This window comes from Aeromonas sp. CU5 (genome assembly GCF_002586745.1).
Taxonomy (GTDB): domain Bacteria; phylum Pseudomonadota; class Gammaproteobacteria; order Enterobacterales; family Aeromonadaceae; genus Aeromonas; species Aeromonas sobria.
Genome location: NZ_CP023817.1, coordinates 3861695 through 3907500, shown reverse-complemented (window position 1 = coordinate 3907500; position 45806 = coordinate 3861695). Strand labels below are relative to the sequence as shown.

Below are 45806 nucleotides of genomic sequence, written 5' to 3'. Positions count from 1 at the left end.
AGCTGGTTACCATGGAGGTGAATATAGTGTTGCACCTTTTTTGCTTTCATTTACAAAAGGTCTTTTAAGATGAATTTATCCAAGTTTCCCGTATATATGCAGGCCGCAATCCTTGCTCTGATATTGGCAGTGGTTGGTTACCTGGTCGCCCAGGCCCTGCACTTCTCTTTAAAAGCAGAAGTGATTTTTGCTGCAGGTCTGGCCATCGGCGGTTTTGTGGTCCCGCTGTTCCTGAAGCGAACCCAAGCTGATGCCGCTGAATCGATCACCAGTCAGGAGACTTGCACCTTATATGTAGGCAACCTGCCCTATCGCGCCAACGAGATTGCGGTGCGCGAATTGTTTGCCGAACAGGGCCAAGTGATATCCGTGCGGTTGATGAAGGACAAGGCCACCGGCAAGCGCAGAGGTTTCGGTTTCGTGGAGATGCCCGCCGCCGATGCCGCCAGAGCGATTGCCGCTTTGAATGATAAAGAGTACCAGCAGCGCACCCTCAAGGTACGTGAAGCGAATGACAAACGTGATAAAGAGGAAAGGGAAGGTAGCGAAGCTGACGTCTAACCACTCGTCAGTACCTCACCTCTTCCAGTGATGACAGCCCCCATGCTTGCAAGGGGGCTGTCAGTTTTTGGGCATCCCCATCCAGCCGGGTACAATAAGCCCTGGCGATCACCTCTTCTATATGTACAGGCTGCGCGGCGGCATGCGTTCCATTGCTCAGCAACCAGGCCACCCGTTTGGCAACAGCACTGCCCGAGTCGATCAGCTGACATTGCGGCATCAGTTGCCCAATCTCTTCATTGAGTAGCGGGAAATGGGTGCAACCAAGCACCAGCGTATCCGGCTTCTCTTCCCCCTCCAGCCAGTCGGCCAATACCTCGCGCAGCAACACCATATTGACCGGCAGGCCCGCCAGCTTGTGTTCGGCTTCTATTACCAGCTCGGTGGTGCCCTTGAGCAGCACCCGCTTGCCGGGAGCAAACTGGGCGATCAGTTCTTGGGTATAGTCGCGACTCACCGTGCCCGGCGTGGCCAACAGACCGATACAGCCATTGCGGGTCTGGGCCGCGGCCGGTTTGATGGCTGGCACCACCCCCACCACCGGAATATCCAGTGCCGCGCGCAGTGCTGGCAGGCAGATAGTGCTAGCGGTATTGCAGGCAATGACCACCAGATCAATATGATGACGGGACACCATGGTAGTGACCAATCGGGAACAAGCGGCAATCAGGGCCGGTTCGCTTAGCTCACCATAGGGGAAGTTGGCGTTATCGAAACAGTAGAAATAGTGGTGTGCCGGCAGCGCGCGGCGGATCTCGCGATAGATGGTCAAGCCACCCATACCGGAATCAAACACGAGAATATTGGCCACTTGACCTCCCCTTTGGTGCAAGGCGGCGATCATACTCCCGCCTGTGCCCAATAGAAAAGGCCCCGCATATGGCAGGGCCTGGGTTTTTCAAAGATGAACCAAATAAAGCATCAGAAGCGATAGTCGGCTGTCACTTTGAACTCGGTACCCGGTGATGCATAGCCTTTAGCGACTTCGTAATTGCGATCAAACAAATTATCGATGCGACCGCCCAATGTCAGCTGATTAGTAGCGGCGTAGGTAGCACCCAAGTTCACAAGGGTATACGGGCTCAACTCAACATTGCCTACATCGAGTCTTTCACCAACATATAGCACCTCTGTACTCCAGGTCATTTGACCTGTCGTGAAACTGGTCAGCCAGGCACCTTTGTGTTTCGCTCGACGCAAGAGTTGCTGATCATTGGCATTTTTATCCTTGGCGCGGGTGTAGTCATAGCTGAAATTATGATGCACGACTCCCGTCTCCAGCCCAAGAGCCAGCTCGATACCTTCAATGTCGGCATCAGTATTGCCCTTGGTACAAGTGATATAACCCTTTTGGCACTGAATCAGGTTTTCGATTTGGTTGCGGTAGAGGTTTGCCGACCAGTCCCAACCGGTATAACGACCGGAGAAATCCAGCTCCAAGTTCTTGCTCTCTTCCGGTTTCAGATTCGGATTCTCATAATTGGGATAGTAGAGGTCGAGGAAGGTCGGAGCCTTGAAGCCGGTGCCATAGCTCAGTCGTACATTGTGGTTCTCATCGATATCCAGTCCGCTGGCGGCAGACCAGGTGTTGTGGCGGCCATATTGGGTGTTGTCATCGGTACGACCGGAAAGCTCCCACAACAGAGCCTGCCAACGATAGCTCCCCACGGCAAACAACCCTGTATTGTCACGATCAGGAGCGTTAAAGGTTGTGTCATTGCTACGGGAGTCTGATTTCATCTCCTCACGCTGCCAGTCAGCACCACCTGTCAGATTGACCCCTTTGATGCCGCTCCAGCTGTTGATCCAAGAAAAGCGAGTCAAACCCGTATGAATGGGCTGGCCACTATCTTCCCCCTTACTCTCCTGCCAGTTTTTCAGCGTGTTCTCACCGTAGCTGGCCTCCAGTCGGCTGGTCAAAGCGTTACTCTGGAACTTAAGGCCACCATCATATTGAAAGGCCTGCACCCGACTTTTATCTGAGGACGGGACACCAGGCTCGTTCCAGTCTTCACCACCATCCACGTCAGTGAGATTGTTATAACCCTGCGCGTTAATGTCGGCACTCCAAGCATCGTTGAAGCTGTGATTCAAACCAATCTGGCCATTCAAACCAGCAAACCCATCCCGATCAAGCTGTATAGGGGTATAGCCATCTTGTGCCCTGATATCATAACCATCGGTACGCGCATAGCCGATCATCATATTCATATCGGTTTTTTGGCCCAATGACTGAACCGTTCTTAGCTCGCCCTGACCATAGCCATTACTGCCAGCACCGCCCTTCAGATGTGTCTCGCTGCCATTCTTGGCGGATGTTTTGGTGATGAGGTTGATGACTCCGCCAATAGCATCGGAACCATACACCGCCGCTCGTGGGCCACGGATATACTCGATGCGCTCAATATTGCCGAGCGGGATTTGGCTAAGATCGGGCGTGCCCGCCACCATGGCGGCGATGGGGCGGCCATTAATCAGTAGCAACGAGTGGTTGGAGTTGGTACCGCGGATGAAAAGGCTGCTTTGATGACCTCTCCCGCCCAGCGTTGTAACCTGGACACCCGGCAGGGTTTTTAGCAGATCCGGCAAATTGTCTATCTGGCGGGCTTCAATCTCGGCGCGATCAATCACTACCACGGGAGCCAGCACCGAGCTGACCGGTTGTTCCACGCGATTGGCGGTGATCACCAGAGTTGGATTGATGGGGATGGTGGTTTGGGCAAACGCCGCCGTCGGCAACAGGGCAGCCGCCACCAGTAATGTCTTGGACATGAGAGATCCTTAAGTTCGCGTAAGTATCTACTTCGTGGCCGGTTTCTCTCGGCACGAAATACGAACTTTGGCAGGTCTTCGGGCTCGGGGGCTAATAACCTACGGCGACGGCTTCCCACCTGACGGCAGTGCCCTGATGTCGCTTCGCTCCCCCTTACCGCTGCGCGCCAGCTCCGGATTTTCACCGGATTCCCTATTAAGCATGATGCGCCAAAGCGGGGGGATTATAGGCAGAGCAAGGCTAGATGTATAGCCATCCAGATTTCTATGTATGGCCACCCAGCGCTGCCAGCCGCTGCTGTGCCCCCGCCATCACCGCCTGCACTCCGGGATGGGAGAGATGGCGCCCCGCCGAGACTAGATAGTAGGAAAGCGTCACCTCGGGCAGGGTAGCAATGCGTTCTACCCCGTAGAGACGCACAATCTCGTCGGCCATGGCCAGTGGCGCGGGAAAGATCCCCATCCCCGCCTTGCCGAATGACTTCATCAGAGTCGAGTCGTCAAACTGCCCCACCAGATGGGGATGAATGCCCTGCTGGCGATACCACGCCAGCAACCGGTCGTGGGTGGCCGATTTGTCGCCGGGGATAAGCAGCGGCAACCCCTCCAGCGAGGCGGGAAAACCAGCCCGCGCCCGCACTGCCAGCTCGGGTGTGGCAAACAGCGCCAGCGGGCTGCGTCCCAGTTCGTGGTTATAACCGCGCAGATTGCTGTCGGCTGGGAGCGGACGATCGATCAGCACCATGTCGAGCTTGTGACGGGCCAGTTCGCTGAACAGCAACTCGGCCCGTTCTTCGTGGCATATCAACCGCAGCGGTATCGCCAGCGCCATCGCCGGGGCCAGCAGCTCGAACGCCAACGCTCGGGGCACCGAGTCAGCGATCCCCACCTGCATGGTCAGCTCCTGACTGGCGTGGCGCAGGGAGTGTTCCAGCTCGGCGCCGAGCGAAAAAATCGCCCCCGCCTGCTCCTGCGCTTGCCGTCCAGCAGCCGTCAGTTCGAGGCGGCGCCCCACCCGGTTGAACAGCGCCACCCCGAGGGAGCTCTCCAGCTCGGCGACCTGACCGCTGATAGTCTGCGGCGTGAGATGCAGCTGTTGCGCCGCCTGCGTCACGCTGCCACTGCGCGCCACATGCCAGAAGTAGTAGAGCTGTTTGTAGTTGAGCATGTCGTTCCCTATCAGTTTTTACCGAACAACCATCAGTCAGAATCTGATTTTATCGAAACATCGCGGGCTCTAGCATGCAACCATTATCTCCACTCCAACCCGCGAGCCCTCATGCTGGACGTTGTTGTTTTGTTCTTTCTGTTTGGTCTGTTGGCCGGTCTGGTGCGATCAGAACTGAAACTACCGCCCGCGCTCTACGATACCCTCTCCCTTTTCCTGCTGCTGGCCATTGGCCTCAAGGGCGGCGTCGGTCTGGCCCAACAACCCTTGTTACCCCTGCTACCACAGCTGGCGCTGGTTATCCTGCTCGGGGTGGTGCAGACCCTGGCTGGCTTTGCGCTGCTGCGGATCAAGATGAACCGGGTGGATGCCGCCGCCACTGCCGCCCATTACGGCTCGGTCAGCGTCGCCACCTTTGCGGTCGGGGTGAACTGGCTGACCGAGCGCGGCATCAGTTTTGAATCACAGCTCTCCATCTTCCTCGCGGTGATGGAGATCCCGGCCATTCTGGTGGGAATCGTGTTGGCTCGTGGGGTCAGTCGCCAGACTCAATGGCGCATGCTGGCCCACGAGACCTTCCTCGGCAAGGGAGTCACACTGCTCATTGGCGGCATGGCCATCGGTTATCTGGCTGGCCCGGATGGCGTTGCCCCGCTCAAACCGCTGTTTGTCGACCTGTTCAAGGGGGCGCTGGCGCTGTTCCTGCTGGAGATGGGGCTGATCGTCGCCCGCAAGTGTCAGGACCTGCGCAAACATGGCTTCTTCCTGCTCGGCTTCGCGCTGTTGATGCCGCTAGCCTCTGCCTTACTGGGACTGGCGGTTGGCCAAATCATAGGGCTCTCACTCGGCGGCCTGACCCTGTTGGCCACCCTGGCGGCCAGCGCCTCCTATATTGCCGTGCCGACCACCATGCGCATCGCCCTGCCCCAGGCCAACCCCGGTTTGTCCCTCAGCGCCGTGCTGGGGGTCACCTTCCCGTTCAACATCATGCTGGGGATCCCGCTCTACCACAGCTGGGCCCACCACTTTACGGAGTAGCCACATGCAGACCGAGACCCGCACCCTGCTCACCGTCATCACGGAAGCCAATCTGGAGCCCACCCTGCTGCGCACTCTCACCCGCGAGGGACTGCGCGGCTACACCATCACCGATGCCCGGGGCCGGGGTGATCACGGCGAGCGCAACGCCAGCTGGAGTGAGAGCGGCAATATCCGGCTGGAGGCGATCTGCAGCCGGGAGCAGGCGGAGCGGCTGCTGGCCCACCTGCAGAGTCGTTACTACCCCGACTACGCCATGATCGCCTTTCTGCAACCGGTCGAAATCGTGCGGCCCGAGAAATTCTGAGCCGGCTTGCCGGCTCTTTTTGTTCACTTAAAGCAAACGTTTAACAGCAAGGAGCCAATACACATGAACACCCCTCCGCTGATCGGCCTGGTGATGGGCTCCGACTCCGACTGGCCCGTGCTGCAGGCTGCCGCCCGCATCCTCAAGGAGCACGGCGTACCCTACGAAGCGCGCGTAGTCTCGGCCCATCGCACCCCGGATCTGCTGTTCGAGTATGCCGCCAGTGCCCGCGATCGTGGCCTGCGCGCCATCATCGCTGGGGCCGGTGGCGCCGCCCACCTGCCGGGCATGGTTGCCGCCAAGACCACGCTGCCGGTGCTGGGGGTGCCCATCCCTTCCCGCCACCTCAAGGGGATGGACTCCCTGCTCTCCATCGTGCAGATGCCTAAAGGCGTGCCGGTCGCCACCTTCGCCATCGGCGAGGCGGGGGCCGCCAATGCCGCCCTGTTCGCGGTCTCCCTGCTCTCGGTCGCGCGGGATGACGACGCCCCCCGCTACCGGCAGCAGCTCGACGACTTCCGCACCCACGAGCGAGCTCGGGTGCTGGCGCTGCAACTGGAGGAGCCGACATGATAGTGCCCCCCGCCACCCTCGGCATGCTCGGCGGCGGTCAGCTTGGCCGCTACTTCGTGATGGCCGCCCACCGCCTCGGCTACAAGGTGGTGGTACTGGATCCTGACCCGGCCAGCATCGCCGGTGCCGCCGCCGATCACCATATTGTCGCCCCCTATGACGACACCGCCGCCCTGCACGATCTGGCCAGCCGCTGCGAGGCCATCAGCTGCGAGTTCGAGAACGTGCCCGCCACCACCCTGGCCCTGCTGGAGCAGTACCAGCCGGTGCGTCCGGCCGCCAGCGCGGTGCGCATCTGTCAGGATCGCCGTGAGGAGAAAGCCTTGCTGCGCGGGGCCAATATCCCGGTCGCCCCCCATCTGGCGCTATTGCCAGAAGAGCCTATTCCCGCACAGGCCAGCGCGCTGTTCCCCGCCATTCTCAAGACTGCCCGCGAGGGGTACGACGGCAAGGGACAGTGGCAGGTGAGTAATCTGGATGAGCTGGCGAGCGCGCTGACCGCCAGCGGCGTGCCCTGCGTGCTGGAGCAACGGCTGGCGCTGGAGGGGGAGTTTGCCCTGACCCTGGCCCGCAGTCCAAACGGTACCATCAGCGCCCTGCCGCTGGTGCAGAACTGGCACAGCGGCGGCATTCTCGATCAGACCCGCTCCCCGGCCAATGTGCAGGCGCTGGAGAGTAAAGCCAAAGGGATAGCCGAGCGGCTGATCGCCGCCCTCGATTACGTGGGTGTGCTGACGGTGGAGTTCTTTCTGGTGGAGGGGCGACTATTGGTCAACGAGCTGGCGCCCCGTCCCCACAACTCGGGCCACCCCAGCCTCGACAACGCCCCATGCAGCCAGTTCGAGTTGCAGGTGCGGGCCCTGTGCGATCTGCCGCTGCCAGAGCAGATCGCCGTGCGCCCCGCCCTGTTAATCAACCTGCTGGGGGATCTCTGGCAAAACGGCGCACCCGACTGGGCCGCCCTGCTGGCGCTGCCCGGTCTGCATCTGCACCTCTACGGCAAGGGCGACCCCCGCCCCGGCCGCAAGATGGGCCATATCACAGTAACCGGTGATGAGTGGTCAACGGTGGAGGAGACCTGCCGTCAGGCCCGCCAGCTGCTGGGGCTAGCGCCAAGCTGATCGACCATCGGAAATGCAAAGACCCGGGCATGGCCCGGGTCTTCGTTTTTGCTTGCTGTGGCAGGGAGGCTGATCAGGCCCGCTCCACCGCTACCGGCGCCGGCAGGCGGATGGTGAGGGAGAGCACCAGCGCCACCACCAGCAACACCAGGATCAGGTTGAAGGTCGCCATAAAGCCGCCAAACAGGGAGGCCACGATGGAGCCGATGATGCTGCCCAGACCAAAGCCCAGATAGATGACACCGTAGTTCTTGGTCAGGTTGTTGAGACCGAAGAAGTCGCTCACCAGCGAGGGATAAACGGTGATGGTGCCGCCGAAGCTGAATGCCACACAGGCGACCGCCACGAAGAACAGGTTGGCGTTGAGCGGTACGAACAGCAGCAGCACCATGCCCGCCAGGGTGATCAGCTGGGCGATGGTGATGACCCGGATGCGGGACATCTTGTCGGAGAGGATCCCCAGCACCAGACGGCCACCCAGGTTGGCCATGGCGATGATGGCGACGGCATTGGCCGCCACCGCAGTCGACAGACCGACCATGCTTTCGCCGATGTCTTTGGCGACACCGATGACGTAGAGGCCGCTCATACAGGCGGTGAGGAACATCAGCGCCAGCATCCAGTACTGCGGCTTGCGCATCGCCTCGGCCAGAGTGAAGTCACGACTCTCGCTCTGTTGCAAAGAGGCGGCCTGCTTGGGCGCATCCTTCATCAGCATGCCACCCACCAGCACCATGGACATGGCGATCAGCCCCCACAGCTGGAAGGTGGTCTCAAGACCCGCGCTGGAGAGCAGCAGCAGGTTGATGTATTTGAAACCGAGGCTGCCGAGGCCATAGGCCCCGATGGAGCAGGCAGAGATCAGCCCCTTGCGCTCCGGAAACCACTTCACGCAGTTGGAGAGGGTCATCAGGTAGCCGGTACCGTCGGCAAAACCGACCAGAATGCCCGCGCAGAGGTAGAGCATCGCCAGATTGCTGGCATGGGCGGTGAGGAAGAAGCCGATGCCGAGCAGCACGCCAGCACCCAGGGTCACGTTACGCACCCCGAATCGCTCCTGCAGCTTGCCCGCCATGGAGGAGGCGACTGCCAGCGAGAGGCTGAGCAGGCCAAAGGCGAAGGCCACCTGACTCACCGGCTCGTCCAGCTTGTCGGAGAGCTGGGCGTTGAACAGGCTCCAGGTGTAGACAGAACCCAGTGCGAACTGGGTGATGATGGTACCGATCAGTGTCAGGTAGCGGGTGCGATTCATCTCTTTGGTCATGATGCGTCTCGGTCGATGGCCTTCAGGAAATTGAGGCCACTATAGGCAAGACGCAGCTCGCGCCGATCGATTAAGGCATGAAATGCAGATCGGCGGGAATGAATGACAATCAGAGCCGCATCAGCTGACGGAACGCCTTGATGTTGCTGCGGCTGACCGGCACCTCGAACGGCAAATCATGGAGCCGGATGAGATAGGTGCTGTTAAACCAGGGGACTATTTCGCGGATCTTGTTGATGTTGACGCAGTAGGAGCGGTGGCAGCGAAAGAACCCCTCGGCCGGCAAGCGGCTGACAAACTCGCTAATGGTCATGGTCATCACATAGCGATCATCGCGGGTATAGACATAGGTGAGCTTCTCGTCGGCTTCTGCGTAGTAGATCTGCTCGCAGGGGGTGACGATGATGCGCTCCCCCTTCACCAGATTGACGGTGCGATTGTGCGGGCTATTCCCATCACCGCTCGCCTCCCCCGTAGTGGCTGGCTGCGACTTGCCCGCATGCTCGAGCTTTTGCAGCAGATTGATGATGCGCGGTTCGTTGTAAGGCTTGAGGATGTAGTCGAACGCCTCCAGCTCGAACGCCTCCACCGCAAACTCCTTGTAGGCGGTGACGAAGACGATGTGGGGCGGATGGCTCGACTTATGCAGGTTCTTGGCCAGCAGCAGACCGTCGATGGAGGGGATCTGGATATCGAGAAACACCACGTCCACTTCGTGATCCTGCAGGTATTTGAACGCCTCCAGCCCATCCTCGAAGCTCGCCACTATCTCGATGGTGCTGTGCTGATTCACCAGATAGATCAGCTCCTCGCGGGCCAGATACTCGTCTTCCACTATGATGGCTTTCAGCATGACAACACCTCTCGCGGCACACACTTATCCTCAACCATGATGGCACTCAGCATGGCATCGACTCCTGATCCGGCAGATAGAAACTCACTTCGGTACCCGGCTCCAGCCGCTTGAGGTGCAGGCCGTCGCCATAGAGCAACTTGACCCGCTGATGCACGTTCATCAGACCGATGCTGCGGCTCTCCACCCGACCGGCGGCCACCCCGTCGATCACCGCCTGACTGATGCCGTAACCGGTATCCCGCACCGATACCCGAATACCTCCCGCCAACTGTTTTACCTCGATGGTGACCCGACCCGGCGCGCTGCGGGGCTGGATGCCGTGCAGGATGGCGTTTTCCACCAGCGGCTGCAACAGCAGGCTCGGCACCTGAATGTGCACATCGTCCACCTCGAACACCACCTCCAGCTTGTCGCCAAAGCGGGCCTGCTCGATGGCCACGTAGTCGCGCACCTGCTGCAGCTCCTCCTGAATATCGATCAGCTCATCCCCCTTGTTGAGGTTGTAGCGCAGGTAGTCCGCCAGATTGGCGATCAGCTGGCGCGCCTGCTGGGGCCGGATGCGGATCAGTGACGAGATGGCATTGAGGGCATTGAACAGAAAGTGCGGGTTGATCTTGCTCTGCAGCGCGGTGAACTCCGCCTTGCGGGTCATCTCCTTGAGCTGCTCGATGCGCGACACCTCCATCTGGGTGGAGATGAGCTGGGAGAGACCCACCGCCATCTCTCGCAGCGAGCTAGTGATGCTGTGGGTGCGGCGGTAGTAGATCTTGAGGGTGCCGCTCACCGAGCCGTTTTCCCGCAGCGGAATAATGATGACCGAGTGGAAATCGGAGAGGTGATACTGGCGCAGATCGTTGTTGATGATGATCTGGTCGAGCAGCACCGCCTGCTGGGTCATGCCGCTGATGGCGTGGTGCTCGTCCAGCTCGTAATAATCCTTGCCCACCCCGACATAAGCCAGCACATCATGGGTATCTGTGATGGCCACCGCATCGGCGCTGATGTCGCGCCGGATCACATCACACACCTGACTGAGAGAGTGGCGATCGATGTTCTGGAAGAAGGGCAGCGTCTTGTTGGCGATATCCAGCGCCAGCTTGGCCTGCTTGGCGGCAATTAGCTCCTTCTCGTCATCCAGATCCTGCACCAGCTTGATGATAAGGCCGATGCAGAGCGCCCCGGCGATCATCGGATAGGCGATGTGGCTGACGATCTCCACCCCCACCGAGTGGGGCTCGGTCAGCTGCCAGATCAGCAGCATGGTCAGCCCTTCGCACAGCATCCCCGCCAGAATGCCATAGAGCCAGAGCCGCGACTTGCGGCAGCGCAGGTGCAGCCAGGTGGCGAGCAGACCGGCGATAATACTGGCGATGAGGCAAGGGATCGAGGTGTGACCATCCATGTCGATGAGGTAGCGGTGCAGACCGGAGATGACCCCGGCCGGAATGCCGACCCAGGGGCCAAACAGGATGCCACCGGAGATGATGGCAATGATCCGCACGTTGATCAGCGCCCCCTCCACCGGAATGCCGGTGTAGGTACTGAACACCGCAAACAGGCCGAAGATGGAGGCCACCAGCACCAGCTCGGCCGGGGTGTGATCCCGCTTCTGGAACAGCCGCTGGAACGGCCGGGTGCGGGTCAGAAAGAAGAGGGTCATCAGCATCAGCGCCGCCCGTTCGAACACCGCCAACAACATCATCTGATTCTCAAGCATCTGCGCCCCCTTGCGGCAACCCGACCGATCACCATAACCCCATCCAATAAACCGGGGCCGGATAAACCAGCCCCTGTGACATCAACAGTACTGACCGGCCACCCAGCCGGAGGACCAGGCCCACTGGAAGTTGTAGCCACCGAGCCAGCCGGTCACATCCACCACTTCGCCAATGAAGTAGAGGCCGGGCACCTTGCGCGCCTCCATGGTTTTGGAGGAGAGCTCGTTGGTATCGACGCCACCCAGGGTCACTTCGGCGGTGCGGTACCCCTCGGTGCCGTTGGGCAGGATCTGCCAGTCACCCAGCAGGTTAGCTACAGCCTCCAGCTCCCGCTCGTTGTACTGGCGCATCGGCTTGCTGACCAGCTGACCCAGCTCCAGCAGCTTGTCGACCAGGCGCTTGGGCAGCTCGCGCCCCAACACGGTTTTCAGCTCCTGCGCGGGGTGCGCCTGCGCCCACTCCCGCAGGGCGGCCGGAATATCCAGCTCCGGCAGCAGGTTGATGTGGATCTTCTCGCCGGCATGCCAGTAGGAGGAGATCTGCAGGATGACGGGGCCGGAGAGGCCGCGATGGGTGAACAGCATCGCCTCTTTGAAGCGGGTGCCATCCTCGGCGGTCACCGCCACCGGCAGGCTGATGCCCGCCAGATCGGCGAACGCCTCTTTCTCCGCCTGATGGAGGGTAAAGGGCACCAGACCGGCGCGGGTCGGCAGCACGTTGAGGCCGAACTGCTCCGCCAGCTTGAAGCCGTAGGGGGTAGCGCCCAGCTTGGGCATGGAGAGACCGCCGGTCGCCACCACCAGCGAGTGGCAGCCGATCTCACCCTTGCTGGTGGTCAGCACGAAGCCCTCATCCTGTTTGCTGACAGTGAGGATCTCGGTCTGGAACTGCAGGGTCACCCCGGCCCAGTCGCACTCGGTGAGCAGCACATCGACGATCTCCTTGGCACTCTCGAGGCAGAACAGCTGCCCCAGGGTGCGCTCGTGATAGTTGACCCCGTGGCGGTCCACCAGATCGATGAAATCCTGCTGGGTGTAGCGGGCCAGCGCCGACTTGCTGAAATGAGGGTTGGCGCAGAGGTAGGCGTGGGCGCCCGCCTGATGGTTGGTGAAGTTGCAGCGGCCACCGCCACTGATGAGGATCTTGCGGCCCGGCTTCTTGGCGTTGTCGAGCACCAGCACGGAGCGGCCACGGTAGCCCGCCTGCGCCGCACACATCAATCCGGCCGCACCGGCCCCAATCACCACCACATCGACCTGCTTCATCATCACTCACTTATCAAAAGAAAAACGGCACCTGGCCAGAACCGCGATTGCCTCTGGCAGAACACAACGTTGGTTTCGCATCAGAATAAACAACGGCCCTTAAAAGGGCCGTTATTGTACTGGCTGAACACTAAGTGTCCACGACTATCAGGCGTTGCTGTCCATGATGCTGGCAGGGGCGCCCTTGGCCAGTTCGGCCAGCTCTTTGTCGATGAAGTAGAGGCCTTTGCCATCTTCACCCACCAGACCCAGACGGTCGACGATGCTCTTGAACAGCTTCTCCTCTTCGTGCTGCTCGGCCACATACCACTGCAGGAAGTTGAAGGTGGAGTAGTCCTGGGTGGTGAAGGCCACGTGGGCCAGACCATTGATGCACTTGGTGATGTGGTACTCGTGCTCCAGGGTAGAGCGGAACACGTCACCCAGCGACTTGAACTCATAGGGAGGGGCATCGATAGCACCCAGACGCGGCATGGCACCGGTCTCGCTCACGTAGGTGAACAGGCGCTCCATGTGCTGGCGCTCCTCAACCGCGTGCTGGCGCAGGAAGGTGGCAGCACCTTCGAAACCCTTGTCTTCACACCAGGCACTCATTTGCAGATAGAGATTGGAGGAGTAGAACTCCAGGTTAATCTGCTCGTTCAACTTTTCGATCATGGCTTGGGCCAGCATCTTGTTTCTCCTCAGTGATGTGGTATCGATTGTCGCCACACTCCGGCTTCGAATCAACCCATCAACGAGAGGGAGATCCCGTTTCTTTCAGCTCAGGGGGTCAGCTCGCCAAGGGAGGCGACATCCACCGGCGCAGCGTAATCGACCCCCGGCAGCTCGAAGCCGTTGAGCTGCATGAAATCCTGCCGCAATCCGGCAAAGTCCCCCAGAGCGTGGAAATTCTCCGGCGTCACCTTGGGCCAGAGCGCCGAGACGGCGGCCTGAGTGGCCGGGTCCAGCTCGTGGTCATCCATCCGGATCAACCGGTTGCCATCGGCTACCACCCCATTGGGCCCATACATCTTGGCGGCAAACAGTCGCTGCATCTGCTCGATACAACCCTCATGGACGCCGCGCTCCTTCATCACCCCCATCAGCAAGCCCAGATAGACCGGCAGCACCGGAATATAGGCGCTCGCCTTGGTCACCAGCGCCTTGCAGACCGATACCCAGGCGTGACCGCCTACTTCCGCCAGTTGCAGGTTGATGGTCTCGGCGGTGGCGTGCAAATGCTCCTTGGCATAACCGATGGTGCCATCCCGATAGAGGGGATAGGTGGATTCGGGGCCGATATAGGAGTAGGCCACGGTCTGGACGCCAGCGGCCAGACAATCGGCCTGCTGCAACGCCTGCAGCCAGAGCTGCCAATCCTCGCCCCCCATCACGGTGACGGTGTCGCGGATCTCCTCCGGGGTGGCGGGGGCCAGCGACTGCTGCACCAGGGTATCCTGCTCCAGATCCAGCCCCCAACCGCTGAACGACTGACCGGTGGTCTTGAGTACCGAACGCACTTGCGTGCCATCCGGCAGCACCCGAATGCCGCTCGCCAGCGAGTAGATCACCAGATCCACCTGCCCCAGCTGCTGGCGGATGGTGTCGATGGCCTGCTGGCGCATGCCATCGGAGAAGGCATCACCGATCAGGTTGATGGCGATACGGCCCTCTTGCTCCGCCGCCTGCCGAAACCAGATGTTGTTGTACCAACCTGCGCTGCCCTGCCCCTTGTCGGAGGGACCGCGCTCGAAGGAGATGCCGATGGTATCGGCACCGGCCCCAAAGGCCAGCGCAATGCGCGATGCCAGCCCGAATCCAGATGAGGCACCCAGTACCAGCACCCGCTTGGGCCCGTTGAACGGGCCAGCCGCCTTAATCCGTTCGATCTGCTGCTGCACGGCGGCGCGACAGCCGATGGGGTGACAGTTACGGGCAACACAGCCCTTGATCTGTGGGTGAATAATCATGAATGAATCTCCAAGGCATCAAGGCGATATGAGGGGCGACCGTTGCGGGCAAACCCGCACCACACCTGAATCTGCGGGTGAATGATCATGGGGAGGCCGCCAAAGAAACTGGCTACAGCATAACCAAATCGCGGGAGATTAACTTGATGCCGGATCGCATCAGTCAGAAAAGCGGCAGGAAATGAGGCAGAAAAACAAAAGGGAGCACGTGGCTCCCCAAAGCGGTATTCAGATGCTTTTTGTTGTTTTGTGTTCATTGCGAAGCACGGGGCCATCCTATGCTTCTCCCCCCTGATCGGCAAGCCAGGGGGTGTGACCTGCTTCAAACTCTTGTTTAATTTATAGGCAAACAATGGTCAATAACTGAGTGGCTCACCCTGTGGCACACGAAATTAAACTCATTTAAATCCCAAAACTGTGCCTGATACACCATTTTAGTTTCAGCAGAGATGGGTATAGTGGGCTGAAGGATCGGTAAGGAGAACCCCCATGAGTGGAACAACCTATTACAAGCATATTCTGGCTGCGATCGACCTCTCTGAAGATAACCGCAAGGTGATCGACAAGGCGGTGGACAGAGCTCGCTCCAACGGCGCCAAGCTGTCGGTTATCCATGTCGATGTAGACCTCAAGGATCTCTACACCGAGATGATCGATATCGACATCGACAACGTGCAGGATCAGGTGATCGCTGAAGCGAAAGAGAAGCTGGAGGCATTTCTAGCCTCGGTGGACTACCCCATCGAGAAGAAGCTGGTGATCTGTGGCGATCTCAGCGAGCGGGTCAATCAGGCGGTCAAGGAGTATGAAATCGACCTGCTGGTGTGCGGCCATCGCCAGAGCTTCTGGAGCCTGCTCACCTCCAGTGCCCGTCAGCTGATGAATACGGTGCCGTGCGATCTGCTGGTCGTCCCCTTGCAGAAGTAATGAAACCGGCGTAGTTTGATTTGCTATGAATATGACCGCATTCAATCACAACTACTGGTGGTGCTGCTCCTAAACAGGCGGCACCGCGTTTCTATTCAAGATTTCCCAAAGAAAACACCGTGACCGCCGAGAGGCGGTCAACTGTTTTTATCCCTTTGTCGCCTCCCGGCTCACCCAACTGGAGAGAGTGACATGCACAACCCCATTATCCTGACTGGCGATCGTCCCACCGGCAAACTGCACATCGGCCACTATGTCGGCTCCCTGCGCCAGCGCGTCGAAGCCCAGCACCACTACCGTCAATTCGTGATGATCGCCGACTTGCAGGCGCTGACCGACAACGGCCACAACCCGGCCAAGGTGACCGACAACGTGCTGGAGGTGATGGCCGACTATCTGGCGGTCGGCCTCGACCCGGCCAAAACCACCTTCTGCCTGCAAAGCGCCCTGCCCGCCCTCGCCGAACTCACCTGCTACTACCTCAATCTGGTCAGCGTCGCCCGGCTGGAGCGCAATCCCACGGTCAAGGCGGAGATCCAGCAGAAAGGGTTCGAGCGCACGCTACCGGCCGGTTTTCTGGTCTATCCGGTCAGTCAGGCCGCCGACATCACCGCCTTTCGCGCCAGCCATGTACCGGTTGGGGAAGATCAGTTGCCGATGCTGGAGCAGACCAACGAGATCGTGCGCCGCTTCAACTCACTGGTGGGCAAAGAGGTGCTGACCGAATGCCAGCCGATCCTGAGCGACACCGGCCGCCTGCCCGGCATCGACGGCAAGGCCAAGATGTCCAAATCCCTCGGCAACACCATCGAACTCGGCATGTCGGCGGAAGAGGTCAAACAGGCGGTATTCGCCATGTATACCGACCCCAACCACCTCAGGGTAAGCGATCCGGGTCAGGTGGAGGGGAATACGGTGTTCGCCTATCTGGATGCCTTCCACCCCGACAAGGCGCTGGTGGCCGAGATGAAGACCCACTACCAGCGCGGCGGACTGGGCGACATGCGCTGCAAACAGGTGCTCAACGACTGCCTGCAAACCCTGCTGGCACCGATGCGGGAGCGCCGTCAGGCCGCCATCGCCGACAAGGACAAACTGCTGGCACTGCTCTATCAGGGCACCGAGCAGGCCCGCGTCATCACCGATGAGGTATTGGCGGAGGTGAAAAGCGCCATGGGGCTGGACTACTTCGCCAGACTGCGTTGAGCCGGTGAGCCCAGAGCATCAGCTCCGTAGAGGTCGAACACCAGCTGGTGCAGCAGACTCTTGAACCAGCCGATCGCCTCGTCGTGGGCGGTGAGCGGGTGCCCCGCCATCAGGTAGATGATGGGGATGGCGGGATTTAGCTGATGCATCCGTAGCGGATAGTAGCGGCAGAACAGGCGCCCGATCATCTCGGGCACCACCACCAGATAGCGACCACTGGCCATCAGTGGCGGCACCGCCATAAAACTCGGTAATCTGACCCCCAGCTCCCGCGCCACCCCGAAGCGGGCCAGCCAGAGCTCAACCATCGCTTGGCTATGGCCCCAGCTGGAGGTGTGGATGTGGGGGCGGCTGACCAGCTCGGCAGGCCCCAGCACATCGGGCAGCTCGCTACCGAGCGGAGACAGGCAGACCAGCGGATTGTTGAACCAATCCTCCCGCCACAAGCGAGGCGAAAGGTGGTTGGCACCGGCGAAACCGATCACCAGATCCAGTTCCCCCTTCTCCAGCTCCCGCTCGTAGTCGCTGTCGGCCAAGTCACACACCTCCAACCGGCAGTGGGGCGCGAGTCGATGGAGCCAATCCACCAGCACCGGCACCACCCCATGCTCCACCGAGCCCGGGGTGGCGATACGAAAAATCCGCCGCGCGGTGGCGGGATCAAACCCCTTGGCCTGTCGCAGCCCCTGCTCCAGCATCGCCAATGCCTGCCGTACCGGCCCGGCCAACGCTTTGGCCCGCTCGGTCGGCATCATCTCGCGCCGACTCATCACAAACAGCGGATCATCCAGCGCTACTCGCAACCGCCCCAGCGCGTGGCTGACGGTGGATTGAGAGAGATGCAGCCGATCAGCGGCACGAGTGACGTTACGCTCCTGCATCAGCATGTCGAATACGGCGAGCAGATTGAGGTCGAGGCGGGCGAGTGAGCTATCCATCGATATTCACCATAGTAGGATGCCAACAATTCATTTTCGCCATACTAGCAGATTCCCTAGAATGCACAGCTCAATACATCGGAGATTAACATGCGTAGCTATCTGTTATTGCTGGCCATTGGCCTGCTGTGGGGTTCCCAGTTCATTTTCATGCATCAGGCCGTTGCCGAACTGCCCCCCATCATGGTGGCTGCCGGTCGTGCCTTGTGCGGTAGCCTGACCCTGGGGCTGCTCTGCCTGTTCATGCGTCTCAAGAGTGAGCACACCCCGTGGCGCACTTATATGCTGATCGCCCTGCTGGATGCCACTATCCCCTTCATCATGGTCGCCTGGGGCCAACAATACGTAGACAGCGCCATCGCCGCCGTGGTCATGGGTTGCATCCCGTTTGTGACCATTCTGGCTGCCCCCCTGTTTATTTCTGGCGAAAGAATTACCAAAAGCGGCCTGCTCTCGGTGATCATCGGTTTTGCTGGCGTGCTCATCCTGTTCTGGCCGAAGCTCTCCCAAGGTATGAACGCCGGTCTGCTCGGTGCCATTGCCATCCTGTTCGGCGCCAGCTGCTTTGCCATCGGCCTGCTGATGATCAAGCGCTTCGCCAAAGATCACCCCGTGGTCGTTGCCCGCAACATCCTGATCTCCTCTGCCATCCAACTGCTGCTGGCCGCTCCCTTCCTGACCGATCTGAGCCAGCTGACCATGCCAAGCAGCCAGGCTCTGAGCGCGATTACCGTGCTGGGTACCCTCTGTACCGGTCTGGTTTACTTCCTCTATATGGCGCTAATCCAGAAAGCGGGCCCGACCTTTGCTTCTTTCAGCAACTATCTGGTGCCGCTGTTCGGCGTGATGCTGGGTGCCATGTTCCTCGGTGAGCAGATCCATCCCACTACCGGTGTCGCACTGGCGCTGATCCTTGGCTCGGTTGCCATGAACCAGTGGGCGCAGCAGCGCCGCATGCAGCGCGAGAGCTCACTGTGTCAGGCATCCTGACCACACTGTGCGGTGGTCTGGTCGTGATTGCTGGCTGGCAATATCGCCAGCGACTGGCTGGCATGCTGGGGCTGCTGATGGTTCTGCTGCCCTGGCTGTTCGATAGCAAGCTGCAAGCCATGCTGAGCTATGCCATCCATGCCTGAATGCAAGATCTGAGTGTGTGAAGAGAGCGTATCGCTCCTGTTTGGGGACCTTTTTAAAAAACCTCCGATTGTCTCCCGCTACCGGCGCTCTGCGCCGGTTTTTTTATGTTCGAGATCAGGAGAAGACCGTTACCTGTTATCAACGGTTTTGATGGGGGCTGAGCTAACTGTGATTTCTCACCAACAGTGAATCTTTAAAGAACTGGGTATTGATAAATAGAACCCACTTCTCGATAGGAAATTCACATGCGTACTGCTCTACTACTGCTTCATATTCTGGATACTCTGGCCACCAACCCACCGGTACACAACCTGTGCTTTGCCTTGGCGGTATTGGCCATTGCAATATTGATCAACGCTATCGCTGAGTGACTGAAAAGTAACAAATCGCGAACCTTACACACGCAGCCAAGATGACAAACCAGTCTATTCGAATAGACAAACAGATAGATCTACTTGAGAGTCAAACCAGATAGCGATAACTGAGCCGCTCGTTCTTGCGCGGCCCGGTGATCTGCCAGCTCAGCAGAAAACCGTCGTCGATCTCGGTCAGCTCGGCGCTGTAGTGATCCGCCCCGCACAGATGGGGCTCGGCGGTCAGCCAGCGGCCATCCCCTTGCGGCAGCAGCTCGAACAGCGCCACCGGCTGCTCATAACGCAGATGAGCGAGGCGGATCCCCCGCCCACTGCGTTGCCACCAGAAGCGGTTGTGCATGGCGAGCTCCCTTCCGTGGGGCGTGGTGTAGCGGCCCTGCTCGCTAAACAGCCAACCGCCATGGTGATCGGTCACCAGCACGGTTCCCTCACCGCGACCATTCCAGTCGGTCGCCGACCCCTCGCCATTGCTGGCGGTAAAGGCAAATGCTCCGACCTGTGGCAATCGCACCCATAAACGCTGGATTGCCGCTTCCATCTCGGCCATCATAGCCCCCTTAAAATTGACAACTGATGACAAATCAAACACATGAACTACTTGATAGGGGTCACCCTGCTCTGGTCATTCTCCTTCAGCCTGATCGGGGTCTACCTCGCTGGCCAGGTGGATGCCTACTTCTCGGTGCTGACCCGCATCGCCCTCGCCAGTCTGGTGTTTCTCCCCTTCCTGCGCCGCCGCTGGCTGCGCCCCGACCTAGTGGCCAAGCTGATGGCCCTCGGCGCCATCCAGCTCGGCATCATGTATCTCTTCTATTACCACTCCTTCCTGCTGCTGACGGTGCCGGAAGTGCTGGTCTTTACCATCTTCACCCCCATCTACGTCACCCTGCTCCATGATCTGCTGGAAGGGCGCTTCAAGCCCACCTATCTGTGGGGCGCCCTGCTAGCGGTGCTCGGGGCCGCCGTTATCCGCTTCGACGGCCTGACCGAAAGCTATGTGCTGGGATTTCTGGTGGTACAGGGTGCCAACCTCTGTTTCGCCATGGGCCAAGTGGGCTACAAGGTACTGCTGGCACGAGAGGCGGAGCAACCGCCGCAACTGGCGGTGTTTGGCTGTTTCTATCTGGGGGCGCTGGTGGTGGCCCTGCCCGCCTGGTGGCTGCTGGGCAAGCCGCAATATCCGACCTCTGGGCTTCAGTGGGGCATTCTACTGTGGCTGGGGGTGGGTGCCTCCGGCCTCGGCTACTTCCTGTGGAACAAGGGAGCAACGCTGGTCAGCAGCGGGGTGCTGGCCATCATGAACAATGCGCTCATTCCGGCTGGCTTGCTGGTCAATCTGCTGCTCTGGGGTAAGGATACCGATCTGACCCGGCTGGCTATTGGCGGCCTGCTGATGCTGGCCTCCCTTTGGGTCTGCCAGCGTCACAAGGTCAACCAGCACTGACCCGTTGTCAGCCGACCACGGCGTTGCGCTCCCGTCTGGCCTGACCGTGACAGGTGGCCAGCCGAGCCAACAGGTGGTCAAGCTGCTCACCGGGCTGGCTCTGCACCAGCCCGATGCTGACGGTAACCGGCCGCTGGGTCAGCAGGCTGGCGTCGGCAATCTCCAGCCGTAGCCGTTCGGCTATCTCCAGTCCACTCATCCGCTCGGTTTGGGAGAGCATCAGGATAAAACCGCCCTCATCCCAGCGGGCGAAGGGATCTTCTCGCCGCAGCTCGTGACGCACAATGCGCGCCAGCTTGGCGATCATGGCATCGCAGGTTGCCTCGCCAAACAGCAACTGGATTTTGGCCATGTGGTCGATGGAGAACTGCAGCAGGCTGAAGCTGCCACTCTCGGTTGCCAGCCGCTCCTCCAGCAGTTGCTCGAAGCGGCCGCGACTCTCCAGACCGGTCAGGGGATCAGTGCCATGCCGCTCTTCCACCAGCACCACCGCAGGCTCGAGATGACGGACTACCCCCAGCAGATGGCCCCGTTCGTCACGGCGGATGCGCTCTTCCAGCCGGATATAGTGGCCATGATGATGGAGAATGCGGTATTCGAGGCGCAGGCCACTGCTGCTGCCGCTCTGGCAGGCGAGCAGGGAGTCTTCCAGCCGGGAGAGATCGTCGGGATGGACCCGATCCAGCCAGCCAAGCTCGTCAGGCCAATGCTCCCCCAGCCCCAACAACCGCAAGCAAGAGGGATCACGGCGCAGTCCCTGTGGTGCGGACCAGGTCCAGATCCCCGCCTCCAGCAGCGCCATCGCATCAGCGAGCAGGCCCGGATCAAGCCGGGCAGTCACATCGACTTGGGGTGTCTTGAGCATTTCCATGGGGCGCCTCGAAACAGGATCTGAATACCTGCTCAATAAGTAACATTGGCTCTCACGCCGAGCAACAGGGTCAGATCGCTTTTGTGTGATACCCGTTCATCAGGGTCTGCCAGTTATCCGGAACGAAGTGGAAGCTGGTATGCAATTGGGCCTCTTTATTAAAGGAGCGCTGCAACCGTTCCAGATTGGCCTTCTGCCACTCGCCAGGCGAACGGATGGCTCCTTTATCAAAGTCGATGACCCACACCTTGTTCTCTTTATCGAGCAGCAGGTTGTGGCTGTTAAGATCGGCATGATAGACCCCGGCATCGTGCAACTGGCGCACCGTCTGGCCAATCTTGTGCCATACCTCGGCCACCACAGGCCCCTGTTTGAGCAGGGCCACCATATCCTTGGCACCGCGAATCCGCTCGATCAGGATATCGGCCCGATAGAAGGGGCCCTGTTTGACCATGCGGGCACCAAACGGACGCGGCACTGGCAGCCCCAGTTCGCACAACCTGGCCAGCAGGGTGTATTCGGCCATGGCGCGGCTCGACTCAACCCCTTCGAACCAGAAGCGATCCCGCACCACCTTGCCCACCATGCCGCCGCGATAGTAGTGGCGCAGCACCAGATGGCGGGACTCATCCTTGACGAACCAGGTCACCCCCCGACCAATGGCGGTACCCACCACCTGCCGGTTGTTCTGCCACCAGGCAGGATCGAATAACTGGGGAGAAGGGTCGCGAAAGGCCCCTTCGGCATACCAGCAGATCTGGTTGTGTTCGGTCTGTATTCGCATTATGAAGATCCCGCTCGGTGGGTCATTGATCGCTTGCGCGATGAGGCTGCCACTCTGGCATGCGCGCAATTTTACAATCCGCAGGGGAGTTTGCATAATGCCATCCACCCTTTTTGCCAGCCGTGCGCCACAACATGCCGCTATTTCAAACGCCACCCTCCTCCATCTGCATCCTGCGGCTCTCCGCCATCGGAGATTGCTGCCACGCACTGGCGCTGGTGCGCGTCATCCAGCGGGAGTGGCCACAAACCCGCATCACCTGGATCACCGGCAAAATCGAGGCAACCCTGTTTGCCGATCTGCCCGGCGTCGAGGTGATCCCCTTCGACAAGAGCAAGGGGTGGCGCGGCTATCGCGATCTCTGGCAGACCCTCAAGGGGCGCAAATTTGATGCCCTGCTCCACCTGCAGGCCGCCATGCGCGCCAGCATTGCCACCCTCGGCATCCGGGCCAACATCAAACTCGGCTTTGACAAGGAGCGGGCCAACGACGGTCAGTGGCTATTTACCAACCACAAGGTGCCATCCCCCGCCTCCCCCCACGTGCTGGACGGTTTCCTCGCCTTCGCCAAAGAGCTTGGCATCAAGGATCTGACTCCGGACTGGCAACTGCCCATCAGTGCCGAACATCTGGCATGGGCAAAGGAGAAGATTGGCGGCAAACCGACCCTGTTGATCTGCGCCGCCGCCAGCAAAGCGTTCAAGAACTGGACTGCAGCAGGCTATGCCGCGCTGGCGGATCACGCCGCCAGCAAGGGCTTTCAGGTCTATCTCTGTGGCGGGCCAGCCAAACTGGAGCGGGATCTGGCTGCCGAGATCCAGCAGCTGAGCCACAGCAAACCGGCCGATTTGGTCGGGCAGACCAACCTCAAGCAGTTGCTGACACTGATTGGCGAGGCGAGTCTGGTGCTGGCACCCGATACCGGCCCCACCCACATGGCGACCCTGGTCGGCACGCCAGTGATCGGCCTCTATGCCCACCACAATCCGGCTCGCACCGGCCCTTACCTGTGCCGCGACTACGTGGTCAGCGTCTATCAGCAGCTGGTCGAGCAGGAGACCGGCAAGCCGCTGGCCGAACTGAGCTGGCGTACTCGCCTCAAAGACCCGGAAGCCATGAGCAAGATCACCCCCGAGCAAGTGATCGCCGCGTTCGACCGGCTTTGCGCCGATCGTCAGCTACCGCACTCGCAGCACTGACAGGGCAACTCGGGAATTCCGAGCCATCAGGCAGGGATAACCTGATGGCCCCCGCCCATCCCCACAGGCACAATGCTGGCTGATGTGGGTTACGCTCCCGCAGCAAGCTACGAATACTTTGATCGGCTGGAATATGATTCCGGCCGTTTTTTTATTCGCCGTATTCTGGTAAAATTCGCCGCCTTTACATCCCCCTAATTCAAGAATTTTCCGCGTTTTGCGTTTGGCTGTCTCCCTTTCGGGCACAAGACGGCGGCCTCTGCTACAACCAAAACAGCGGTTTCGATTAAAGGTAATAACATGGCGCAACAAGGCACTCTCTATATCATCTCTTCTCCGAGCGGCGCGGGTAAATCCAGCCTGCTCAATGCCTTGCTGACCAAACCTAACGCCGCAGGCAAGATGCAGCTGTCAGTTTCCCATACCACTCGCGCCACTCGCCCGGGCGAAGAGCACGGGGTGCACTACCACTTTGTGCAGGTGGAAGAGTTCAAGGCACTGATCGAGCGCGGTGATTTTCTGGAGTGGGCCGAAGTGTTCGGCAACTACTACGGCACCTCCCGCGCCGCCATCGAAGCTTGTCTGGCCAAAGGGATCGACGTATTCCTCGATATCGACTGGCAGGGTGCCCGCCAGATCCGCGAACTGATGCCGACCAAATCCATCTTTATTTTGCCACCCAGCCGTGAAGAGCTGGAGCGCCGCCTGATTGGGCGCGGTCAGGACAGCAGCGAGGTGATCGCCGGCCGGATGGCGAAAGCCATTGCCGAAATGGTGCACTACGACGAGTATGACTATGTCATTATCAATGAAGACTTCGAGCAAGCGCTGTTCCAGCTCGGGTCCATTATTGAGTGCCAACGGCTGGAAATGCATAACCAGCAACAGGCTCAAAAAAACTTGCTGCAACAGCTACTGGCAGAGTAAGCCAAAAACAAGTAAACTTTTGCGTCATTTTTAAACACTGCTTTTCTAAATACAGAAAGCCCAAACACTGGAGTCCTGCATGGCACGCGTTACTGTAGAAGATGCTGTAAAACAGGTAGGTAACCGTTTTGACCTGGTGCTGGTCGCCGCCCGCCGCGCTCGTCAAATCGCGGTACAAGGCAAAGATCCCCTGGTCGACGAAGAGAACGACAAGCCGACTGTGATCGCCCTGCGTGAGATCGAACTGGGTCTGGTAAACAATCAAGTGATGGATACCCAGGACCGCTACGAACAGCAAGAGCAGGAAGCCGCCGAGCTGGCTGCCGTTGCTGCCATCGCCGAAGGTCGCGGTTAAGTAATTTCTCCGGTTGGCACCCGCCCGGGTGCCGACTGTTCATCCCCATTTACAACCGCTCGAAAACCTCGCAAACTCAGGGCTATACCTCAATTCCACGAATTGCCGTTTCACCGCTGCGGGGACTGTCTTGTATTTATTTGAAAACCTTAAAGAAATAGCCAGTTCCTATCTGCCGCCAGAGCAGGTCGAGAAGCTCAAGCAAGCCTATGTGGTGGCCCGTGACGCGCACCAGGGCCAGATGCGCTCCAGTGGCGAACCCTATATCACCCATCCCGTTGCCGTAGCCCGTATCCTGGGCGACATGCGTCTCGACCATGAAACCCTGATAGCCGCCGTGCTGCATGATGTCATCGAAGACACCTCGGTGACCAAGGTCGACCTGGCCGAGCAATTTGGCAGCGCTGTTGCCGAGCTGGTGGCCGGGGTCTCCAAGCTCGACAAGCTGAAATTTCGCGATCGCAAAGAGGCTCAGGCCGAGAACTTTCGCAAGATGGTGATGGCGATGACCCAGGATATCCGGGTCATCCTGATCAAGCTGGCCGACCGCACCCACAACATGCGCACCCTGGGTTCGTTGCGTCCGGACAAGCGCCGCCGCATCGCCCGGGAAACCCTCGAAATCTTCGCCCCCATCGCCAACCGCCTCGGCATTCACACCATGAAGAACGAGCTGGAAGAGCTGGGCTTCGAGGCACTCTACCCGATGCGATCGCGGGTGTTGCGGGAATCGGTACGGCGGGCTCGCGGCAACCGTCGCGAAATCATCGACGCTATCCAGAGCGAAATCAGTGGTCGTCTGCACGAAGCGGTGATCGAGCATCAGGTCAGCGGTCGCGAGAAAAACCTGTTCTCCATCTACAACAAGATGGAGAAAAAAGAGCTGCAATTTCATGAGGTAATGGATATCTACGCCTTTCGGGTCAAGGTGAAGGACATAGATACCTGTTACCGGGTGCTGGGGCAGATGCACAGCCTCTACAAGCCGCGCCCCGGCCGCTTCAAAGATTACATCGCCATCCCCAAAACCAACGGCTACCAGTCGCTGCATACCTCGCTGGTAGGCCCCCACGGGGTGCCGGTGGAGGTACAGATCCGCACCGAATTTATGGATCAGATGGCCGATAAGGGTGTTGCCGCTCACTGGACCTACAAACAGGATGGCGACAGCTCCGGCACCACGGCACAGATCCGCGCCCAGCGCTGGATGCAGAGCCTGCTGGAACTGCAGCAGAGCGCTGGCAGCTCCTTTGAGTTTATCGAGGGGGTTAAAACCGACCTCTTCCCTGATGAAATCTACGTCTTTACCCCGGAAGGGCGGATCATGGAGCTGCCCACCGGCGCAACTGCAGTGGACTTTGCCTATACGGTACACACCGATATCGGTCACGCCTGCGTTGGTGCGCGGGTCGATAGACACCCCTACTCCCTGAGCAGCCCGCTGCATTCTGGCCAGACAGTAGAGATCATCACGGCGCCGGGCGCCCGCCCCAATGCAGCCTGGCTCAACTTCGTGGTGACCACCAAGGCACGTTCCAAGATCCGCCAGTTCCTCAAAAATCTGCGTACCGAAGAGTCGGTGGTGCTGGGTCGCCGCCTGCTCAACCATGCGCTCGGCGCCAAAAATATCGAAGATATTTCCGAACCGCGCATCAAACAGGTGCTGGCAGATACCAAACACGAGAACCTGCAGGGGTTACTGGCCGATGTGGGTCTGGGCAATGCCATGAGTGTCATGGTGGCCCGTCGCATGCTGGGTGATGAGCTGCCGCCTGACGAACAACCCAAGTCCAGCAGCAAGAAGATGCCGATCAAGGGTGCCGACGGCATGCTGGTCACCTTCGCCAACTGCTGCCGCCCGATCCCGGGAGATGCCATCATTGCCCATATCAGTCCGGGCAAGGGGCTGGTGATCCACCAGGAGTCTTGCCGCAACATCAAGGGCTACAGCAAAGAACCGGACAAGTACCTGCCGGTGCAGTGGGAAATTGACAAGGATCAGGAACAGGAGTTCCGTAGCGGCATCAGTGTCGAGATCGTCAATCATCAGGGTGCGCTGGCGGAGCTGGCTAACGTGATTGCCGCCACCGGCGCCAATATTCACGCCATCAGTACCGAAGAGAAGGATGGCCGGATCTATCTGGTCAGCCTGCTCATCACCACTAAAGGCCGGATCCATTTAGCCAATATCATGCGCAAGATCCGCGTAATGCCCAACGTGCTCAAGGTGAGCCGACAGAAGAACTGAACACAGGCGGCGCAAGCCGCCTGCTGCTTTTATAGCAACAACCATTGCCCGGCATGCTGCCGCCCACCATCGTCATGCAGGCCCAGTGTCAACTCGCTTTAACCGTCTGCATGCACGAGAAGAGTGCACAAACCTCACCGAATAGACATTGATATGACCCCTGAACGCTTTAAACGAATCTCCGACATGCTGGCCCAGCGCCAGCTCGATTTGACCGTCTGCATGGAAGAGGTCCACAAACCTCACAATCTGGCCGCCATCGTGCGTACCGCTGATGCCATCGGCATCCACCGGGTACACGCCGTCTGGCCCAAAACCTGGATCCACAAGCGCAAGGGCACAGCCCGCGGCAGCCAGAACTGGGTGGATGTAAAACTGCACCCGGATATCGGCAGCGCCGTTGCCGAGCTGAAAGCCTCCGGCATGCAGATCCTGGCGACCCACCTCTCTGACAGCTCGGTCGATTTTCGCGCCATCGACTACACCAAACCGACCGCCATTCTGGTGGGTCAGGAGAAGCACGGCATAGGTGAAGAGGCGCTGGCGCTGGCCGATCACCATATCGTCATCCCCATGGTCGGTATGGTGCAGTCCCTCAACGTCTCGGTGGCAGCTGCCGCCATCCTCTACGAGGCCCAGCGCCAGCGCGAGCTGGCCGGTTGCTATCAGCGCGGCTGCCCGCTAAGTCTGGAAGAGCAGAACAGCATACTGTTCGAGGGGGGTTATCCCATCTATGCCCAGCTCTGCAAAGAGAAAGAGATGCCCTACCCCCAACTCGGCCCGGCCGGTGAAATTGTGGCGGACGAAGAGTGGTGGCAACGGATGCAGTTGACCCGCAAAGGTTGGGCGCAGCAGAGCGAGCAGGACGATCCGCAGGAGGAGTGATGGAGAACCCTTTTGGCAGCTGGCTGGAGTCCCGCATCATCCGGGATCACCTGACCAACCCGAACATAGAGGCCGGCGACTACAGCTACTACTCCGGCTACTACCACGGCAAGCCGTTCGAGGATCACTGCGTCCGCTACCTGCTCGGCGATGGCTCGACCCGCGACACCTGGGAGAGCGGCCTGTGGGGCGAGGTGGATCGGCTGATCATCGGCAAGTTCTGCTCTATCGGCTCAGGGGCTACCTTCATGCTGGCAGGCAATCAGGGCCATCGGCTGGATTGGGTCTCCACCTTCCCGTTCAATCCCGACACCTTTGGCGAAGGGGCTCGCAGCGGCTTTCTGCGCAAGGGGGACACCCGGATTGGCAACGATGTCTGGATCGGCTCGGAAGCGATGATCATGCCCGGCATCACCATAGGTGATGGCGCCGTCATCGCCACCCGCGCCGTGGTGACCAAGGATGTGGCCCCTTACACCATCATGGGCGGCAACCCGGCCCAACCGATCCGCCGTCGCTTCAACGATGAACAGATCATCATGCTGCAAGAGATGCGGTGGTGGGACTGGCCCCTGCCCCGCTTGCAAGCTAGCATGGCGCTGCTCTGCTCGGGGGATATCGCCGCCCTTTATCACCAATGGCAACTGGAGTGTGCCTGATGAAACCCCTCTCTCTTTCCCTGTTGGCCCTGACCCTGTTTTCTGCCGGAGCCCTTGCCGTGACCAATACCTATTCGCTCACCAGCGAAGCCGATGTGCCTACCCTCTACCAGCAAACCCTGCCCAACTTCTGGCGCCAGCATGCGGTTGAAGGGGAGTTCAAGGGCAAGGATGGGGTGACCATCCGCTATGCCGCGCTGCGGCAAGCCAAGGTCGATCGCGCCATCCTGATCGTCAATGGCCGGGTCGAAAGCTACCTCAAGTATCAAGAGTTGGCGTGGGATCTCTGGCGTCAGGGCTACAGCCTCTATCTCATCGACCATCGCGGTCAGGGGATGTCAGAGCGAATGCTGGATGACCAACAGAAGGGATATGTCGACAATTTCGACGATTATGTGCTCGATCTCAAGCAGTTTCACGACCAGATAATCATGGCGGACCAGCCCGCCAAGCTGTTCCTGCTGGCCCACTCCATGGGTGGCGCCATCTCGGCCCGCTATCTGGAACGCTGGCCCGATGATATCAAGGCGGCCGTGCTCTCCTCACCCATGCTGGGCATCAACCTCGGCGGTCTGCCCAAGTGGCTGGCCAAGGGCTTGGCGAGCACCATAGGCACGGTCGGCGGCTGGATCGGCGAGCCTCCCTACGGCCCCGGTCAGGGTGCCTATCAGGATCACGGCTTTGCCGATAACGAGCTGACTCACAGCCAGTCCCGCTATCAGGCCTTCCGCCAAATCTATGAGCAGCACCCGCAGATCAAGTTGGGGGGCGCTACCGCCCACTGGATTTATCAGGGGATCACCGGTGCCGATGCCGCCATCGCCGATGCAGGTGCCATCAAGACCCCGCTGCTGGTACTGCAGGCTGGCAACGACAGCGTGGTGGACAATGCCGCGCAGGATCGCTTCTGCACTATTGCCAAATGCGAAGGGGGCAAACCGCTGCGCATCGAGGGGGCCTGGCACGAACTGTTTATCGAATCCGATGACAAGCGCCAACCCGCCCTGACCGCCATGGCCGAATTTTTCGCCCGCTTCTGAGCTGGCTATTTTTTGTAACCCTAAATAAATGGGGTGACAGTGCGGGCTAAGGTAAACTGCCCCTGTTTTCAATTGATGCCGAGGTAATGATGTTCAAGGTAGTTGTATCCGATCTCGATGGCACTCTGCTCAACAAGCAGCACCAGATCTCTTCCCGCACCCGGGATACCCTGCACCGCCTGGTAGCACAAGGTGTAAAGTTTGTAGTTGCCACCGGTCGTCACCACGTTGATGTACGCAGCTTCCGCGATGCGCTGGGGATGGACATCTACCTCATTACCTCCAATGGCGCCGTGGTCCATGACAAACAGGATCAGCTGATTTTCAACCAGCCGCTGCCAACCGAAATCGCCGCCGAACTGATTGCACTGGAACGCGACCCCTCTATCCACCTCAATGTCTATCAGGGTGATGATTGGGTGGTGGAAGAAGAGCTGCCATGGTTGCTGCAGTTCCATGACGAGTCAGGGTTCACCTACCGTCTGGTCGATGACCTGACCAAGGAACCGAAAGAGAAGATCAACAAGGTGTTCTACATCGGCGACCACGAGAAGCTGCTGAAGATCGAGGCGCACCTCAACCAGCGTTACGGCGACCAGCTCAACGTCACCTTCTCCCTGCCGGATTGCCTCGAAGTGATGCACGCCGGGGTTCACAAGGGCAACGCGGTACGTGCCGTGCTGGAGCAGAACGGTTTCGACATGTCAGAGGCGATCGCCTTTGGCGATGGCATGAACGACTTCGAGATGCTGACCATGGTGGGACGCGGCATCGTGATGGGCAATGCCCATGACCGCCTGAAAGTGGCACTGCCGGAATATGAGCAGACCCTCACCTCCGATGAAGATGGCGTCGCCGTCTATCTGGAAAAATTGTTCGAGCTGGAGAACGTCAGCGTAGCCTGACCCTCTCCATATCCACATCAGATTCCACAAAGCCTCACCATGTGAGGCTTTGTTTTTTCAGGGTCTCCAGCCAGGGATTGGGTTGCTGCCAACTGAAGCTCTGGTTGGCCCCGCCGTAGCATTCGGCCAGTCGCAGCGGAGTGCCGGGCATATGGCGTCGCCCGGCCACATCGAGGCAGCGGGAGACCTTGCTGTTGAACAGCCTGTCCTTCTGCCACTCCCATTGCGCCCGCCCATCACAGGGGGCCAACATCAGCTCGCTGTCGCTTTTGGCCTGCAGGCAGAGATCCTGCAGGCGCAGCTCACCCAGATCCCACTCGAACAATTGATCGTCTTTGCCGCTGCAGGGTTGTGCCAGCATCTTCTGCTGTGACACCGCAACGCAAAAATCGCCACTGGTCAGCAAGGGAGAGCGGGCGCGATCCTCCTGCGGTTGTGACGCAATGGAGCCCATCATCATATCGGTTGATGGCGGCTTGATGGTACAGCCACCCAGCAGCAAGGCTGCCAGCATGGCGGGAGTGCAAGAAAAAGAAATTTTGTTATACATGGGAAACACGCCTGAAATGGGCCGATGACATCCGGTTGTCAGTGACTCTAGGCTGCAGCATAACTGAAAGGGCAGACATCTTGCCCGAAGAGAGTGTAAACAGACGTAACAGCGGGTTAATAGAGGCGAGGATCGCAAATACCAGAAAGCAAAAAACCCCGCCGAAGCGGGGTTTTTCTAAATGTGGTCGGTGATAAAGGATTCGAACCTTTGACCCTCTGGTCCCAAACCAGATGCGCTACCGGACTGCGCTAATCACCGAGGCTATTTCTTGCGAAACAGTTTACTACTTTTAAAGTCTAAAAACAACAACTTAAGTCATCTTCATCATACAGCAAGTATGGTGCGAAGAGAGGGACTCGAACCCTCACACCCGGGGGGCACTAACACCTGAAGCTAGCGCGTCTACCAATTCCGCCACCTTCGCATACCTGACAAGCTGTAAAATGGGGTGGCTGATGGGGCTCGAACCCACGACAACCGGAATCACAATCCGGGACTCTACCAACTGAGCTACAGCCACCACAGCTGTTTTCGTTCCACAACACGCCCGTTTAACCGGCGCACTTTTAATGGTGCGCCCGACAGGATTCGAACCTGTGACCTCTGCCTCCGGAGGGCAGCGCTCTATCCAGCTGAGCTACGGGCGCTACGCTGTCGAACGGGGCACATTATTGATGATGAACGATGTCTAGTCTACATTTTTTTTCCTTTATCGTGCTGACCGTTGTTTTTTGCAGCATATCGTATGCTTTTATCGCAGTTCCCCTCCATAAATACACCAAACGGCAGAATGTGCGCTGATCTTTTGTGTCATCTTGGCTTGCTACCTTGACTTGGTTTTATGCCAGCCTAAAATGAATGAACGTTCATTCAACCGAAAATTGCGCAGATGAGTCCAGATAAAAAAGAGTGCATCTTCAATGCTGCCCATGAAGTGCTGGGTGAACGGGGCTTTCATGGTCTGTCGATTGCAGAAGTTGCCAAAAAGGCCAACGTTGCCACCGGCACCATCTATCGCTACTTCGCCGACAAGGATGATCTGGTTCGGCAGCTCCATCAGCACACCATCTTGCAGTGTGTCCCCATGGTCATGGCTGATGTAGATGTCGATAAAGTTGTATTTCAACAATTTCGCCAACTATGGCTAAATATTCATGCCATTTTTGTTAACGAACCCAACGCTATCAAGTGCAAATTGCAGTACGAGAGCTCTCCGCTAGGGGCAGAATTGGAGACCAATCCTGTCATCCTCGCCGCATGGGAGCCTCTGGACCGATTTTTTGAACAGGGCGTTGAACAAGGACTGTTTATTGATTTACCGATACGAGCACTCCAGGTGTTGAGCCTGGACAGTGTCATGCATCTGGCCCTGCAATGCAGGGTTCATCACATCACGCTGACCGAAGCGCAGTTGGAAACTGCGATTCTGGCCAGCTGGAACGCCATTTTACCCCCCATCACGTCTACCTCAGGAGCCTGTTCATGAAAAAGTGGATGGCCATTATGCTGCTGATTGCGATTGCCTTGTTTGGCAGCGTCATCGGTTTCAATTTGTTCAAACAAAAGATGATTGCCCAATACATGGCCAACCGGCCAGAACCCGAATTCCCTGTCACCGCCATGGTGACCAAGGCGCAAGACTGGGTACCGACCATAGAGGCAATCGGCTTCATCGAGCCAAACCAGGGGGTCACTCTGTCTACCGAGCTAGCCGGTACCATTGATGCCATCACCTTTGAGTCGGGCACACGGGTTAAAGCTGAACAGCTGTTGCTGAGCCTGGACTCCAGCGTAGAAAAAGCCAATCTGCGCGCGTCCCAAGCCAAGCTGCCCGCAGCCAAGGCCAAGTTCGATCGCTTCCTGAATCTTTACAAGACCAGCTCTATCTCCAAAGAGCAGCTGGATGACGCCGAGGCATCTTTCCGTTCACTGGAAGCGGATATCGAGAGCCTCAAAGCCACGATTACCCGTCGTGAAGTCCGCGCCCCGTTCAGTGGTATGGTCGGCCTGCGCAACGTCTTCCTCGGTCAGTACCTGCAACCGGGTACCGATATCGTGCGACTGGAAGATACCAGCATGATGCGCTTGCGCTTCACCGTGCCCCAGACCGACATCTCCAAAATCACCCTGAACCAGATCGTCAAGATTAATGTGGATGCCTATCCGCAAACCCAGTTTGACGGCCACATTACTGCCATCGAGCCAGCCGTTAACTACCAGAGCGGCTTGATCCAGGTGCAGGCTGATATCCCGAATAACGAAGGCCAACTTCGTTCCGGTATGTTCGCCCGTGCCAGCATCATTTTGCCAACGGTGAAAGATCAGATGGTTATCCCGCAAACCGCCATCTCCTTCACCCTTTACGGTCAGAATGTCTACGTCCTCAAACAAGGCGAAGAGACCGATAAAGAGGGTAACAAGGTGAAAGTGCTGCGAGCCAAGCAGGTCGTGGTCAAGGCGGGTGAACGACGCGGCAATGACGTGCATGTGCTCTCTGGCATCCAGGCCGGTGACCAGATCGTACTGTCGGGCCAGGTTCGCCTGAGCAACGACACCAAGGTGCATGTGGTCGAGAACGATGCTCTGGCCGTCCCGGCACAAACCCCGATGCTGTAAGCGCGGAGATCTGCGATGCGATTTACTGACATATTTATAAAACGGCCGGTGCTGGCGATCTCGCTCAGCTTCCTGATCGCCCTGCTGGGCTTTCAGGCCATCTTCAAGATGCAGGTCCGGGAATACCCCGAAGTCACCAACACGGTGATCACCGTCAGCACTGGCTACTATGGTGCCAGTTCTGATCTGATCCAGGGGTTCATCACCCAGCCGCTGGAGCAGGCGGTCGCGCAAGCCGACAACATCGACTTCATGACCTCCTCCAGCCAGCTGGGTAGCTCAACCGTAACCGCGTACATGAAGCTCAACACCGACCCCAACGCTGCACTGTCCGACATTCTGGCGAAGGTTAACTCGGTGCGCTCCCAGTTGCCGAAAGAGGCGGAAGACCCCTCGGTCACCTCCTCCACCGGTTCCACCACGGCGGTGCTCTACCTCGGCTTCACCAGCCCGGAGCTCAACTCCAGCCAGATCACTGACTATCTGGAGCGGGTTATCAAGCCGCAGCTCTTTACCGTGGGCGGGGTCTCCAAGGTTGACCTCTACGGCGGTGTCGAATTTGCCCTGCGGGTATGGCTGGATCCGGCCAAGATGGCGGCCTTCAACCTGACCGCCAGCGATGTGATGACGGTGCTCAACAGCAACAACTATCAGTCAGCCACAGGTCAGGCGACCGGTTACTTCTCCCTGTTCAACGGCAACGCCGAGACCCAAGTCAAGGATGTCGACGAGCTGAAACGTCTGGTGGTGGCAACCCGTGACGGCAAGGTGATCCGCCTCTCCGACATCGCCAAGGTGAGCCTGGAGAAGAGCCACGACATCTACCGCGCCAGTGCCAACGGCCGCGAAGCGGTGGTCATGGCGGTCAACGCCGCCCCGACAGCCAACCCCATCACCATCGCCCACGATGTGCTGGCGTTGCTGCCGAGTCTTGAGCGCAATATGCCGACCACCATGCATCTCAACGTGATGTATGACTCCACCGTGGCGATCAACGAGTCCATCCACGAGGTCATCAAGACCATCCTCGAGGCCGCTGCCATCGTACTGGTGGTGATAACCCTGTTCCTCGGCTCGTTCCGTGCGGTCATCATCCCGATCATCACTATTCCCCTCAGTCTGATCGGCGTGGTGATGATGATGGATATGTTTGGCTTCTCGATAAACCTGATGACCCTGCTGGCGATGGTGCTGGCGATCGGTCTGGTGGTGGATGACGCCATCGTGGTGCTGGAGAACGTCGACCGTCATATCAAACAGGGAGAAGAGCCATTCCGGGCGGCCATTATCGGTACTCGCGAGATCGCAGTGCCGGTCATCGCCATGACGGTCACCCTGGCGGCGGTATACGCGCCAATCGCCCTGATGGGGGGCATCACCGGCTCCCTGTTCAAGGAGTTTGCCCTGACCCTGGCTGGCGCCGTGTTCGTCTCGGGAATCATCGCCCTGACCCTGTCACCGATGATGTGTTCCAAGATGCTCAAGGCTAACGAAACACCGGGCAAGTTCGAGAGCACAGTCCACCACCTGCTGGAGCGGATGACCGAACGCTACGACAGCATGCTGCACGCGGTGATGAAAAAGCGCATCGTCATCGTGGTGTTCGCCATCATCGTATTCGGCAGCCTGCCGTTGCTGTTCAAGTTCATCCCGAGCGAACTGGCACCGTCAGAGGACAAGGGGGTAATGGCCGTGCTGGGTACCGCACCGTCCAACGCCAACCTGGACTACATCGAAAACACCATGGCGGATGTGAACAAGATCCTCGACGACCAGCCAGAGATCGCCTTCTCCCAGGTCTTCTCGGGGGTGTTCAACGCCAACCAGGCGTTCGGTATCGCCTCCATGGTGCCCTGGAGTCAACGTGAAGCGAGCCAGAAAGAGGTGCTGGATCGGGTCGCCAATCTGGTGAAAGACATCCCGGGTATGGCTGTCACCACCTTCCAGTTCCCGGAACTGCCGGGGGCCTCCGGTGGTCTGCCGATCCAGTTCGTCATCACCACCCCGAACAGCTTCGAAAGCCTGTTCCTGGTGGCCGGTGAGATTCTGGCTGCCGCTCAGGGTAACGGTCAGTTCGTCTATTCGGATCTCGATCTGAACTACGACTCCGCCACCATGAAGATCAAAATCGACAAGGACAAGGCGGGTGCCTATGGCATCACCATGCAAGACATCGGCATCACCATGGGCACCATGATGGCGGACGGTTACGTCAACCGTATCGACCTGGATGGCCGCTCCTACGAGGTGATCCCGCAGGTCGAGCGCAAGTACCGTCTCAATCCGGAATCCATCAAGGGCTACTACGTGCGGGCCGCAGACGGCAAGTCGATCCCGCTCGGCAGCCTGATCAGCATTGAAGTGGTTGGCGAGCCCCGTGCCCTGCCCCACTTCAACCAGCTGAACTCCGCCACCATCGGCGCCGTTCCGGCACCGGGTGTGGCCATGGGTGATGCGATCAGCTGGTTCCAGACCGTCGCCGACGAGAAGCTGCCGCAAGGCTATCGTTACGACTTCATGGGTGAAGCCCGTCAGTTCGTCACCGAAGGTAATGCGCTCTATGCCACCTTCGCGCTGGCACTGGCCATCATCTTCCTGGTGCTGGCGATCCAGTTCGAATCAGTACGCGACCCCTTGGTCATCATGGTCTCAGTGCCACTCGCCATTAGCGGGGCATTGATTGCCCTGGCATGGGGATTGGCGACCATGAACATCTACTCGCAGGTGGGCCTCATCACCCTGGTGGGCCTGATTACCAAGCACGGCATCCTGATCTGTGAAGTAGCGAAGGAAGAGCAGCTGCTGCGCGGCATGAACCGGATGGAAGCCGTGATGCAAGCCGCCAAGGTGCGGTTGCGGCCAATTCTGATGACTACAGCCGCCATGATTGCCGGTCTGATCCCGCTGCTCTATGCCTCAGGCGCAGGGGCAGCACAGCGGTTCAGTATCGGTATCGTCATCGTGGCAGGTCTGGCCATCGGTACCCTGTTTACCCTGTTTGTGCTGCCGGTGATCTACACCTATCTGGCTTCCGAGCACAAACCCTTGCCGGTATTTGATGAGACCATTCCGCCCAAGGCAAACGGCGGACACTGACCATCAACAGCATATCAAGGCCCCGACCAGGGGCCTTTTTTATGGAGCTCAGGAAAGACGACATAAGTGCATGAAGCAGTTAAACTAAAAAAAACACTATCCAGACCGCAAGGACGCCATGTCAGGACTCTTCTCCAAGACCGCCAAGGCCGTGGGCCGTAACGGACTCTCATATCGCCTGCTCTCCTACATTCTGGTGTGCAGTACCGTACTGGCGCTGATCATCACGGCTCTGCAGCTCGCTTGGGATTACCGCAAGGATGTCGCCGTTATCGAAGACAGCATCGGCCAAATCGAAGCCTCCTTTCTGCAACCCATCGCCGCCAGTTTGTGGAACCTTGATGAAGAGCAGGTCAAGGTGCAGATCGAAGGGATCATGAACCTGCCCAACATGCAGTTCGTGATGGTCAAGGAGATGCTCGGCAACTCCGAAGTGCCGCTGCTGACCCAGGGGGTCGAGCGGGAAAGCTACGATATCTCCCGCGAATTTAACCTCACCTATCAGGGGGAAATCGTCGGAAAACTGTTCGTCGCGGCCTCTCTTGAGCAGATCTACCAGCGCTTGATCGAAAAATCGGTGCTGATCATGGTCAGCCAGACCATCAAGACCCTAGTGGTCTCATTTTGTATCCTGATCATCATTTACTACCTGGTGGTCAGACACATCAATCGCATTGCCAACTATGCCCAGAAATTCAATCTCGACCGCCTCGATATGGAACTTGAGCTGGAAGGGCGACCACAACCACGCCAAAAAATGGATGAGCTGGATACCCTGGTCTCGACCCTCAACCAGATGCGCACCCGACTGCGTGACGAACTGGTTGCCCGCCATCAAGCGGTCGAACAACTTCAACAGGAGCGGGATTTCTCCGCCACGCTGATCAACTCCGCCAACATGATCATCTGTTGCATGGAGCCGAACCTGACCATCGCCAGCATCAACCCGGCAGCCATCCTGCTGACCGGCTACCACCAGCAGGAGCTGTTGCAGCACAACTGGCTGGATCTGTTTGTTAGTCCGAACAAGCGGGCAGAGATTACCGACATCTTGTCAGCAGATGGCTCGCTATCGGACAAAGAGGTCATCATGCATGACCAGCAGGCACACGAGCTGGTGCTGCAGTGGACCTTCGTTCCCTTCTACGATGGCCCCAATCTCAAGTACCAGATCGGGTTTGGCTACGACATCACCCAGCTGAAAAAGGTCGAGCGGGAGATTATCCAGCTCAACGAACAGCTGGAAGGCAAAGTGGTGGAGCGTACCCGCAGTTTGAGCGAAGCCAACAACCAGCTGGGCAAGGCGTACGATGACCTGAAACAGGCCCAACAAACCCTGGTGGAGTCGGAGAAAATGGCCTCTCTCGGTTCACTGGTGGCCGGGGTGGCGCACGAGATCAACACCCCGATCGGCATCAGCGTGACCGCCTCCTCCTACCTGCAGGAGCGGGTCGCTGACTTCAAGTCACACATCGACTCCAAGCAATTGTCACGCTCCTATCTCACCGAGTTCACCGTCAACCTCGATGAGTCAATGCAACTGCTGCAGAGCAACCTGCGCCGCGCCTCGGAGCTTATCGCCAGCTTCAAGCAGGTGGCCGTCGATCAGTCATCTGAAGCACGCTACAACTTCAGTCTCGCCGACAACCTTCATCAGGTGGTGGTCTCCCTCGGCCACAAACTGAAGAAGAGCCAGTGCGAAGTGGATATCCAGTGCGATCCCAAGCTGTCGACCTTCTCTTTCCCCGGCAGTTTTACCCAGATCTACTCCAACCTGATCCTCAACTCCATCAACCACGGTTTCGACAACTGGGACAAACCAAAAAAAATCACCATCAAGGTGGAGCAACAGGGAGAAGACCTGCTGATCGACTATTCGGACAATGGCCGTGGCATACCACCGGAGATACTGCCGCGCATCTTCGACCCCTTCGTCACCTCCAAGCGGGGTCAGGGTGGCAGCGGGCTAGGCACCCACATCATTTACAATCTGGTAGTGCAACTGCTCCGTGGCCGCATCAACTGCATCAGCGAGCCGGGCAATGGTGCCCAGTTCCATATTCGCCTGCCGATCCAACATAACTGAACGCTGGCTCTTGTGAGCCAGCGGCTTTATCCCCATCATGCTGTGATTGCATTCTTAATGAGCGGAGAACCTCGCAATGGCACAGCATTTTGACTATATCGCCATCGGCGGCGGCAGCGGCGGTATCGCCTCTGCCAACCGGGCTGCCATGTACGGTAAAAAAGTTGCCCTGATTGAAGCCAAAGAGTTGGGTGGAACCTGCGTCAACGTCGGCTGCGTACCGAAGAAGGCCATGTGGTATGCCGGCCAAATCGCCGATGCCCTGAAATATGGCGCCGACTACGGCTTTGACACCACCCTCAACCACTTCAACTGGGCCAAGCTGGTCGAGTCCCGCCAGGCCTACATCGGCCGCATTCACCAGTCCTATCAGAACGTGCTGGGCAAGAACCAGATTACGGTGATCAAGGGCTTCGCCCGCTTCGTCAGCAGCAACACCATCGAGGTCAATGGCGAGCACTACACCGCCGATCACATCCTGATCGCCACCGGTGGCCGCCCGGAAATTCCGGCGATCCCGGGTGCCGAGCTGGGTATCGACTCCGACGGTTTCTTTGACCTGCAAAGCCAACCCAAGCGGGTTGCTGTGGTTGGTGCGGGCTACATCGCAGTCGAGATCGCGGGCGTGATGCAGGCGCTCGGCTCCGAGACCCATCTGGTGGTGCGCAAGCACGCCCCGCTGCGCAACTTCGATCCCATGATCCACGAGACACTGGTCGAAATCATGGCGCATGAAGGGCCCAAGCTGCACACCCACGCCATTCCCAAAGCCGTGCTCAAGAACGCCGACAACAGCCTGACCCTCCAACTGGAAGATGGTCGCCACCTCACCGTCGACTGCCTGATCTGGGCCATCGGCCGCGCACCTGCCACCGACAACCTCAATCTGGCTGCCGCAGGCATCGCGCTGGACGAGAAGGGCTTTATCCCGACCGACAAGTTCCAGAACACCGCCGTCGCCAACATCTATGCAGTGGGTGACAACACGGGTCGCATCCAGCTCACCCCGGTGGCCGTTGCTGCGGGCCGTCGCCTCAGTGAGCGGCTGTTCAACAACAAGCCGAACGAGCACCTCAACTACGATCTGGTGCCGACCGTGGTGTTCAGCCACCCGCCCATCGGCACCATCGGCCTGACCGAACCGGAAGCCATCGCCGAATACGGTGAAGATCAGGTGAAGGTCTACCGCAGCCAGTTCACCGCCATGTACTCGGCGCTGACCCAGCATCGCCAGCCCACCCGGATGAAGCTGGTCTGTGTCGGCCCGGAAGAGAAGGTAGTCGGTCTGCACGGTATAGGCTTTGCGATGGACGAAATCCTGCAGGGCTTCGGCGTCGCCATGAAGATGGGGGCCACCAAAGCAGACTTCGACAACTGCGTCGCTATCCATCCGACCAGTGCCGAAGAGTTCGTGACTATGCGCTAAAGGCGGATGCTGCAGGCAGATAACCATCCGCTCAGCGATATCCCCCCTTCACCCAAACCCGGCTCAGGCCGGGTTTTTTGATCTCTCCTCGCCATTTCTCTCGCAAAACCGCCGTTCTTTACGCCGATTTTACGCCTGCCACATGGCGCTTTATGGCGCCTTTACGCCTGTTTTACATACCCTTTCAGCGTCAATTACACCAACGAGGTCGATAGGGATTTACATCGACTCTCGGCGCAAATTATCTCAATGGAGTCGATATGAATTGGCTATATCTGCTGCTCGTCCTCGCCTTGATGGTCTATCTGCTGCGCGCACTAACGCGCAGTCACGAGTGAGGAAACTGATATGTGGCAAGAAATAATCTATCCGGTGGCTTTCGTGCTGCTGGTTCTGCTGCCAGCACCGCTGCTTGGCAATTACATGTACCGGGTATTTGAGGGAAAAACTCGCTGGTTGGCCCCTGTCGAGCAGGCAACCCTGGCCTGTTGCGGCACCGATGGACGGGAGCAGGACTGGAAGTCCTACGCCCTCAGTCTGCTGGCCTTCAACGGCGCCGGTTTCGGTCTGCTGTTCCTGATCCTGATGGCGCAGGGGTTGCTGCCCCTCAACCCGCAACAACTGCCGGGTCTGAGTTGGCAACTCGCCTTCAACACCGCGGTCAGCTTTATGACCAACACCAACTGGCAAGCCTATTCCGGTGAGGCCAGCCTCTCCTACTTCAGCCAGATGGTGGGCCTGACCACCCAGAACTTCGTCTCCGCCGCCACTGGCGCCGCCGTTGCAGTCGCGCTGTTCCGCGGTATCGCCCGCCAGCAGACCATCAACCTTGGCAACTTCTGGCAGGATCTGGTGCGTTTCTGCCTCTACGTGCTGCTGCCAATCGCGCTGATTATGGCGCTGGTGCTGGTGTGGCAAGGGGTGCCGCAAAGCCTCTCCGCCTATCTGCCGTTCCACGGTTTGGAAGGTCAGGAGCAGCTGCTGCCGCTCGGCCCGGCGGCCTCGCAGATCGCCATCAAGCAGCTTGGCTCTAACGGCGGCGGCTTCTTCGGCATCAACTCGGCACATCCGTTCGAGAACCCGACCGCCCTCTCCAACTGGCTGGAGATGGTCACCCTGCTCACCATCGCCGCCGCCATGGTCTTTACTTTGGGCCGCTACGTGAAAGACATGGCCCACAGCCGTGCCATTCTCGGCGCCATGACCCTCATGCTGGTGCTGGGGCTCTTCGTCTCCATCACTCAGGAGCTGAAGCTGGACCAGGCCCTTGCCCACCTCACCACTGACGCCAGCAATATGGCAGGCAACTGGGAAGGCAAGGAGAGCCGCTTCGGCCCGGTGCTCTCCAGCATCTGGGAAGTGGCGACCACTGCCGCTTCCAACGGCTCGGTCAACGCCATGCACGACAGCTTTGCCCCGCTCTCCGGCATGGTCGCCATGATCAACATGCTGCTGGGTGAAGTGGTGTTCGGCGGCGTGGGTGCCGGTATCTACGGCATGATGCTGTTCGTGCTGCTAACCGTGTTCCTGTGCGGCCTGATGGTGGGGCGTACCCCGACCTATCTGGGCAAACGCCTCGGCATCACCGAGATGAAGTGGGTGGTCGCCAGCATGCTGGTGATGCCGGTGGGTGTTTTGGTGATCGGAGGTATCACTCTGTTGATGCCAGATGCCAGCACCATCATCGGTCATGATGGCCCGCACGGTCTGTCACGGCTCATCTATGCCTACGCCTCGGCTGCCGGCAACAACGGCTCCGCCTTCGCCGGCTTTGCCGCTGGTGACAACTGGCAGTGCATCGCCATCGGTCTGGCCATGCTGCTCGGTCGCTTCGGCTACATCATTCCGGTACTGGCCATTGCAGGTCAGCTGGCCCGCGCGCCCCGTCAGGAGACGAGCGAAGGGGACTTCCCCATCAGCGGCCCGCTGTTCATTACCCTGTTGATCATTACCGTCCTGCTGATAGGTGGTCTCTCCTTCCTGCCGGTGCTGGCACTGGGCCCGGTGGCCGAACACCTGAGCCTGATCGGAGGGGCATTCTGATGAACCTGACCCTGTCGATCACCATCCGGATGCCAATGGCCAACTATCTGATGCTGGGAGCTTTCCAATGAGCAAGTCCACTGCAATGAGTTCCGACACCATTCAGGTGAAGGGCAAGAAACAGAAATCACAGATCATCCAGGCCATGGTTGAGGCCCTCTACCGCTTCAATCCCAAGGCGCTGTTTGGCAGCCCCATCCTGTTCACCCTCTGGCTGGCCGCAGTCATGGCAACCGTGGAGTCCCTGCTGGGGCAACCCTTCTCGGGTGTGGCTCCCTCGCTGGCCTGGCAGCTGACCGCCTGGCTCTGGCTGACCCTCTGGTTTGCCAACTTCGCAGAAACCCTGGCCGAAGGGCGCGGCAAGGCGAGAGCTGACAGCCTGAAAGCGGGCATGAGCCAGCTCAAGGCCCGTCGGGTGACCGATGCCAAAGATGGTCAGGGCGAGTGGGTAGCTGCCACCAGCCTGATGAAGGGGGATCTGGTGCTGGTACGCAGCGGCGAGATGATCCCGGCTGACGGCGAGGTGATCGCCGGTATCGCCTCGGTCAACGAAGCCGCCATCACCGGTGAATCCGCCCCCGTCATCCGTGAGTCGGGCACCGACCGCAGCGGTGTGACCGGCAACACCACGGTCGTCTCCGACGAGATTTGGGTGCGCGTCAGCAACAATCCGGGCGAGAGTACGCTGGATCGGATGATCGCACTGGTAGAAGGGGCCAAACGTCAGAAGACCCCCAACGAGATGGCGCTCGACGCCCTGCTGGTGGGACTAACCCTGATCTTCCTGCTGGTGGTGGCTACCCTGCCCTGGTTCCTCGACTACAACGGCACCCAGGTACCGCGCCTCTACCTGATCGCCCTCTTCATCACCCTGATCCCGACTACCATCGGCGGTCTGCTCTCCGCCATCGGCATTGCCGGCATGGATCGACTGGTGAAGTTGAACGTCATCGCCAAGTCTGGCCGTGCCGTCGAAGCAGCCGGTGACGTGCGCACCCTGCTGCTGGACAAGACCGGCACCATCACCTTCGGCAACCGGATGGCTGACGAGCTGATCCCGGCACCCGGTGTCGATCCGTCCCTGCTGGCACAAGCCGCCATGCTGGCCTCGCTGGGTGACAACACCCCCGAAGGAAAATCCATCCTGACCCTGGCTGGCAAGAGCATGGCCAAGCCAAGCCAGTTGGATGATGACAAGGTGATCCCCTTCAGCGCCGAAACCCGCCTGAGCGGGCTGGATCGCAATGGTCATCAATATCGCAAAGGCGCGGTGGATGCGGTACTCAACTACCTCTCCCTCGACCGCAAAGCGGTGCCGGAGCTGGTGCTCAAGTCAGTCGACAACATCGCCCGCCAGGGTGGTACTCCGCTGCTGGTCTGTACCCATGAGCAGTTGCTGGGGGTGGTCTACCTCAAGGACATCATCAAACCCGGCATCAAGGCTCGCTTCCAGATCCTGCGCCATATGGGGATCCGTACCGTGATGATCACCGGTGACAACCCGAAAACCGCCGCCGCTATCGCTGCAGAAGCCGGGGTGGATGACTTCATCGCCGAAGCGACGCCGGAGAAGAAGCTGGCCTATATCCGTCAGGAGCAGGCAGATGGCCGTCTGGTCGCCATGTGCGGTGACGGTGCCAACGATGCACCTGCGCTGGCACAGGCTGATGTGGGTCTGGCCATGAACGAGGGGACCCAGGCCGCCAAGGAGGCGGGCAACCTGGTGGATCTCGACTCCAACCCCACCAAGCTGCTGGACGTGGTGCTGGTCGGCAAGCAACTGCTGGTGACCCGTGGCGCCCTGACCACCTTCTCCATCGCCAACGACGTGGCCAAATACTTTGCCATTCTGCCAGCCCTGTTTATCGCCGCCTACCCGCAGTTGGGCGCGCTGAACCTGATGCAACTGGGCAGCCCGCAGAGCGCCATCCTGTCGGCCATCATCTTCAACGCCCTGATCATCGTGGCGCTGGTACCGCTGGCCCTGCGCGGCGTCAACCTGAAGGGGTCAGCCGCCAGTTTGCTGCGCCGCAACCTGCTGATCTACGGTGTCGGTGGCCTGCTGGTGCCCTTTATAGGAATCAAAGTGATCGATCTGGTCATCACCGGCCTCGGTCTGGTGTAACGGCATAACCGGGATGCGGGACAGACCCGCATCCCCAGCCATCCTTTTGGAGCAAGAGAATCATGATAGCAATCAGAACCCTGTTGACCCTGACCCTGCTGCTGGGGGTAGCCTACCCGCTGGCGGTCACCGGGCTGGCCCAACTGCTGTTCCCCTGGCAGGCCAACGGCAGCCAGCTCACCGACAGCAAGCAGCAACTGATCGGTAGCGCCCTGCTGGGGCAGAAATTCGAGCGGGCTGACTACTTCCATCCCCGTCCCTCCGCCAGCGACTTCAACACCATAGGCGGCAGCGCCAGCAATCTGGGGATGAGCTCGCCACTGCGTGCAGAGTTTGCCGAACAGGCGGCCAAGACGGCGGAAAAAACCAACTCTCCCGCCATGCTGACCCGCTCCGCTTCCGGCCTCGACCCCCATCTGCCGCTGGATGCGGTGCTGGCTCAGGTGGACCGCGTCGCCAAACAACGTGGGCTGGATCCCGCCCAACTGACGGAGCAGGTCAAGTCAGCCACACAAGCTGGTATCCTTGGCCCGCAGGTGGTCAACATTCTCCAGCTGAATCTGCAACTGGATCATCAAAAGGGCGCCTGATGGCGCCCCATCCGGTTTGGTGATGACCTCGATTTTCGCAACGGGCGGTTGGCTCGATAGGGATAACAATGGCTGATGTGGTAAGAGCTGACATCCTGCTGGTGAGCCTGAAACAGGAGCATGGGGATGCGTGATGAAGTTCGGGCCGACGCCCTGCTGGCGAGCCTGGAACAGGAGAACAAGGGCAGGCTGAAGGTGTTTCTCGGGGCCGCTCCCGGCGTAGGCAAGACCTACGCCATGCTGCAAGCGGTGCGGGAGCAGGCCAAAGAGGAGATCGATATCCTGATCGGCGTGGTGGAAACCCACGGCCGTCAGGAGACCCTGGCCCTGCTCGACAAGCTCGCCATCCAGCCACGCAAGATCCACATGCACCGCCAGCAGCGACTGGAGGAGATGGATCTCGACGGCCTGCTCGCCCGCAAACCGGCCATCGCCGTGGTGGATGAGCTGGCCCACAGCAACGCTCCCGGCAGCCGCCACGAGAAGCGCTGGCAGGATGTGGAGGAGCTGCTGAACGCTGGCATTGACGTCTACACCACCCTCAACGTGCAGCATCTTGAGAGTCTCAACGATCTGGTGTGGCAACTGACCGGGGTCAGAGTGAAAGAGACCTTGCCCGACCAAGTGCTGCTTGAAGCTGACAGTATTATCCTGATCGACCTCCCCCCCAAAGAGCTGCTCGACCGCCTGCGGGAGGGGAAGGTCTATGTGCCCCATCAGGCCAAGGCAGCGCTGCAATCCTTCTTCTCCCTCAACAACCTCACCGCATTGCGGGAG

Annotated in this window: 43 protein-coding genes, 4 tRNA genes and 1 riboswitch (1 of these 48 cut by a window edge); of the genes, 28 read left to right on the top strand and 19 right to left on the bottom strand. The window is 59.1% G+C overall.

The features are described from left to right. Positions 1-69 precede the first annotated feature (69 nt). Entirely contained in the window at positions 70-561 is a 492-nt protein-coding gene (locus CK911_RS17595; RefSeq protein WP_042023013.1) for an RNA-binding protein, read from the top strand. 7 nt (positions 562-568) lie between these two features. Here the strand turns inward: CK911_RS17595 and murI are convergent, their stop codons facing one another. From murI to CK911_RS17580, 3 genes are all read right to left on the bottom strand, one after another. Continuing rightward, entirely contained in the window at positions 569-1372 is an 804-nt protein-coding gene (murI, locus tag CK911_RS17590; RefSeq protein WP_098971561.1) for a glutamate racemase, read from the bottom strand. A gap of 110 nt (positions 1373-1482) precedes the next feature. Then, entirely contained in the window at positions 1483-3333 is a 1851-nt protein-coding gene (locus CK911_RS17585; RefSeq protein WP_098971559.1) for a TonB-dependent receptor, read from the bottom strand. A 51-nt stretch (positions 3334-3384) separates the two neighbouring features. Continuing rightward, positions 3385-3563, bottom strand: a riboswitch (cobalamin riboswitch). A gap of 35 nt (positions 3564-3598) precedes the next feature. Next, positions 3599-4501: a LysR family transcriptional regulator gene (locus CK911_RS17580; RefSeq protein WP_098972770.1), complete on the bottom strand. Its 903-nt coding sequence runs from the start codon at positions 4499-4501 to the stop codon at positions 3599-3601. A gap of 111 nt (positions 4502-4612) precedes the next feature. Between CK911_RS17580 and CK911_RS17575 the strand changes: the two genes are divergently transcribed. From CK911_RS17575 to CK911_RS17560, 4 genes are all read left to right on the top strand, one after another. Beyond that, entirely contained in the window at positions 4613-5539 is a 927-nt protein-coding gene (locus CK911_RS17575) for a sodium-dependent bicarbonate transport family permease (protein ID WP_172954046.1), read from the top strand. 4 nt (positions 5540-5543) lie between these two features. Beyond that, positions 5544-5846, top strand: a complete 303-nt coding sequence (locus CK911_RS17570; protein ID WP_005321666.1) for a hypothetical protein — start codon at positions 5544-5546, stop codon at positions 5844-5846. Between the two features lie 63 nt (positions 5847-5909). Continuing rightward, complete coding sequence (gene purE, locus CK911_RS17565) at positions 5910-6419, top strand: 5-(carboxyamino)imidazole ribonucleotide mutase (protein ID WP_098971557.1); 510 nt, start codon at positions 5910-5912, stop codon at positions 6417-6419. Continuing rightward, positions 6416-7540: a 5-(carboxyamino)imidazole ribonucleotide synthase gene (locus CK911_RS17560; protein ID WP_098971555.1), complete on the top strand. Its 1125-nt coding sequence runs from the start codon at positions 6416-6418 to the stop codon at positions 7538-7540. Before purE ends, CK911_RS17560 begins: the two co-directional genes overlap by 4 nt. Before the next feature lie 73 nt (positions 7541-7613). On the opposite strand, the gene CK911_RS17555 is transcribed toward CK911_RS17560, so the two are convergent. The 7 genes from CK911_RS17555 to CK911_RS21235 all read right to left on the bottom strand — a co-directional run bounded on the left by CK911_RS17555 (position 7614) and on the right by CK911_RS21235 (position 14852). Beyond that, positions 7614-8804, bottom strand: a complete 1191-nt coding sequence (locus CK911_RS17555) for an MFS transporter (RefSeq protein WP_005357090.1) — start codon at positions 8802-8804, stop codon at positions 7614-7616. 109 nt (positions 8805-8913) lie between these two features. Beyond that, positions 8914-9657, bottom strand: coding sequence for a LytTR family DNA-binding domain-containing protein (locus tag CK911_RS17550; protein WP_098971553.1), 744 nt, complete (start codon positions 9655-9657; stop codon positions 8914-8916). 46 nt (positions 9658-9703) lie between these two features. Continuing rightward, positions 9704-11377, bottom strand: coding sequence for a sensor histidine kinase (locus tag CK911_RS17545; RefSeq protein WP_172954045.1), 1674 nt, complete (start codon positions 11375-11377; stop codon positions 9704-9706). An 81-nt stretch (positions 11378-11458) separates the two neighbouring features. Continuing rightward, complete coding sequence (locus tag CK911_RS17540) at positions 11459-12643, bottom strand: NAD(P)/FAD-dependent oxidoreductase (RefSeq protein WP_216640707.1); 1185 nt, start codon at positions 12641-12643, stop codon at positions 11459-11461. 147 nt (positions 12644-12790) lie between these two features. Beyond that, positions 12791-13315: a non-heme ferritin gene (ftnA, locus tag CK911_RS17535; protein ID WP_042023001.1), complete on the bottom strand. Its 525-nt coding sequence runs from the start codon at positions 13313-13315 to the stop codon at positions 12791-12793. Between the two features lie 92 nt (positions 13316-13407). Beyond that, positions 13408-14595, bottom strand: coding sequence for an enoyl-ACP reductase FabV (gene fabV, locus CK911_RS17530; RefSeq protein ID WP_098971546.1), 1188 nt, complete (start codon positions 14593-14595; stop codon positions 13408-13410). Further along, the gene (locus CK911_RS21235; RefSeq protein WP_157774564.1) at positions 14592-14852 is read right to left on the bottom strand and encodes a hypothetical protein; all 261 of its coding nucleotides are present in this window, start codon (positions 14850-14852) and stop codon (positions 14592-14594) included. The genes fabV and CK911_RS21235 overlap by 4 nt, the downstream gene beginning before the upstream one ends. A 232-nt stretch (positions 14853-15084) precedes the next feature. Between CK911_RS21235 and CK911_RS17525 the strand changes: the two genes are divergently transcribed. Continuing rightward, a complete protein-coding gene (locus CK911_RS17525) occupies positions 15085-15522 on the top strand; it encodes a universal stress protein (RefSeq protein WP_005339229.1) in 438 nt (145 codons plus the stop codon). Positions 15523-15714: 192 nt separating this feature from the next. Next, complete coding sequence (trpS, locus tag CK911_RS17520; protein WP_098971544.1) at positions 15715-16728, top strand: tryptophan--tRNA ligase; 1014 nt, start codon at positions 15715-15717, stop codon at positions 16726-16728. On the opposite strand, the gene CK911_RS17515 is transcribed toward trpS, so the two are convergent. Next, positions 16707-17666 (bottom strand): LysR family transcriptional regulator, encoded by a 960-nt coding sequence (locus tag CK911_RS17515; RefSeq protein WP_098971542.1) that lies wholly within the window; start codon positions 17664-17666, stop codon positions 16707-16709. The two genes, trpS and CK911_RS17515, sit on opposite strands and share 22 nt — an antisense overlap. A gap of 90 nt (positions 17667-17756) precedes the next feature. Between CK911_RS17515 and CK911_RS17510 the strand changes: the two genes are divergently transcribed. The 3 genes from CK911_RS17510 to CK911_RS21615 all read left to right on the top strand — a co-directional run bounded on the left by CK911_RS17510 (position 17757) and on the right by CK911_RS21615 (position 19174). After that, on the top strand, positions 17757-18656 hold the full coding sequence (locus CK911_RS17510) for a DMT family transporter (RefSeq protein ID WP_042022997.1): 900 nt from the start codon (positions 17757-17759) through the stop codon (positions 18654-18656). Next, entirely contained in the window at positions 18641-18802 is a 162-nt protein-coding gene (locus CK911_RS17505) for a hypothetical protein (RefSeq protein WP_098971540.1), read from the top strand. Before CK911_RS17510 ends, CK911_RS17505 begins: the two co-directional genes overlap by 16 nt. Positions 18803-19048: 246 nt before the next feature. Next, the gene (locus CK911_RS21615; RefSeq protein WP_301337398.1) at positions 19049-19174 is read left to right on the top strand and encodes a hypothetical protein; all 126 of its coding nucleotides are present in this window, start codon (positions 19049-19051) and stop codon (positions 19172-19174) included. 91 nt (positions 19175-19265) lie between these two features. On the opposite strand, the gene CK911_RS17500 is transcribed toward CK911_RS21615, so the two are convergent. Further along, the gene (locus CK911_RS17500; protein ID WP_172954044.1) at positions 19266-19727 is read right to left on the bottom strand and encodes a DUF6314 family protein; all 462 of its coding nucleotides are present in this window, start codon (positions 19725-19727) and stop codon (positions 19266-19268) included. A gap of 39 nt (positions 19728-19766) precedes the next feature. Between CK911_RS17500 and CK911_RS17495 the strand changes: the two genes are divergently transcribed. Continuing rightward, the gene (locus CK911_RS17495; protein WP_068979182.1) at positions 19767-20621 is read left to right on the top strand and encodes a carboxylate/amino acid/amine transporter; all 855 of its coding nucleotides are present in this window, start codon (positions 19767-19769) and stop codon (positions 20619-20621) included. A gap of 7 nt (positions 20622-20628) precedes the next feature. Here the strand turns inward: CK911_RS17495 and CK911_RS17490 are convergent, their stop codons facing one another. Then, positions 20629-21492, bottom strand: a complete 864-nt coding sequence (locus tag CK911_RS17490) for a sensor domain-containing diguanylate cyclase (protein WP_098971536.1) — start codon at positions 21490-21492, stop codon at positions 20629-20631. A 70-nt stretch (positions 21493-21562) separates the two neighbouring features. Beyond that, on the bottom strand, positions 21563-22276 hold the full coding sequence (locus CK911_RS17485; protein WP_068979180.1) for a 3-deoxy-D-manno-octulosonic acid kinase: 714 nt from the start codon (positions 22274-22276) through the stop codon (positions 21563-21565). Positions 22277-22410: 134 nt separating this feature from the next. On the opposite strand from CK911_RS17485, the gene CK911_RS17480 reads away from it, so the two are divergent. The 8 genes from CK911_RS17480 (at position 22411) to CK911_RS17440 (ending at position 30494) form a co-directional block, all read left to right on the top strand. Beyond that, positions 22411-23475: a glycosyltransferase family 9 protein gene (locus CK911_RS17480; RefSeq protein ID WP_098972764.1), complete on the top strand. Its 1065-nt coding sequence runs from the start codon at positions 22411-22413 to the stop codon at positions 23473-23475. A 300-nt stretch (positions 23476-23775) separates the two neighbouring features. Continuing rightward, the gene (gene gmk, locus CK911_RS17470; protein ID WP_098971534.1) at positions 23776-24402 is read left to right on the top strand and encodes a guanylate kinase; all 627 of its coding nucleotides are present in this window, start codon (positions 23776-23778) and stop codon (positions 24400-24402) included. A 79-nt stretch (positions 24403-24481) separates the two neighbouring features. Further along, the gene (gene rpoZ / locus CK911_RS17465) at positions 24482-24757 is read left to right on the top strand and encodes a DNA-directed RNA polymerase subunit omega (protein ID WP_005307060.1); all 276 of its coding nucleotides are present in this window, start codon (positions 24482-24484) and stop codon (positions 24755-24757) included. Positions 24758-24887: 130 nt separating this feature from the next. Beyond that, positions 24888-27005 (top strand): bifunctional GTP diphosphokinase/guanosine-3',5'-bis pyrophosphate 3'-pyrophosphohydrolase, encoded by a 2118-nt coding sequence (gene spoT, locus CK911_RS17460; protein WP_042022990.1) that lies wholly within the window; start codon positions 24888-24890, stop codon positions 27003-27005. 153 nt (positions 27006-27158) lie between these two features. Next, the gene (gene trmH, locus CK911_RS17455) at positions 27159-27890 is read left to right on the top strand and encodes a tRNA (guanosine(18)-2'-O)-methyltransferase TrmH (RefSeq protein ID WP_172954043.1); all 732 of its coding nucleotides are present in this window, start codon (positions 27159-27161) and stop codon (positions 27888-27890) included. Continuing rightward, the gene (locus CK911_RS17450; protein ID WP_098971530.1) at positions 27890-28549 is read left to right on the top strand and encodes a CatB-related O-acetyltransferase; all 660 of its coding nucleotides are present in this window, start codon (positions 27890-27892) and stop codon (positions 28547-28549) included. The genes trmH and CK911_RS17450 overlap by 1 nt, the downstream gene beginning before the upstream one ends. Next, entirely contained in the window at positions 28549-29589 is a 1041-nt protein-coding gene (locus CK911_RS17445) for an alpha/beta fold hydrolase (protein ID WP_098971527.1), read from the top strand. The genes CK911_RS17450 and CK911_RS17445 overlap by 1 nt, the downstream gene beginning before the upstream one ends. Before the next feature lie 89 nt (positions 29590-29678). Continuing rightward, positions 29679-30494 carry a Cof-type HAD-IIB family hydrolase gene (locus CK911_RS17440; protein WP_098972762.1) on the top strand — a complete coding sequence of 272 codons (816 nt, stop codon included), beginning with the start codon at positions 29679-29681 and terminating at the stop codon, positions 30492-30494. A gap of 34 nt (positions 30495-30528) precedes the next feature. Here the strand turns inward: CK911_RS17440 and CK911_RS17435 are convergent, their stop codons facing one another. The 5 genes from CK911_RS17435 to CK911_RS17415 form a co-directional block, all read right to left on the bottom strand. Continuing rightward, entirely contained in the window at positions 30529-31044 is a 516-nt protein-coding gene (locus tag CK911_RS17435; protein ID WP_098971525.1) for a ricin-type beta-trefoil lectin domain protein, read from the bottom strand. A gap of 184 nt (positions 31045-31228) precedes the next feature. Next, positions 31229-31305 (bottom strand) — tRNA-Pro (locus CK911_RS17430). Positions 31306-31385: 80 nt separating this feature from the next. After that, a tRNA-Leu gene (locus tag CK911_RS17425) sits at positions 31386-31471 on the bottom strand. 20 nt (positions 31472-31491) lie between these two features. Beyond that, positions 31492-31567 (bottom strand) — tRNA-His (locus CK911_RS17420). A gap of 50 nt (positions 31568-31617) precedes the next feature. Next, a tRNA-Arg gene (locus CK911_RS17415) sits at positions 31618-31694 on the bottom strand. Positions 31695-31936: 242 nt separating this feature from the next. Between CK911_RS17415 and CK911_RS17410 the strand changes: the two genes are divergently transcribed. The 9 genes from CK911_RS17410 to CK911_RS17365 form a co-directional block, all read left to right on the top strand. Further along, positions 31937-32533: a TetR/AcrR family transcriptional regulator gene (locus CK911_RS17410; RefSeq protein WP_042022985.1), complete on the top strand. Its 597-nt coding sequence runs from the start codon at positions 31937-31939 to the stop codon at positions 32531-32533. Next, positions 32530-33663, top strand: a complete 1134-nt coding sequence (locus tag CK911_RS17405; RefSeq protein WP_068979174.1) for an efflux RND transporter periplasmic adaptor subunit — start codon at positions 32530-32532, stop codon at positions 33661-33663. Before CK911_RS17410 ends, CK911_RS17405 begins: the two co-directional genes overlap by 4 nt. Before the next feature lie 15 nt (positions 33664-33678). Continuing rightward, complete coding sequence (locus CK911_RS17400; protein ID WP_098971523.1) at positions 33679-36759, top strand: multidrug efflux RND transporter permease subunit; 3081 nt, start codon at positions 33679-33681, stop codon at positions 36757-36759. Between the two features lie 118 nt (positions 36760-36877). After that, positions 36878-38845 carry an ATP-binding protein gene (locus CK911_RS17395; RefSeq protein WP_068979172.1) on the top strand — a complete coding sequence of 656 codons (1968 nt, stop codon included), beginning with the start codon at positions 36878-36880 and terminating at the stop codon, positions 38843-38845. 76 nt (positions 38846-38921) lie between these two features. Continuing rightward, positions 38922-40271, top strand: a complete 1350-nt coding sequence (gene gorA / locus CK911_RS17390; protein WP_098971521.1) for a glutathione-disulfide reductase — start codon at positions 38922-38924, stop codon at positions 40269-40271. Positions 40272-40619: 348 nt separating this feature from the next. After that, positions 40620-42314, top strand: a complete 1695-nt coding sequence (gene kdpA, locus CK911_RS17380; protein WP_098971519.1) for a potassium-transporting ATPase subunit KdpA — start codon at positions 40620-40622, stop codon at positions 42312-42314. A 67-nt stretch (positions 42315-42381) separates the two neighbouring features. After that, positions 42382-44439, top strand: a complete 2058-nt coding sequence (gene kdpB, locus CK911_RS17375) for a potassium-transporting ATPase subunit KdpB (RefSeq protein ID WP_098971517.1) — start codon at positions 42382-42384, stop codon at positions 44437-44439. A gap of 62 nt (positions 44440-44501) precedes the next feature. Beyond that, a complete protein-coding gene (locus tag CK911_RS17370) occupies positions 44502-45029 on the top strand; it encodes a potassium-transporting ATPase subunit C (RefSeq protein WP_098971515.1) in 528 nt (175 codons plus the stop codon). Between the two features lie 126 nt (positions 45030-45155). Next, positions 45156-45806 carry the 5' end (the start) of a sensor histidine kinase KdpD gene (locus CK911_RS17365; protein WP_098971513.1) on the top strand. Its footprint extends 1938 nt past the window's final position, so the window shows 651 of its 2589 coding nt (coding positions 1-651); its start codon is at positions 45156-45158; its stop codon lies beyond the right edge, outside the window.

Bases quoted from the DNA above. Each gene is read 5' to 3' on its own strand.
- fabV (WP_098971546.1), bottom strand. From the start codon at position 14,595: ATGATTATTCACCCACAGATCAAGGGCTGTGTTGCCCGTAACTGTCAC.
- CK911_RS17525 (WP_005339229.1), top strand. From the start codon at position 15,085: ATGAGTGGAACAACCTATTACAAGCATATTCTGGCTGCGATCGACCTC.
- CK911_RS17400 (WP_098971523.1), top strand. From the start codon at position 33,679: ATGCGATTTACTGACATATTTATAAAACGGCCGGTGCTGGCGATCTCG.
- CK911_RS17435 (WP_098971525.1), bottom strand. From the start codon at position 31,044: ATGTATAACAAAATTTCTTTTTCTTGCACTCCCGCCATGCTGGCAGCC.
- CK911_RS17580 (WP_098972770.1), bottom strand. From the start codon at position 4,501: ATGCTCAACTACAAACAGCTCTACTACTTCTGGCATGTGGCGCGCAGT.
- CK911_RS17480 (WP_098972764.1), top strand. From the start codon at position 22,411: ATGCCGCTATTTCAAACGCCACCCTCCTCCATCTGCATCCTGCGGCTC.
- CK911_RS17440 (WP_098972762.1), top strand. From the start codon at position 29,679: ATGTTCAAGGTAGTTGTATCCGATCTCGATGGCACTCTGCTCAACAAG.
- CK911_RS17445 (WP_098971527.1), top strand. From the start codon at position 28,549: ATGAAACCCCTCTCTCTTTCCCTGTTGGCCCTGACCCTGTTTTCTGCC.
- CK911_RS17595 (WP_042023013.1), top strand. From the start codon at position 70: ATGAATTTATCCAAGTTTCCCGTATATATGCAGGCCGCAATCCTTGCT.
- CK911_RS17515 (WP_098971542.1), bottom strand. From the start codon at position 17,666: ATGGATAGCTCACTCGCCCGCCTCGACCTCAATCTGCTCGCCGTATTC.
- CK911_RS17370 (WP_098971515.1), top strand. From the start codon at position 44,502: ATGATAGCAATCAGAACCCTGTTGACCCTGACCCTGCTGCTGGGGGTA.
- CK911_RS17450 (WP_098971530.1), top strand. From the start codon at position 27,890: ATGGAGAACCCTTTTGGCAGCTGGCTGGAGTCCCGCATCATCCGGGAT.
- CK911_RS17550 (WP_098971553.1), bottom strand. From the start codon at position 9,657: ATGCTGAAAGCCATCATAGTGGAAGACGAGTATCTGGCCCGCGAGGAG.
- CK911_RS21615 (WP_301337398.1), top strand. From the start codon at position 19,049: ATGCGTACTGCTCTACTACTGCTTCATATTCTGGATACTCTGGCCACC.
- kdpB (WP_098971517.1), top strand. From the start codon at position 42,382: ATGAGCAAGTCCACTGCAATGAGTTCCGACACCATTCAGGTGAAGGGC.
- trmH (WP_172954043.1), top strand. From the start codon at position 27,159: ATGACCCCTGAACGCTTTAAACGAATCTCCGACATGCTGGCCCAGCGC.
- CK911_RS17405 (WP_068979174.1), top strand. From the start codon at position 32,530: ATGAAAAAGTGGATGGCCATTATGCTGCTGATTGCGATTGCCTTGTTT.
- ftnA (WP_042023001.1), bottom strand. From the start codon at position 13,315: ATGCTGGCCCAAGCCATGATCGAAAAGTTGAACGAGCAGATTAACCTG.
- purE (WP_098971557.1), top strand. From the start codon at position 5,910: ATGAACACCCCTCCGCTGATCGGCCTGGTGATGGGCTCCGACTCCGAC.
- CK911_RS17570 (WP_005321666.1), top strand. From the start codon at position 5,544: ATGCAGACCGAGACCCGCACCCTGCTCACCGTCATCACGGAAGCCAAT.
- kdpA (WP_098971519.1), top strand. From the start codon at position 40,620: ATGTGGCAAGAAATAATCTATCCGGTGGCTTTCGTGCTGCTGGTTCTG.
- trpS (WP_098971544.1), top strand. From the start codon at position 15,715: ATGCACAACCCCATTATCCTGACTGGCGATCGTCCCACCGGCAAACTG.
- gorA (WP_098971521.1), top strand. From the start codon at position 38,922: ATGGCACAGCATTTTGACTATATCGCCATCGGCGGCGGCAGCGGCGGT.
- CK911_RS17510 (WP_042022997.1), top strand. From the start codon at position 17,757: ATGCGTAGCTATCTGTTATTGCTGGCCATTGGCCTGCTGTGGGGTTCC.
- CK911_RS17410 (WP_042022985.1), top strand. From the start codon at position 31,937: ATGAGTCCAGATAAAAAAGAGTGCATCTTCAATGCTGCCCATGAAGTG.
- CK911_RS17495 (WP_068979182.1), top strand. From the start codon at position 19,767: ATGAACTACTTGATAGGGGTCACCCTGCTCTGGTCATTCTCCTTCAGC.
- CK911_RS17500 (WP_172954044.1), bottom strand. From the start codon at position 19,727: ATGATGGCCGAGATGGAAGCGGCAATCCAGCGTTTATGGGTGCGATTG.
- CK911_RS17490 (WP_098971536.1), bottom strand. From the start codon at position 21,492: ATGGAAATGCTCAAGACACCCCAAGTCGATGTGACTGCCCGGCTTGAT.
- CK911_RS17540 (WP_216640707.1), bottom strand. From the start codon at position 12,643: ATGAAGCAGGTCGATGTGGTGGTGATTGGGGCCGGTGCGGCCGGATTG.
- CK911_RS17560 (WP_098971555.1), top strand. From the start codon at position 6,416: ATGATAGTGCCCCCCGCCACCCTCGGCATGCTCGGCGGCGGTCAGCTT.
- gmk (WP_098971534.1), top strand. From the start codon at position 23,776: ATGGCGCAACAAGGCACTCTCTATATCATCTCTTCTCCGAGCGGCGCG.
- CK911_RS21235 (WP_157774564.1), bottom strand. From the start codon at position 14,852: ATGAACACAAAACAACAAAAAGCATCTGAATACCGCTTTGGGGAGCCA.
- CK911_RS17585 (WP_098971559.1), bottom strand. From the start codon at position 3,333: ATGTCCAAGACATTACTGGTGGCGGCTGCCCTGTTGCCGACGGCGGCG.
- rpoZ (WP_005307060.1), top strand. From the start codon at position 24,482: ATGGCACGCGTTACTGTAGAAGATGCTGTAAAACAGGTAGGTAACCGT.
- CK911_RS17395 (WP_068979172.1), top strand. From the start codon at position 36,878: ATGTCAGGACTCTTCTCCAAGACCGCCAAGGCCGTGGGCCGTAACGGA.
- CK911_RS17575 (WP_172954046.1), top strand. From the start codon at position 4,613: ATGCTGGACGTTGTTGTTTTGTTCTTTCTGTTTGGTCTGTTGGCCGGT.
- CK911_RS17545 (WP_172954045.1), bottom strand. From the start codon at position 11,377: ATGCTTGAGAATCAGATGATGTTGTTGGCGGTGTTCGAACGGGCGGCG.
- CK911_RS17485 (WP_068979180.1), bottom strand. From the start codon at position 22,276: ATGCGAATACAGACCGAACACAACCAGATCTGCTGGTATGCCGAAGGG.
- CK911_RS17555 (WP_005357090.1), bottom strand. From the start codon at position 8,804: ATGACCAAAGAGATGAATCGCACCCGCTACCTGACACTGATCGGTACC.